The organism is Variovorax sp. P4_B11, assembly GCF_056402355.1.
This window is the reverse complement of the sequence record NZ_JBFUHO010000010.1, coordinates 56219-110529: the sequence shown is the minus strand read 5'-3', so window position 1 is coordinate 110529 and position 54311 is coordinate 56219. Positions and strand designations below refer to the sequence as shown.

Annotated in this window: 57 protein-coding genes and 1 pseudogene; 27 read left to right on the top strand and 31 right to left on the bottom strand. The window is 69.4% G+C overall.

From position 1 onward, the window contains the following. Positions 1-174: 174 nt before the first annotated feature. Together AC1DYD_RS12540 and AC1DYD_RS12535 are read right to left on the bottom strand one after the other, a co-directional pair. The gene (locus AC1DYD_RS12540) at positions 175-939 is read right to left on the bottom strand and encodes a class II glutamine amidotransferase (RefSeq protein ID WP_478173062.1); all 765 of its coding nucleotides are present in this window, start codon (positions 937-939) and stop codon (positions 175-177) included. Between the two features lie 25 nt (positions 940-964). Further along, complete coding sequence (locus AC1DYD_RS12535; RefSeq protein ID WP_478173061.1) at positions 965-2422, bottom strand: MFS transporter; 1458 nt, start codon at positions 2420-2422, stop codon at positions 965-967. Between the two features lie 92 nt (positions 2423-2514). Here AC1DYD_RS12535 and AC1DYD_RS12530 point away from each other — a divergent pair, with 92 nt between their 5' ends. Next, entirely contained in the window at positions 2515-2637 is a 123-nt protein-coding gene (locus AC1DYD_RS12530) for a hypothetical protein (protein WP_478173060.1), read from the top strand. Here the strand turns inward: AC1DYD_RS12530 and AC1DYD_RS12525 are convergent. The 6 genes from AC1DYD_RS12525 to AC1DYD_RS12500 all read right to left on the bottom strand — a co-directional run bounded on the left by AC1DYD_RS12525 (position 2628) and on the right by AC1DYD_RS12500 (position 7746). Continuing rightward, the gene (locus AC1DYD_RS12525) at positions 2628-2849 is read right to left on the bottom strand and encodes a cysteine-rich CWC family protein (protein ID WP_478173059.1); all 222 of its coding nucleotides are present in this window, start codon (positions 2847-2849) and stop codon (positions 2628-2630) included. The genes AC1DYD_RS12530 and AC1DYD_RS12525 overlap by 10 nt on opposite strands. Then, positions 2846-4105 carry a 6-phosphofructokinase gene (locus AC1DYD_RS12520; RefSeq protein WP_478173058.1) on the bottom strand — a complete coding sequence of 420 codons (1260 nt, stop codon included), beginning with the start codon at positions 4103-4105 and terminating at the stop codon, positions 2846-2848. Before AC1DYD_RS12520 ends, AC1DYD_RS12525 begins: the two co-directional genes overlap by 4 nt. A 53-nt stretch (positions 4106-4158) precedes the next feature. Further along, positions 4159-5322, bottom strand: a complete 1164-nt coding sequence (locus tag AC1DYD_RS12515; RefSeq protein WP_478173057.1) for an acyl-CoA dehydrogenase family protein — start codon at positions 5320-5322, stop codon at positions 4159-4161. A 13-nt stretch (positions 5323-5335) separates the two neighbouring features. Then, complete coding sequence (locus tag AC1DYD_RS12510) at positions 5336-6130, bottom strand: enoyl-CoA hydratase-related protein (RefSeq protein ID WP_478173056.1); 795 nt, start codon at positions 6128-6130, stop codon at positions 5336-5338. 1 nt (position 6131) lies between these two features. After that, the gene (locus AC1DYD_RS12505) at positions 6132-7310 is read right to left on the bottom strand and encodes an acetyl-CoA C-acetyltransferase (protein ID WP_478173055.1); all 1179 of its coding nucleotides are present in this window, start codon (positions 7308-7310) and stop codon (positions 6132-6134) included. A 124-nt stretch (positions 7311-7434) separates the two neighbouring features. Continuing rightward, entirely contained in the window at positions 7435-7746 is a 312-nt protein-coding gene (locus tag AC1DYD_RS12500; RefSeq protein WP_478173054.1) for a DUF2917 domain-containing protein, read from the bottom strand. A gap of 82 nt (positions 7747-7828) precedes the next feature. Between AC1DYD_RS12500 and AC1DYD_RS12495 the strand changes: the two genes are divergently transcribed. From AC1DYD_RS12495 to AC1DYD_RS12480, 4 genes are all read left to right on the top strand, one after another. Further along, positions 7829-8764, top strand: a complete 936-nt coding sequence (locus AC1DYD_RS12495; protein WP_478173053.1) for a LysR substrate-binding domain-containing protein — start codon at positions 7829-7831, stop codon at positions 8762-8764. Between the two features lie 88 nt (positions 8765-8852). Then, on the top strand, positions 8853-9629 hold the full coding sequence (locus tag AC1DYD_RS12490; RefSeq protein WP_478173052.1) for a ProQ/FINO family protein: 777 nt from the start codon (positions 8853-8855) through the stop codon (positions 9627-9629). Positions 9630-9732: 103 nt separating this feature from the next. Then, on the top strand, positions 9733-11205 hold the full coding sequence (locus AC1DYD_RS12485) for a DUF1800 domain-containing protein (RefSeq protein ID WP_478173051.1): 1473 nt from the start codon (positions 9733-9735) through the stop codon (positions 11203-11205). A 16-nt stretch (positions 11206-11221) separates the two neighbouring features. Then, positions 11222-12487 (top strand): DUF1501 domain-containing protein, encoded by a 1266-nt coding sequence (locus AC1DYD_RS12480; protein ID WP_478173050.1) that lies wholly within the window; start codon positions 11222-11224, stop codon positions 12485-12487. An 18-nt stretch (positions 12488-12505) separates the two neighbouring features. Here AC1DYD_RS12480 and AC1DYD_RS12475 read toward each other — a convergent pair whose 3' ends face one another. Next, positions 12506-14683, bottom strand: coding sequence for a malate synthase G (locus AC1DYD_RS12475; protein WP_478173049.1), 2178 nt, complete (start codon positions 14681-14683; stop codon positions 12506-12508). 214 nt (positions 14684-14897) lie between these two features. Continuing rightward, positions 14898-15638: an IclR family transcriptional regulator gene (locus tag AC1DYD_RS12470; RefSeq protein WP_478173048.1), complete on the bottom strand. Its 741-nt coding sequence runs from the start codon at positions 15636-15638 to the stop codon at positions 14898-14900. A gap of 101 nt (positions 15639-15739) precedes the next feature. Here AC1DYD_RS12470 and AC1DYD_RS12465 point away from each other — a divergent pair, with 101 nt between their 5' ends. Together AC1DYD_RS12465 and AC1DYD_RS12460 are read left to right on the top strand one after the other, a co-directional pair. After that, positions 15740-16672: a hydroxymethylglutaryl-CoA lyase gene (locus AC1DYD_RS12465; RefSeq protein ID WP_478173047.1), complete on the top strand. Its 933-nt coding sequence runs from the start codon at positions 15740-15742 to the stop codon at positions 16670-16672. Beyond that, positions 16665-17855 (top strand): CaiB/BaiF CoA transferase family protein, encoded by a 1191-nt coding sequence (locus tag AC1DYD_RS12460; protein WP_478173046.1) that lies wholly within the window; start codon positions 16665-16667, stop codon positions 17853-17855. Before AC1DYD_RS12465 ends, AC1DYD_RS12460 begins: the two co-directional genes overlap by 8 nt. 46 nt (positions 17856-17901) lie before the next feature. Here the strand turns inward: AC1DYD_RS12460 and AC1DYD_RS12455 are convergent. Continuing rightward, positions 17902-18048, bottom strand: a pseudogene (locus AC1DYD_RS12455) (VOC family protein); the annotation flags it as partial. 117 nt (positions 18049-18165) lie between these two features. On the opposite strand from AC1DYD_RS12455, the gene AC1DYD_RS12450 reads away from it, so the two are divergent. Genes AC1DYD_RS12450 through AC1DYD_RS12440 form a run of 3 tightly spaced genes read left to right on the top strand, consistent with a single transcriptional unit; the run spans position 18166 to position 21623 of the window. Beyond that, a complete protein-coding gene (locus AC1DYD_RS12450; RefSeq protein ID WP_478173045.1) occupies positions 18166-19125 on the top strand; it encodes a LysR family transcriptional regulator in 960 nt (319 codons plus the stop codon). Continuing rightward, a complete protein-coding gene (locus AC1DYD_RS12445) occupies positions 19122-19580 on the top strand; it encodes a DUF2214 family protein (RefSeq protein ID WP_478173044.1) in 459 nt (152 codons plus the stop codon). The genes AC1DYD_RS12450 and AC1DYD_RS12445 overlap by 4 nt, the downstream gene beginning before the upstream one ends. Before the next feature lie 6 nt (positions 19581-19586). Continuing rightward, a complete protein-coding gene (locus tag AC1DYD_RS12440) occupies positions 19587-21623 on the top strand; it encodes a fused MFS/spermidine synthase (protein WP_478173043.1) in 2037 nt (678 codons plus the stop codon). A gap of 96 nt (positions 21624-21719) precedes the next feature. Here the strand turns inward: AC1DYD_RS12440 and AC1DYD_RS12435 are convergent, their stop codons facing one another. Continuing rightward, complete coding sequence (locus tag AC1DYD_RS12435; protein WP_478173042.1) at positions 21720-21977, bottom strand: hypothetical protein; 258 nt, start codon at positions 21975-21977, stop codon at positions 21720-21722. Between the two features lie 131 nt (positions 21978-22108). Here AC1DYD_RS12435 and argS point away from each other — a divergent pair, with 131 nt between their 5' ends. From argS to AC1DYD_RS12400, 7 genes are all read left to right on the top strand, one after another. After that, complete coding sequence (gene argS, locus AC1DYD_RS12430) at positions 22109-23782, top strand: arginine--tRNA ligase (protein WP_478173041.1); 1674 nt, start codon at positions 22109-22111, stop codon at positions 23780-23782. 14 nt (positions 23783-23796) lie between these two features. Further along, the gene (locus AC1DYD_RS12425; RefSeq protein WP_478173040.1) at positions 23797-24513 is read left to right on the top strand and encodes an SPOR domain-containing protein; all 717 of its coding nucleotides are present in this window, start codon (positions 23797-23799) and stop codon (positions 24511-24513) included. Positions 24514-24768: 255 nt separating this feature from the next. Continuing rightward, on the top strand, positions 24769-25416 hold the full coding sequence (locus AC1DYD_RS12420; RefSeq protein ID WP_478173039.1) for a thiol:disulfide interchange protein DsbA/DsbL: 648 nt from the start codon (positions 24769-24771) through the stop codon (positions 25414-25416). 125 nt (positions 25417-25541) lie between these two features. After that, on the top strand, positions 25542-26228 hold the full coding sequence (lptA, locus tag AC1DYD_RS12415) for a lipopolysaccharide transport periplasmic protein LptA (RefSeq protein ID WP_478173038.1): 687 nt from the start codon (positions 25542-25544) through the stop codon (positions 26226-26228). Continuing rightward, entirely contained in the window at positions 26225-27019 is a 795-nt protein-coding gene (gene lptB / locus AC1DYD_RS12410) for an LPS export ABC transporter ATP-binding protein (protein WP_478173037.1), read from the top strand. Before lptA ends, lptB begins: the two co-directional genes overlap by 4 nt. Before the next feature lie 13 nt (positions 27020-27032). Next, the gene (locus tag AC1DYD_RS12405; RefSeq protein WP_478173036.1) at positions 27033-28613 is read left to right on the top strand and encodes an RNA polymerase factor sigma-54; all 1581 of its coding nucleotides are present in this window, start codon (positions 27033-27035) and stop codon (positions 28611-28613) included. 2 nt (positions 28614-28615) lie between these two features. Then, positions 28616-30220 (top strand): phospholipase D family protein, encoded by a 1605-nt coding sequence (locus tag AC1DYD_RS12400; RefSeq protein ID WP_478173035.1) that lies wholly within the window; start codon positions 28616-28618, stop codon positions 30218-30220. Positions 30221-30250: 30 nt separating this feature from the next. On the opposite strand, the gene AC1DYD_RS12395 is transcribed toward AC1DYD_RS12400, so the two are convergent. The 4 genes from AC1DYD_RS12395 to AC1DYD_RS12380 are packed head-to-tail and all read right to left on the bottom strand — an operon-like array spanning position 30251 to position 33878. After that, positions 30251-30868, bottom strand: a complete 618-nt coding sequence (locus AC1DYD_RS12395; RefSeq protein WP_478173034.1) for a YceI family protein — start codon at positions 30866-30868, stop codon at positions 30251-30253. A 38-nt stretch (positions 30869-30906) separates the two neighbouring features. Further along, on the bottom strand, positions 30907-31491 hold the full coding sequence (locus tag AC1DYD_RS12390) for a YceI family protein (RefSeq protein ID WP_478173033.1): 585 nt from the start codon (positions 31489-31491) through the stop codon (positions 30907-30909). After that, positions 31488-32090 carry a cytochrome b gene (locus AC1DYD_RS12385; RefSeq protein WP_478173032.1) on the bottom strand — a complete coding sequence of 201 codons (603 nt, stop codon included), beginning with the start codon at positions 32088-32090 and terminating at the stop codon, positions 31488-31490. Before AC1DYD_RS12385 ends, AC1DYD_RS12390 begins: the two co-directional genes overlap by 4 nt. 18 nt (positions 32091-32108) lie before the next feature. After that, positions 32109-33878 carry a sensor histidine kinase gene (locus tag AC1DYD_RS12380; protein ID WP_478173031.1) on the bottom strand — a complete coding sequence of 590 codons (1770 nt, stop codon included), beginning with the start codon at positions 33876-33878 and terminating at the stop codon, positions 32109-32111. 62 nt (positions 33879-33940) lie between these two features. On the opposite strand from AC1DYD_RS12380, the gene AC1DYD_RS12375 reads away from it, so the two are divergent. From AC1DYD_RS12375 to AC1DYD_RS12360, 4 genes are all read left to right on the top strand, one after another. Continuing rightward, complete coding sequence (locus AC1DYD_RS12375) at positions 33941-35152, top strand: THUMP domain-containing class I SAM-dependent RNA methyltransferase (protein WP_478173030.1); 1212 nt, start codon at positions 33941-33943, stop codon at positions 35150-35152. A 61-nt stretch (positions 35153-35213) separates the two neighbouring features. Next, on the top strand, positions 35214-35918 hold the full coding sequence (locus AC1DYD_RS12370; protein ID WP_478173029.1) for a glutathione S-transferase N-terminal domain-containing protein: 705 nt from the start codon (positions 35214-35216) through the stop codon (positions 35916-35918). A 132-nt stretch (positions 35919-36050) separates the two neighbouring features. Then, on the top strand, positions 36051-36554 hold the full coding sequence (locus AC1DYD_RS12365) for a putative toxin-antitoxin system toxin component, PIN family (RefSeq protein ID WP_478173099.1): 504 nt from the start codon (positions 36051-36053) through the stop codon (positions 36552-36554). A 1-nt stretch (position 36555) separates the two neighbouring features. Beyond that, positions 36556-36699 carry a hypothetical protein gene (locus AC1DYD_RS12360; RefSeq protein ID WP_478173028.1) on the top strand — a complete coding sequence of 48 codons (144 nt, stop codon included), beginning with the start codon at positions 36556-36558 and terminating at the stop codon, positions 36697-36699. 51 nt (positions 36700-36750) lie between these two features. Here the strand turns inward: AC1DYD_RS12360 and AC1DYD_RS12355 are convergent, their stop codons facing one another. The 7 genes from AC1DYD_RS12355 to AC1DYD_RS12325 form a co-directional block, all read right to left on the bottom strand. Further along, the gene (locus AC1DYD_RS12355) at positions 36751-37173 is read right to left on the bottom strand and encodes a hypothetical protein (protein ID WP_478173027.1); all 423 of its coding nucleotides are present in this window, start codon (positions 37171-37173) and stop codon (positions 36751-36753) included. 108 nt (positions 37174-37281) lie between these two features. Continuing rightward, a complete protein-coding gene (locus tag AC1DYD_RS12350) occupies positions 37282-37719 on the bottom strand; it encodes a hypothetical protein (RefSeq protein ID WP_478173026.1) in 438 nt (145 codons plus the stop codon). Then, on the bottom strand, positions 37703-38119 hold the full coding sequence (locus tag AC1DYD_RS12345) for a hypothetical protein (RefSeq protein ID WP_478173025.1): 417 nt from the start codon (positions 38117-38119) through the stop codon (positions 37703-37705). Before AC1DYD_RS12345 ends, AC1DYD_RS12350 begins: the two co-directional genes overlap by 17 nt. After that, a complete protein-coding gene (locus AC1DYD_RS12340; protein WP_478173024.1) occupies positions 38113-38745 on the bottom strand; it encodes a peptidoglycan recognition protein family protein in 633 nt (210 codons plus the stop codon). The genes AC1DYD_RS12345 and AC1DYD_RS12340 overlap by 7 nt, the downstream gene beginning before the upstream one ends. Positions 38746-38755: 10 nt before the next feature. Continuing rightward, positions 38756-39238: an Hcp family type VI secretion system effector gene (locus AC1DYD_RS12335; protein WP_478173023.1), complete on the bottom strand. Its 483-nt coding sequence runs from the start codon at positions 39236-39238 to the stop codon at positions 38756-38758. Positions 39239-39529: 291 nt separating this feature from the next. After that, positions 39530-40426: a BUD32 family EKC/KEOPS complex subunit gene (locus AC1DYD_RS12330; protein ID WP_478173022.1), complete on the bottom strand. Its 897-nt coding sequence runs from the start codon at positions 40424-40426 to the stop codon at positions 39530-39532. Next, positions 40423-42090, bottom strand: coding sequence for an FMN-binding glutamate synthase family protein (locus AC1DYD_RS12325; protein WP_478173098.1), 1668 nt, complete (start codon positions 42088-42090; stop codon positions 40423-40425). Before AC1DYD_RS12325 ends, AC1DYD_RS12330 begins: the two co-directional genes overlap by 4 nt. A gap of 51 nt (positions 42091-42141) precedes the next feature. On the opposite strand from AC1DYD_RS12325, the gene AC1DYD_RS12320 reads away from it, so the two are divergent. The 3 genes from AC1DYD_RS12320 (at position 42142) to AC1DYD_RS12310 (ending at position 44593) form a co-directional block, all read left to right on the top strand. After that, positions 42142-42924 (top strand): UPF0149 family protein, encoded by a 783-nt coding sequence (locus AC1DYD_RS12320; RefSeq protein WP_478173021.1) that lies wholly within the window; start codon positions 42142-42144, stop codon positions 42922-42924. Between the two features lie 214 nt (positions 42925-43138). Continuing rightward, the gene (locus AC1DYD_RS12315) at positions 43139-44326 is read left to right on the top strand and encodes an MFS transporter (protein ID WP_478173097.1); all 1188 of its coding nucleotides are present in this window, start codon (positions 43139-43141) and stop codon (positions 44324-44326) included. A gap of 15 nt (positions 44327-44341) precedes the next feature. Then, a complete protein-coding gene (locus AC1DYD_RS12310; RefSeq protein ID WP_478173020.1) occupies positions 44342-44593 on the top strand; it encodes a DUF3297 family protein in 252 nt (83 codons plus the stop codon). A gap of 364 nt (positions 44594-44957) precedes the next feature. Here the strand turns inward: AC1DYD_RS12310 and AC1DYD_RS12305 are convergent, their stop codons facing one another. The 5 genes from AC1DYD_RS12305 to AC1DYD_RS12285 form a co-directional block, all read right to left on the bottom strand. Beyond that, positions 44958-45266 carry a GNAT family N-acetyltransferase gene (locus tag AC1DYD_RS12305; RefSeq protein ID WP_478173019.1) on the bottom strand — a complete coding sequence of 103 codons (309 nt, stop codon included), beginning with the start codon at positions 45264-45266 and terminating at the stop codon, positions 44958-44960. Between the two features lie 19 nt (positions 45267-45285). Further along, the gene (locus AC1DYD_RS12300) at positions 45286-45771 is read right to left on the bottom strand and encodes a nuclear transport factor 2 family protein (RefSeq protein ID WP_478173018.1); all 486 of its coding nucleotides are present in this window, start codon (positions 45769-45771) and stop codon (positions 45286-45288) included. A 61-nt stretch (positions 45772-45832) separates the two neighbouring features. Next, entirely contained in the window at positions 45833-46357 is a 525-nt protein-coding gene (locus AC1DYD_RS12295; RefSeq protein ID WP_478173017.1) for a CinA family protein, read from the bottom strand. Further along, complete coding sequence (locus tag AC1DYD_RS12290) at positions 46351-46908, bottom strand: phosphatidylglycerophosphatase A family protein (RefSeq protein WP_478173016.1); 558 nt, start codon at positions 46906-46908, stop codon at positions 46351-46353. The genes AC1DYD_RS12295 and AC1DYD_RS12290 overlap by 7 nt, the downstream gene beginning before the upstream one ends. After that, positions 46908-47573: a helix-turn-helix transcriptional regulator gene (locus AC1DYD_RS12285; RefSeq protein ID WP_478173015.1), complete on the bottom strand. Its 666-nt coding sequence runs from the start codon at positions 47571-47573 to the stop codon at positions 46908-46910. Before AC1DYD_RS12285 ends, AC1DYD_RS12290 begins: the two co-directional genes overlap by 1 nt. A gap of 93 nt (positions 47574-47666) precedes the next feature. Here AC1DYD_RS12285 and AC1DYD_RS12280 point away from each other — a divergent pair, with 93 nt between their 5' ends. Then, positions 47667-49103 carry an MFS transporter gene (locus AC1DYD_RS12280; protein WP_478173014.1) on the top strand — a complete coding sequence of 479 codons (1437 nt, stop codon included), beginning with the start codon at positions 47667-47669 and terminating at the stop codon, positions 49101-49103. 9 nt (positions 49104-49112) lie between these two features. Here the strand turns inward: AC1DYD_RS12280 and AC1DYD_RS12275 are convergent, their stop codons facing one another. Then, positions 49113-49373: a hypothetical protein gene (locus AC1DYD_RS12275; RefSeq protein ID WP_478173013.1), complete on the bottom strand. Its 261-nt coding sequence runs from the start codon at positions 49371-49373 to the stop codon at positions 49113-49115. A gap of 133 nt (positions 49374-49506) precedes the next feature. On the opposite strand from AC1DYD_RS12275, the gene AC1DYD_RS12270 reads away from it, so the two are divergent. Both AC1DYD_RS12270 and AC1DYD_RS12265 read left to right on the top strand, forming a co-directional pair. Next, complete coding sequence (locus tag AC1DYD_RS12270; protein WP_478173012.1) at positions 49507-50121, top strand: response regulator; 615 nt, start codon at positions 49507-49509, stop codon at positions 50119-50121. Then, positions 50121-51938, top strand: coding sequence for an ATP-binding response regulator (locus AC1DYD_RS12265; protein ID WP_478173011.1), 1818 nt, complete (start codon positions 50121-50123; stop codon positions 51936-51938). Before AC1DYD_RS12270 ends, AC1DYD_RS12265 begins: the two co-directional genes overlap by 1 nt. Positions 51939-51944: 6 nt before the next feature. Here AC1DYD_RS12265 and thiL read toward each other — a convergent pair whose 3' ends face one another. Together thiL and AC1DYD_RS12255 are read right to left on the bottom strand one after the other, a co-directional pair. Beyond that, entirely contained in the window at positions 51945-52913 is a 969-nt protein-coding gene (gene thiL / locus AC1DYD_RS12260; protein ID WP_478173010.1) for a thiamine-phosphate kinase, read from the bottom strand. 7 nt (positions 52914-52920) lie between these two features. Then, positions 52921-54045, bottom strand: a complete 1125-nt coding sequence (locus tag AC1DYD_RS12255) for a YbdK family carboxylate-amine ligase (protein ID WP_478173096.1) — start codon at positions 54043-54045, stop codon at positions 52921-52923. Positions 54046-54311: the final 266 nt, after the last annotated feature.

The window sequence follows — 54311 nt, the reverse complement described above, 5'->3', positions numbered from 1 at the left end:
CGTGCATCCCGATGCGCTTGCGCGCGACCAGAAGGCGCACGTCGAAAGGAGTTTGACGGGCCGCTGGCGGTGAAGTTCCGACGTGTGGCGTCAGGCCTTTCCCCAGGCCAACTGACTCGGCTGGCGGGAGCGGCATTGGCGGTCAGACCGCGAATCTTGCCCGCTGCGCAGGCGCTATCCGCGCCGCTGCCCGTCCACGAACACCGCCAGTTCCCGGGGTGCGAACGCCGTCCACGTCTCATTGGTCGTCAGCGGCGCGGTCACCACCACGGCCACGCGATCATTCGGCGTGGTGTGCTGGGCGAAGTCGATGCTCAGGTCCTCGTCCGACAGCTCGGCGGTCAGGAAGGGATGCCGGCGCTCGACGTACCAGAGGTGGGTCGAGGCGTGGGCCCACAGGGCCTGGCCGTTCGACAGCATGAAGTTGAAGGTGCCGTGCGCCGCCAGCCGCGGTGCCAGCTCGCGCAATGTGAGCGTCAGTTCGTCGATGCTCGGCACGTCGGCATGCGACTTGGCCAGCTCCTGCATGATCCAGCAGAAGGCGTGCTCGCTGTCGGTGCTGCCCACCGGGTGGAAATTGCCGTGCAGCCGCGGCCGGAAATCCTTCAGGTCGCCGTTGTGGGCGAACACCCAGTAGCGGCCCCACAGCTCGCGCACGAACGGATGGCAGTTCTGCAGGTTCACCGCGCCCTGCGTCGCCTTGCGGATGTGGGCGATGACGTTGCGGCTCTGGATCGGATAGCGGCGGATCAGCTCGGCCACCGGCGACTCGCAGGCCGGCTGGTGGTCGACGAAATGCCGCAGGCCGCGGTCCTCGAAGAAGGCGATGCCCCAGCCGTCGGCATGGTGATCGGTGCGGCCGCCGCGCTGGGCGAAACCCGTGAAGCTGAAGGTCACGTCGGTCGGCGTGTTGCAGTTCATTCCGAGCAGCTGGCACATGGCGGTTATTAGAACCGAAGCGGATTCAACTCTTCGGCGGCGCGGCCTTCACCCGCAACTGCCAGGCCGCGACGATGGCCAGCGCGCAGAGCCCCGCCAGCAGCATGAACACCTCGTCGAAGGCGGCCAGCCGCGCCGGGCTGGTGGCCGGATTGGCGAGCGAGTCACCGTGCGCCGCGAGCCGCCATTCGAGCACGATCGCGCACAGGCTCACGCCCGCGGCGCCGCCCAGCATGCGCAGGAAGTTGATGGCGCTGGCGCCCTGCGGGATCAGCGGCTTGGCCAGCGGCCGCATCGAGCCCAGGTTGAGCGAAGGCAGGATGAAGCCCAGGCCGATGCGCCCGATGATCGCGAAGGCCACCAGCAGCCACAGCGGGCTGTCCAGGCGGAGCACCACCATCAGCGCGAAGGACGCGGCCAGCAGCACCAGGCCGATGCCCACCAGCAGGTAGGTCGGCTGCCGGTCGGCCAGCCGGCCGACGCCGGCGATGGTCAGGGCGAGCACGATGCCGGCCGGCAGCAGGATGGTGCCGACGTGCGAGGCCGACAGCTGCAGCCCGACCTGCATGTAGACCGGCAGCAGGTAGGTCGAGCCGAACAGTGCGGTGCCGTAGATGAAGGCGACCACGCTGCCCATCGCGAACTGCCGGTACTGGAACAGCGCCAGGTTCATCAGCGGAGCGCCGCCCCTGGCGGCCAGGCGCTTCTGCCAGGCGACGAAGGCGCCGAAGGCGGTTCCCGCGCCGGCCAGCAGCAGCGTGGCGTGCAGCGCCGAGTCACCGCGCAGGGCGACCAGGCCGTTCAGCAGGCACAGGGTGCCGAGGGTGCCGAGGCCGAGTCCGCGCCAGTCGAGGCCGTCGCTGCGTGCCGCGACCACGCCGCCCGGCGCGGTGGTCGGCACGAATTTGTAAGCCAGCCAGATCGACGCCAGGCAGAAGGGCACCACCATGAAGAAGATCGAGCGCCAGCCGAACAGGTCGACCAGCACGCCGCCGATGCTGGGCCCGATGGCCGGCGCCAGCACCACGCCCATGCCGAAGATCCCGCTGGCGCGGCCCTGCTCCTGGGGCTGGAAGGCGCGCAGGATGATGATGGCCGGGATCGGCTGCACCACGCCCGCCGCCAGCCCCTCGGCCACGCGCGCGATCAGCACCAGCGTGAAGTCGGTGGCCAGCCCGCCAGCCAACCCGCCCGCCATCAGCAGCACCATGGTGCCGACGTAGGTCCGCCGGTAGCCGTAGCGCGAAAGCAGCCAGGGCGTGGTCAGCATCGACACGGTCATCGCCACCATGAAGCCCGAGCTGACCCACTGGGCGCGTTCCTGGCCGAGCGAGAAATGATGGCTCATGCCGGGAATGGCGACGTTGACGATGGTCGACGACATGATCGACGCCATCACACCGACCATGACCGAAACGAGCAGGAGCCAGCGATAGCGTTCGCCGTAGCGGCTGCTCAGGGACTGCGGGGGAGGATTGTTCATCAGGAGTGGGAGTCGCCCGCGCCGGGCCGTCCTGCAAGGATATCGGCGTTTGCACCGCTCCAGCGCGAAGTGTCGGCGGCCAGAATCGGGTGTTGCGACAACGGGCCGCCGGCCGACTGGGCCGACCGTTCCACCAGGTGATCACCGAGCAGCGCGAGCGCGGCGGCATGCCGGCGATGGCGGCCAAGGAAGAACCGGTGGCGGCTCAGTCCTGAAGCGCTTCCCGGGCGGCGCAGCGCGCGCAGATGCACGCCAGGCGGCGCTGTGCGTCCGGCACGCGGGCCAGCAGGGCCTCGCTGAAGCCGACCTCCCTGCACCAGCACGGCGGCTGGACCTGGCCGGTCTCGCGCTCGATCTCGATCGCGCAGCGATTCGACTCGCCGCACAAGGGACAGCGCGACGGATCGGGGCGGGCCACTGCGTTCATCCCGCGAGCTCGAAGGGCGCCAGCTTCTTCGCCACCGCGACGTTGTCGAGCGACACGTAGACCGGAAGGCCGTCGCGGTAGGACGGATAGTCCTCGCCCTGGATCAGCGGCAGCAGGTAGCGCCGGCATTTCTCGGTGATGCCGTAGCCGTCGCCCGAGATGAAGTCGCGCGGCATGAACTTCTCGGCGTTGGCGACCGCGTCGAGCGGCGCCGTGCCGATGCGGTAGGCATAGGGCTGGTCGGAGCTGCGTTCGATGGTCGGCATCACGGCGTTGCGGCCTTCGAGCGCCAGTTCGACCGCGCGCTGGCCGAGCTCATAGGCCTGCCGCACGTCGGTGGCCGAGGCGATGTGCCGCGCCGCGCGCTGCAGGTAGTCGGCCACCGCCCAGTGGAACTTGTGGCCCAGCGCGTCCTTGATCATCTGCGCCACCACCGGTGCCGCGCCGCCGAGCTGCGCGTGGCCGAAGGCATCCTTGCTGCCCTGCTCGGCCAGGAAAGTGCCATCGGCGTGATGGCAGCCTTCGGAGACCACCACGGTGCAGTAGCCGTGATGCTTCACCATGGCGTCCACGCGCGCCAGGAAGACGGCCTGGTCGAACGGAATCTCGGGGAACAGGATCACGACCGGAATGCCGTGCGCCTCGACCAGCCCGCCGGCCGCGGCGATCCATCCGGCATGGCGTCCCATGACCTCGATCACGAACACCTTGGTCGAAGTCGCGGCCATCGAGCGGACGTCGAGCGAGGCCTCCAGCGTCGACACCGCGACGTACTTGGCGACCGAGCCGAAGCCCGGGCAGCAGTCGGTCAACGGCAGGTCGTTGTCGATGGTCTTCGGCACATGGATGGCCTGCAGCGGATAGCCCAGCGACTGCGACAGCTGGCTCATCTTGAAGCAGGTGTCGGCCGAATCGCCGCCGCCGTTGTAGAAGAAATAGCCGATGTCGTGGGCCTTGAAGACCTCGATCAGGCGCTCGTACTCGCGCCGGTTCGTGGTCGAAGACTTGAGCTTGTAGCGGCACGACCCGAAGGCGCCGGCGGGCGTGGTGCGCAGCGCCGCGATCGCCTCGGCCGATTCGCGGCCGGTGTCGATCAGGTCCTCGGTCAGGGCGCCGAGGATCCCGTTGCGGCCGGCGTAGACGCTGCCTATGCGGTCGGGGTGCCGGCGCGCCGTCTCGATCACGCCGCAGGCCGAGGCGTTGATGACCGAGGTGACGCCGCCGGACTGGGCGTAGAAGGCGTTGAGGGTGGGCATGGGGCGCATTGTCCTGCAGCCCCCGTCCGCCTGCCAGTGCGATCTTCAGTGGCTCAGCGCCCCGGCAGCCCCATCGCGCGCGTGATCACCTCTTTCATGATCTCGTTGGTGCCGCCGTAGATCCGCTGCACCCGCGCATCGGCGTAGGCCCGGGTCACCGGGTACTCCCACATGTAGCCGTAGCCGCCATGCAGCTGCACGCATTCGTCCATCACCTTGCACTGCAGGTCGCTGGTCCAGTACTTGGCCATGCTGGCGGTCGCGGTGTCGAGCTTCTCCAGCATCAACAGTTCGATGCACTTGTCGACGAAGACCTGCGCCACCTGCACCTCGGTCTGCAGTTCGGCCAGCGTGTAGCGGGTGTTCTGGTAGGCGCCCACCGGCTGGCCGAAGACCTGGCGTTCCTTCACGTAGGCCACGGTGTGGTCGATCGCGGCCTGCGAGGCGGCCACCGCGCTGATCGCGATCTGCAGCCGTTCCCAGGGCAGCTGCTCCATCAGGCAGACGAAGCCGCGGTTCTCCTGTGCCGCGCCGCCCAGCAGCGCCTCGGCCGGCAGCCGCACGCCGTCGAAGAACAGCTCGGAGGTGTCCTGCGCCTTCAGGCCCAGCTTCTTCAGCCGCTTGCCCTTCTCGAAGCCCGGCATGCCGCGCTCGACCAGGAACAGGCTGGTGCCCTTGGCACCGCCGGCCGGATCGGTCTTGGCGACCACGATCACCAGGTCGGCGTGCCAGCCGTTGGTGATGAAGGTCTTGCTGCCGTTCAGCAGATAGCTGCCGTCGGGCTGCTTCAGCGCCGTGCTGCGCACTGCCTGCAGGTCGCTGCCGGCGGCCGGCTCGCTCATCGCGATGGCGCCGATCATCTCGCCGCTCGCGAGCTTCGGCAGGTAGTGCTTCTTCTGTTCTTCGGTGCCGTAGCGCAGGATGTAGGGCGCCACGATCTCGCTGTGCAGCCCCCAGCCGATGCCGGTGAAGCCGCGGGCCCACAGCTCCTCGAACTGGATCACCGAATAGAGCAGGTCGGCGCCCGAGCCGCCATATTCCTCGGGCAGCGACATGCAGAGGAAGCCGTTGGCGCCGGCCTTGTTCCAGACCTCGCGGGCGACATAGCCCTGTTCCTCCCAGGCCTCGTGGAAAGGGGCGATCTCCTTGTCCATGAAGCGGCGGAAGCTGTCGCGGAAGGCCTCGTGGTCGGGGCCGAAGAGGGTGCGTTCGATCATGGGAATGCAGCGTTCAGCGTGGCGGGAAGACCGGAGCGCGCTTTTGCAGGAAGGCCGCCACGCCCTCGGCGAAGCTCGGCTGCTCGATCAGCTCGCGCTGGCGTTCGCTTTCATAGTGCAGTTGCTCGGGCAGCGTGTGCCGCTCCGACTGCGCGATGGCGCGGCGCGCCTCCTGCACTGCATGCGCAGGCAGGCACGCCAGGCGCTGGGCGATCTTGAGGGCCTCGGGCCCCAGCGCGCCGTCGTCGAGCGCGGCCCAGATCAGGCCCCACTGCGCCGCGGTCTCGGCGCCGAGCTTCTCATCGAGCAGCGCCATGCCCATCGCGCGCGCGGGGCCGACCCGGCGCGGGATGAACCAGGTGCAGCCGAGGTCGGGCACGATGCCCAGCTTGGGCAGGAAGGGAAGGTAGAAATACGCGCTGCGCGCCGCCACCACGATGTCGCAGGCCAGCGCCAGGCCGACGCCGGCACCGGCGGCAGGCCCGTTGACCGCGCAGACCACCGGCACCGGCAGCGCGCGCAGTTCCTCGATCAACGGGTTGCTCATCGATTGCATCCAGTCGGCAGTCTGGTCGCCGAGCGTCTTGCCTTCCTCGGGCGCGCGCATCGCGCTCAGGTCGGCGCCGACGCAGAAGGCCTTGCCGGCGCCGGTGAGAAGCACCGCGCGTACCTGGCTGTCGCCTCGAACGCGAGCGAAACACTCGCGCAGTTCCTGCTGCAGGTCGAGCGCGATCGGGTTGAGTTTGGCCGGCAGGTTCAGCGTGAGGGTCGCGATGCCGTCGTTCAGTTCGTAGAGAACCGTGCTCATGTCAGAGCCGCTCCACGATCGTCACGTTGGCCATGCCCCCACCTTCGCACATGGTCTGAAGGCCATAGCGCTTGCCGCGCCGGCCGAGCGCATTCACCAGCGTGGTCATCAGCTTGGTGCCCGAGGCGCCGAGCGGATGGCCGAGCGCGATCGCGCCGCCGTTGACGTTGAGCTTCGCCGGGTCGGCGCCGAGCGTCTGCAGCCAGGCCAGCGGCACCGGCGCGAAGGCCTCGTTGACCTCGTAGAGGTCGATGTCTTCGATCTTCAGGCCGGCCTTCGCCAAGGCGCGCGCGGTGGCCGGGATCGGCGCCTCCAGCATGATCACCGGGTCGTGGCCCAGCACGCTCATGTGGTGGATGCGGGCCAGCGGCTTCACGCCCAGGGCCTTCAGGCCGCGCTCGTTGACCACCAGCACGCCGCTGGCGCCGTCGCAGATCTGGCTCGCGGTGGCGGCGGTGCAGCGGCCGCCCTCGGCGATCAGCTTGACCCCGGCGATGCCTTCCAGCGTGGCCTCGAAGCGGATGCCCTCGTCGACCGTGTGCATCTCGCCGCCGGCCGAGCCATCGGCCAGGCGCACCTCTACGGCCAAGATCTCGTCGGCGAACAGTCCCTCACGGCTGGCCGCGATCGCGCGCTGGTGGCTCTCGAAGGCGTAGCGGTCGAGCATGTCCTTGGTGAGCCCGTAGTTCTTCGCGATCATCTCGGCGCCGGTGAACTGGCTGAACTCGACGCCGGGGTAACGCCGCTGCATCGCCGGGCTCATGTAGGTGCCGAGGCCGGCCTTGGCCGGCAGCGCGTTGGGCGTGAACATCGGCACCCGCGTCATGCTCTCGACGCCGGCCGCGATCACCGCGTCCATGCTGCCCGACATCACGGCCTGGGCCGCGAAGTGCAGCGCCTGCTGCGACGAGCCGCACTGGCGGTCGACCGAGGTGCCGGGCACCGATTCGGGCAGTTTCGAGGCCAGCACCGCGTTGCGCGCCACGTTGGTGGCCTGCTCGCCGACCTGGCTCACGCAGCCGAGGATCACGTCCTCCACCGCCGCCGGGTCGATGCCGCTGCGCGCCACCAGCGCGTCGATGACCTGCGCCGCCAGGTCGACCGGGTGCCAGCCCGCCAGCCTGCCGCCGCGACGGCCGCCCGCGGTGCGCGCGGTGGCCACGATGTATGCCTCTGCCATGGTGTGTCCTTCATCCGAGAAACGGGGCCCGGAGCGGACGGCGTCAGGCCGTCGGTTCACGACGGCGACGGGATGCGCCTTTCCTGGCCCGGAGCGTCGATGGTTCAACGCCCGGGCCGCCGGGTCAAGCCGGGGTCATCCCGTGGGGCCACAGTCGCCAAGGCGACCGCTCGGGCGGCGCTGGCCGGGCGGCGACCGAGAGCGCGGCGGCACTGAAGCGCACGCAGGACGGTTCGAGCGCCGCCACCAGCGCGCGGCGGTGCGAGTCGCTGCGGAAGCGCTCGCCGGGCTCGAGCACGATGTCGCGCCGGTCGTGGTCGAGCGTGATCCAGAGCGCGCCGCGGGTGCATTCGATGTCGACCTCGTGGGCATCGGGCAGGGTGAAGACGGCCGTCTTCGGCAGGCTGAGGCTCAGGCGCTGGGTACGGGGGGTCATGGAGAGCTCCTTTGCATTCGCTGTGGGAATGAATATAGTGAGCAGAGTCCACTATGTCATACGGTCTTTCGGAACTCGTTGCATGCGTATTGAGAATGTGAAAAGCCCTGCATCGACGGCCGACCTGCCGCCGCTCGAGTTGTTGCGCAGCTTCGAGGCCGCGGCCCGCAGCCTGAGCTTCACGCAGGCCGCGGCCGAGCTGTCCCTGACCCAGTCGGCGGTGAGCCGGCAGATCCAGCAACTCGAGGCCGCGCTCGGCGTGCTGTTGTTCGAGCGCCGCCACCGGGCGCTGGCGCTGACCGAGGCCGGCGGCGTGCTGCAGCGCGCGGTGGTCGAGAGCCTGGAGCGGCTGCGCGATGCCACGGCGCGCGTGCGCAGCGCACCGCTGCCACGCCATGTGGCGGTCACGACCACGCCGGGCTTCGCCTCGTTCTGGCTGATCCCGCGGCTGGCGCGTTTCACGGCCGATCATCCCGAGGTCGACGTGCGTGTGTCGGCCACGCTCGACGTGCTCGATCTCGAGCGCAGCCGGGTCGACGTCGCGGTGCGCTTCGTGCCTATCGCGCGCGGCACCGGGGTGGCGCTGTTCGAGGAAACCGTCATGCCGCTGTGCGCGCCGGAGATCGCGGCGCGGCTGCACGAACCGGCCGACCTGCTGGGCCAGACCCTGCTCACGATCGACGAGCCCGATCACGCCGGCACGCCGACCGTCGACTGGGAGCCCTGGCTGCAGGTCATGGGCCTGAACGACCTGCGCATGAAGAACACGCTGCGCTTCACGCTCTACACGGACGCCGTCGCCGCGGCGGTGGCGGGCCAGGGCGTGGTGATCGGCCGGCTGCCGCTGGTGGGCGCGCTGGTGCGCAGCGGCCAGCTGGTGTCGCCCTTCGGCGAAGGCGCGGCCTCGCGCCGTGGCTATTTCGTCGACAGCTCGCGCCGTGCGGCGGCCAACCCCGATGCGCAGGATTTCGTGCGCTGGCTGCGGGCCGAGGCCGAGGCCGCCCGACGGCCGTCCTGAGGCCCTCGGGACCTCATGGCGCGACACGATTACAGTAGGTGCCATTCCGGGGCTTCCGCGCCCCCCCGCTTCGCTGACCAAGATTCCGATGACCCCGACGACAGAGACCGTTTCCGCCCCCGCGGCCCCCGAGGCCCCCGCCGCGCCTGACGCACCCGCCGCACCCGCCGCCACCAGGGAAGGCCGCCGCGGGCGGCGCAAGCCCCGGCCCGAGGCCAAGCCCGACGCCACGCCGAAGGCCGCGCCCGAGGCCAAGGGCGGCCAGCGCGCGCCGCGCAAGGCCATCGCGGTGCTGGAGCGCTTGTTCGAGCTCTATCCGAAGATGTTCGGGGCCCGCTTCCGGCCGCTCAAGCTCGGCGTCTACCAGGAGCTGCTGGCCCTGCACCCCGACGCCTTCAAGAAGGAAGACCTCAAGATCGCACTCGGCCTGCATGCGCGCTCGACCCGCTACCTCGATGCGGTGGCCGCCGGCGAGCAGCGCCACGACCTGAATGGCGTGCCGGTCGAGCCCGTGGCCCCGGAGCACGTGCACCACGCGATCCTCGAAGTCTTCAAGCGCCGCCAGGCGCGCAGCGCGGAAGACCTGCGGCCGAAGCTGCGCGCGCGCCTGGTCGAGGCCATCGAGGCCTCGGGCCTGTCGCGCGAGGACTATGTGCTGGCCGTGCGCACGCAGGACGAAGTCACCAACGCCGTGCTCGACGAGGCCTTCGTCGAAGTCGGTGCCCGCACCGCCAAGCGCGAGGCCTTGCTGCGTGCCTTCGAGGCCAGCGGCCGCACGGTGGTGGAGTTCGCCGAGATGTACGGCATGGACCCGGCCGAGGTCGGGCGGACCCTGGCGCGCGCCCGGCCGGCGCCCGCCGGCTGACGCCGCCGGTGCGCTGATCTTTACCGGGCAGGGTCGGCCGAGTCCACCGGCGCGGCGTTGTGGAGGGGTCGCCCGTCGGCCACCACCGTTGCAGGAGTTGCCCATGAAAGCTCGCGTCCTCGCCTGGGCCCTGGCCTGCGCGGCCTTCGCCGTGCTGCCTGTGCGAGCGCAGTCCGCCTCGGAGGCCGACGCCCTCCATGTGCTGAATCGCCTCGGCTACGGCCCGGCGCCCGGCGACCTGGCGCATGTGCGGCAGATGGGCATCGATCGCTACATCGACGAGCAGTTGCACCCCGAGCGCCTGCCGCTGCCGGCCGATCTGGCGCGGCAGCTCGACAATCTGCCGACGGCCGCGGCGTCGCAGCGCGAGCTGATCACGCAGTACCGCGAGGCGGCGCAGGCGGTCAAGGACGGCGGCGACGAGGCCAGGGCGGCGCGGCGCGAGTCCCTCCGGCAGCTCGACATCGAGTCGGGCCAGGCGCGTCTGTGGCGTGCCGCGCGCAGTCCGCGCCAGCTCGAGGAGCGCATGGTCGACTTCTGGTTCAACCACTTCAACGTCTTCGTCGGCAAGGGCCTGGACCGGGTGCTGGTCGGCAACTACGAGCGCGAGGCGATCCGGCCCTACGCGATGGGCCGGTTCCGCGACCTGCTGGGGGCCACGGCCCACCACCCGGCGATGCTGTTCTACCTGGACAACTGGCAGTCCGTGGCCGCAGGCTCGCAGCCGCCCCGCGGTGCCGGCCCGGCCGCCAAGGCCAGCGGCCTGAACGAGAACTACGCCCGCGAGCTCATGGAGCTGCACACGCTGGGCGTCGATGGCGGCTACAGCCAGCAGGACGTGACCGAGCTGGCCCGGGTGCTGACCGGGTGGACCTTCGCGCCGCGGTTGACCAGCGGCGCCTCGGTCTTCGTGTTCGATGCGCGCCGGCACGACCGCGGCGACAAGTTCTGGCTCGGGCAGCGGATCGGCGACCAGGGCCAGGCCGAAGGCGAGCAGGCGCTGGACCTGCTGGCCATGCACCCGGCCACCGCGCGCCACATCGGCTATCAGCTGGCGCAGTACTTCGTCGCCGACCAGCCGCCCGCGACGCTCGTCGACCGGCTCGCGCAGCGCTACCTGGCGAGCGGCGGCGACATTCACGCGCTGCTCAAGACCCTGTTCGACAGCCCCGAGTTCCGCAGTCCCAAGGTGCACGGCCTGAAGTTCAAGACGCCCTACGACTATGTGGTCTCGACCGTGCGCGCCACCGACCTGCCTCTGACCGATGTGCGGCCCCTGCTCGGAACGCTGCGCCAGCTCGGCATGCCGCTCTACGGCTGCCAGACGCCGGACGGCTACAAAAACACGCAGGACGCCTGGCTCAACCCGGATGCGATCACCCGCCGCATCGGCTTCGCGACGGCGTTGGCATCGGGCCGGCTGCCGGCCGCAGCCACGCCGCCGGTCGATGCGGAAGTCCTGCTCGCCACGCTGGGCAGCGGCATCTCGCCAAAGACCCGCGCCACCCTTGCCGAGGCGACGCCCGATCTGCGGGGGGCGCTGGTGCTCGGCAGCCCCGATTTCATGCACCGCTGATTTCCCGGAGGCCACCATGCTGCGTCGCGATCTGCTGAAACTTGCCGTGCAGGGCGGTGCCGTCCTGCTGCCTCCAGGCCCCTCGGCCTTCGCCGCGGTGGGCGAGAGCCGCGCCGGTGCGCCGCCGCGGCTGGTGGTGATCTTCCTGCGCGGCGCGGTGGATGGGCTGAGCGTGGTCGCGCCCTATGCCGACGACGCCTACTACGCCGCCCGTTCATCGATCGCCCTGGCGCGCCCGGGCGCCGAAGGCGGGCTGCTCGACCTCGATGGCCGCTTCGGGCTGCACCCGGCGCTGGCGCCCCTGATGCCCCTGTGGCAGGCCGGCCAGCTCGGTTTCGTGCAGGCCTGCGGTTCGCCCGACGAGACCCGCTCCCACTTCGATGCACAGGACTACATCGAGTCCGGCACGCCGGGCCGCAAGTCGACCGCCGACGGTTGGCTCAACCGGCTCCTCGGTGCGATGCCGGCCGATTCGACGGGCGCCCCGTCCGCCACCCGGGCCGTCAGCATGGGCCCGGTACTGCCGCGCATCTGCGCGGGGCGCAACACCGTGGCGAACCTCCCGCTGGGCGCTGCGGCCGGCAAGCCGACGCTGCTCGATCGTCCGCAGGTCGCCGATGCCTTCGGCCAGCTCTATGGCGGCGACGATGCGCTGTCGCGCGCCTTCAGGGAATCGCGCCAGTCGCACCAGGAGGTAATGCGATCGCTGAACCCCGACAACCTGGACCGCGAGATGCAGGCCGCCAGCAATGGGGCCCCGCTGCCCAACGGCTTTCCCGACAACGCGGCCCGGCTCGCGATCCTCATGCGCAACGACGCGCGGGTCCAGCTGGCCTTCATGGACCTCGGCGGGTGGGACACCCATGCCAATCAGGGCGCGGCGACCGGCCAACTCGCCAACCGGCTCGGCCCGCTGGGGCAGGGGCTGTCGGCGCTGGCCACGCGCCTGGGCCCGGTCTGGGCCGACACGATGGTGGTGGTGATGTCCGAGTTCGGCCGCACGGTGCGCCAGAACGGCAACAGCGGCACGGACCACGGACACGGCAACTTGCTGTGGCTGCTCGGCGGCAAGGTGGCTGGCGGCAAGGTGCACGGGCGCTGGCCCGGCCTGGAGGATCGTGCGCTGCACGACGGCCGCGACCTGGCGGTGACCACCGATTTCCGCCAGGTGCTGGCGGCCATCGGCGAACGGCACCTGCGCCTGCCGGACGGGCGTCTGGCCGAGGTCTTTCCGGGCTTCGCCTTCCAGTCCTCGGGGGCCGCCGGCCTGTTGCGCGGCTAGACAGCGCCGACGTTCGCCTCAGGCCGTGCCGGCCTTCACCTTCAGCCGCCAGGCATGCAGCAGCGGCTCGGTGTAGCCGCTCGGCTGCTCGAGCCCCAAGAACACCAGGTCCTGGGCCGCCTTGTACGCGGCCGAGGTGGCGAAGCTGCCGGCCATCTTCTTGTAGAGCGGGTCGCTGGCGTTCTGCTGGTCGACCACCGCGGCCATGCGCTCGAAGGTGGCGCTGACCTGCTCCTTGCTCACCACGCCGTGCAGCAGCCAGTTGGCGATGTGCTGGCTCGAGATGCGCAAGGTCGCGCGGTCTTCCATCAGGCCGATGTTGTGGATGTCGGGCACCTTCGAGCAGCCGACGCCCTGGTCGATCCAGCGCACCACGTAGCCCAGGATGCCCTGCACGTTGTTGTCGAGTTCCTGCTGGCGCTCGGCCGCGGTCCAGTTCACGCTCGGCGCCACCGGCACCTTCAGCAGGTCGCTGAGGATGTTGTCGCGCTCGGCGTCGGCGTCGATCTGCTCCAGCTGCTTCTGCACCTCGGCGACGTTGACCTGGTGGTAGTGCAGCGCGTGCAGCGTGGCCGCCGTCGGCGAGGGCACCCAGGCGGTGTTGGCGCCGGCCTTCGGGTGGACGATCTTCTGCTCGAGCATCGCGTGCATGAGGTCGGGCATGGCCCACATGCCCTTGCCGATCTGCGCCTTGCCGCGCAGGCCGCACGACAGGCCCACCAGCACGTTGTTCTTTTCGTAGGCCTGGATCCACGGCGTGGTCTTCATGTCGCCCTTGCGCAGCATCGCGCCGGCCTGCATCGCGGTGTGCATCTCGTCGCCGGTGCGGTCGAGGAAGCCGGTGTTGATGAAGGCCACGCGTGCGGCCGCCTCGGCGATGCAGGCCTTGAGGTTGACGCTGGTGCGGCGCTCCTCGTCCATGATGCCGAGCTTGACGGTGTTGGCCGGCAGGCCCAGAAGTTCCTCGACGCTCGCGAACAGCGCGCTCGCGAAAGCGACTTCGGCCGGGCCGTGCATCTTCGGCTTCACGATGTAGACGCTGCCGGTGCGCGAGTTGCCCTTGCGCTTCAGGTCGACGGTGGCGATGGTGGTCGTGATGACCGCGTCCATGATGCCCTCGGGGATCTCCTCGCCGCCGGCATACAGGATCGCCGGGTTGGTCATCAGGTGGCCGACATTGCGCACGAACATCAGCGAGCGGCCGTGCAGCTTCACGGGCTGGCCGTCGGCGCCGGTGTATTCGCGGTCGGGGTTGAGGCCGCGCGTGAAGGTCTTGCCGCCCTTGGCGACTTCCTCGGTCAGCGTGCCCTGCAGGATGCCGAGCCAGTTGCCGTAGGCCAGCACCTTGTCGGCCGCATCGACCACCGCCACCGAATCCTCGAGGTCGAGGATGGTCGACAGCGCGGCTTCGAGCACCACGTCGCTGACGCCGGCCGCGTCGCTCTTGCCGATGGCGGTCGAGCGGTCGATCTGGATGTCGATGTGGATGCCGTTGTGCTTCAGCAGCACCGACTTCGGCGCCGCCGCGTCGCCGGTGTAGCCGACGAACTGCGACGGGTTCTTGAGGCCGGTGCTGCTGCTCTGCAGCGCGATCACCAGCACGCCGTGCTCGACCTTGTAGCCGGTGGCGTTCTTGTGCGAGCCGTTGTCGAGCGGCGCGGCCTGGTCGAGCACGTGGCGCGCGAACTCGATCACCTTGGCGCCGCGCACCGGGTTGTAGCCCTTGCCCTTTTCGGCGCCGCCGGTCTCGGGGATCGCGTCGGTGCCGTAGAGCGCGTCGTACAGCGAGCCCCAGCGCGCGTTGGCCGCGTTGAGCGCATAGCGCGCGTTCAGGATCGGCACCACCAGTTGGGGGCCGGCCTGCAATGCGAGCTCGGCATCGACGTTGGCGGTGGTGGTCTGCACGTCCTTCGGCTGCGGCAGCAGGTAGCCGATGGCTTCGAGGAAGGCGCGGTAGGCGGGCATGTCGGTGATCGGGCCCGGGTGCGCCTTGTGCCAGCGGTCCATCTCGAGTTGCAGCCGGTCCCGTTCGGCCAGCAGGGCCGCGTTCTTGGGGGCGAACTCGCTGACGATGGCGTCGAAGCCCTTCCAGAAGACCTCGCTGGCGACGCCGGTGGCGGGCAGCACCTTGTGTTCGATGAACTGGTGCAGTTCGGTGGCGACCTGGAGGCCGTGGACGGAAGTGCGGGCGGTCATGGTTCTGTACTCCTTGATGAGATGCGTCCAGAGACTGTATTCGATACCTGACTAGCAAGTAATAGCCGAAATCGGGTTAGATCAGTGACAAAAATGAAGGTAATAGAGGCCAGCGTCGCGGGCTGCTGCAAGGGTACGCCGTGATCGCAAGAAAAGCGCCCGCGCCCCCCGAGGGCAGCGACCCACGGGCAGTGGGGGAGCGTGGGGGCTCAGTTCAGACCTGTCCACTGACCCGTCGCGCGGCGGCCCGAACCGCTTCGATGTGCCGCGGGTCGTAGCGATGGGCCGGCATGGTCAGCGTCAACGCGGCCGCCAGTCGCCCATCCGCATGGAACACGGGGGCCGAGATGCCGGCGAGTTCGGCCGTGCGGTCGCCGACCAGCGCGCAGTAGCCCTGTTCGCGAATGCTTTCGAGGAGCGCGCGGTCCCGGGCGCCGCGCGGCCTGTCGGCCTCGGGACCGAAGGCGATCAGGACGCGGGCGCCGGTGCCGCGGTCGGCCGGCAGCAGGTCGCCGGCGCGCACGTGGTCGCGCACCAGGTGCGGCGAGTCGACCCGGTACAGGCACAGGCGGACCCAGCCTTCACCCTGCGGCTGGCGCACATGGTAAGCCGCGCTCTCGCCGGTGGCGGCGACCAGATCGCGCAGCACCGGCGGCACGATGCCGTCGAGCGAGAACGAAGCCGCGTACAGCGCGTGCAGGCGGGCGATTTCGGTGCCGAGCGCGTAGCGGCCGTCGTCCTGCCGGCGAATCAGCCGCGCGTGCTCGAGCGAGGCCAGCAGGCGCAGCACGGTGCTCTTGTAGAGCTGCGTGCGCTCGGCGAACTGCGCCAGCGTGAGAGCCTCGTCGCCCGGGCGGAAGGCCGAGAGCAGGCTCAGCGCACGGTCCACCGCCGCGGCGCCGCCGGGCGCGGCGCTCAGGTCGGACACCGATTCGGTTTGGGCTTTGCGGGGCATGGGCTTTCTTGACAGGACGGGTGGTCGCCGGTCTAATTCTGTCTGGCAGAATGTAGTTCTGCAAGATAGAACTGTCAAACGCAAGTCAGGAAAGCAGAACCGTGACAGCTCCCGATGTCCTCATCAGCGAAGTCGGTCCGCGCGACGGCCTGCAATCCGTCAAGGCGACCATGCCGACGGCCGACAAGCTCCGCTGGATCGATGCGCTCTACCAGGCCGGCGTTCGCGAGATCGAGGTCGCCTCTTTCGTGCCCGCGCGGCTGCTGCCCCAGATGGCCGATGCCGCCGACGTGGTGCGCCATGCGATCACCTTGCCCGGCCTCACGGTGTTGGCGCTGGTGCCCAACCGCAAGGGTGCGGAATCCGCGCTTGCCGCCGGCGTCCACAAGCTGACCCTGCCCGTTTCCGCCAGCGCTGCGCATTCGCTCGTCAACGTGCGCAAGACCCGCGAGGAGATGGTCGAAGAGGTTCGCGCCATCGCCGAACTGCGTCGCGAGATCGCGCCGCACGTCAAGCTCGAAGCCGGCATCTCCACCGCCTTCGGCTGCACCCTGCAGGGCGAGGTGCCCGAAGACGAAGTCATCCGCCTCGCGGCCCAGTGCGTCGCTGCCGGCGCCGACGAGTCGGGCCTCTCGGACACGGTGGGCTATGCCAACCCGGCGCAGGTGCGCCGCCTGTTCCGCCGCCTGCGTGCGGAGATCGGCGACAAGGCCGGCGCCGCGCACATGCACAACACGCGCGGCCTCGGCCTCGCCAACTGCCTGGCCGCCTACGAGGAAGGCGTTCGCACCTTCGATGCGTCGCTCGGCGGGCTGGGCGGCTGTCCGTATGCGCCCGGCGCCTCGGGCAATGTCGTGACCGAAGACCTGGTCTTCATGTTCGAGGCCATGGGCGTGCGCACCGGCATCGACCTCCAGAAACTCATCGCGGCCCGCGCGCCGCTGATCGCCGGCCTGCCGGGCGAACCGGTCTACGGCATGACGCCCGAAGCCGGCCTGCCCAAGGGCTTCACGCAAGGAAGCGCACATGCCTGAATCCACCCCGCTGCCCTACGCGGGCGTCCGCGTCATCGAGTTCACCCACATGGTGATGGGGCCGACCTGCGGCATGCTGCTCGGCGACCTCGGCGCCGAAGTGATCAAGGTCGAGCCGATCGAGGGCGACAGCACGCGGCGCCTGCTGGGCTCCGGCGCGGGCTTCTTCCCGACCTTCAACCGCAACAAGAAAAGCATCGCGCTCGATCTCAAGAAGCCCGAGGGCGTGGAGGCGGCGCTGCGCCTGATCGCCAGCGCCGACATCGTGAGCGAGAACTTCAAGCCCGGCACGATGAAGAAGCTCGGGCTGGACTACCAAAGCCTGCAACAGCTCAATCCTCGGCTAATCTACGTCAGCCACAAGGGTTTCCTGCCCGGCCCCTACGACCACCGCACGGCGCTCGACGAGGTGGTGCAGATGATGGGCGGCCTGGCCTACATGACCGGCCGCGTCGGCGATCCGCTGCGCGCGGGCACCAGCGTCAACGACATCATGGGCGGCATGTTCGGCGCCATCGGCGCGATGGCCGCGCTGCGCCAGCGCGAACGCACGGGCAAGGGCTGCGAGGTGCAGTCGGCGCTGTTCGAGAACAACATCTTCCTGGTGGCGCAGCACATGATGCAGTTCGCCGCCACCGGCCGCGCCGCCGACCCGATGCCGAGCCGGATCTCGGCCTGGGGCGTGTACGACGTCTTCACCGTGAAGGACGGCGAGCAGATCTTCCTGGCGGCGGTCAGCGACAAGCAGTGGGCTGTCTTCTGCAAGGCCTTCGGCCTGGACGAGCTGCTGGCCGATCCGCGCCTGAAGACCAACAACGACCGCGTGCTGGCGCGCGACTGGATGATGCCGATGCTGCGCTCGCACCTGGCCGAGCGCAGCGCGGCCGAGCTCAGCGCGGTGTTCGAGCACAACGAGCTGCCCTTCGCGCCGATCACGCGGCCGCAGGAGCTGTTCGACGACCCGCACCTCAATGCCACGGGCGGCCTGGCGCCGGTGCGCATGAACGACGGCAGCCTGTCGAAGGTGCCGTTGATGCCCTTCACGCTCGGCGGCGAGCGCCCCGGCATCCGCCTGCAACCGCCGCTGCTCGGCGAGCACACGCGCGCGCTGCTCCAGGAAGTGGGCTACAGCGATGCCGAGATCGATCGCCTGAAGATCCAGAACATCACCGCCGAAGACTGAGGCCATCGATTCGGCGCGCGCCGGGCGCCGCTCGGCCCCCATGCGCTCAGGCCAGGTCCTCGTGCAGGCACAGGATGTTCCCTTCGGGATCCTCGAACCAGGCCGCCTTCTCGGAGCCCAGTACGCAGACATGCTCGACCGTCTTCAGGCCGGGCAGGTCGTAGTCGGCGAAACGCACGCCGCGCTGCTCCAGCGCAGCAACGGCCTGACCCGCGAATCTTCCTTTGTAGGCTCTTTGCGGGCGCCGCGCCATCGGCTGCGAGGCCGTCGTGGACTGTTCGCGGCGAGCCCTTCGTGATAATCCCGGGCGATGGACCGCCTGAAGCAACTCGAATCCTTTGTCGCGATCGCCGCCCGCGGCAGCCTCACGGCCGCGGCCAAGGCCGAGGGCGTGGCGCCGGCCGTGATCGGGCGCCGCATCGACGCGCTCGAAGAACGGCTGGGCGTCAAGCTGCTGCTTCGCACCACGCGCCGGATCTCGCTCACCCACGAGGGCAGCGCCTTCCTGGAGGACTGCCAGCGCCTGCTGGTCGAGCTGGCCAATGCCGAGGCCAGCGTCAGCGCCGGCGGCGTCAAGGCCAGCGGCCACCTGCGCGTCACGGCGCCGGCCGGCTTCGGCCGCCGCCACGTGGCGCCGCTGGTGCCGCGCTTCCACGCGCTGCATCCCGAGGTCACGATCTCGCTGAACCTCAGCGACCGGCTGGTCGACATGGCGGGCGAGAGCTTCGATTGCGCGGTGCGCGTCGGCGACCTGCCCGACTCCTCGCTGGTCAGCCTGCGGCTGGCCGACAACCGGCGCCGCTGCGTCGCCACGCCCGAGTTCGTGCGCCGCCATGGCGCTCCGCGCCATCCGGGCGAGCTGTCGCGCTTCGCCTGCCTGAGCCTGTCGAGCGATGCCTCGCAGACCCGCGGCTGGGCCTTCCGGGTGCCGACAGCCGGCGGCGAGCACGAGGTGATCTACCTGAAGCCGACCGGCCCGCTCGACTGCTCCGACGGCCAGGTGCTGCACGACTGGTGCCTGGCCGGCCACGGCATCGCCTGGCGCAGCACCTGGGAGGTCGAGGCCGAGATCGATGCCGGCCTGCTGGTGCCCTTGCTCGACGCGTTCGCCGCGCCGCCCAACGGCATCTACGCCGTGTTCCCGCAACGCAAGCACCTGCCGCTGCGGGTGCGCCTGTGGCTGGACTTCCTGAAGGCGCACTATGCGCGGCCGGAGTTCTGGGGCGGCACAATCGCAGCGCCCAAGAAAACCAAGGAGTCCGCCCGATGACGCTCGAAGCCATCCTCGCCTACCTGCACCTGCTGGCCATCCTGACGCTGGTGGTCTTCATCGCCAGCGAGGCCGCGCTGTGCCGCGTCGAGTGGCTCAACGCGGCGGTGGTCGAGCGCCTGGCCAAGGTCGACCGCATCTACGGCATCGCCGCGGTGGCGGTCATCGCCACCGGCGTGGCGCGCACCTGGTGGGGCATGAAAGGCACGGCCTGGTACTGGACCAATCCGCTGCTGCACCTCAAGCTCACGCTGTTCATCATCATCGGCGCGATCTCGATCTTTCCGACGATGCGCTACCTGCGCTGGCGCAAGGCGCTGCGCGCCACCGGGGCCCTGCCGGCCGAGGCCGAGGTCCGCAGGACCCGCAAGCTGGTGATGATCCAGGCCCACCTGATCGCGCTGATACCGCTGGTGGCGGTGTTCCTGGCCCGCGGCTTCGGCGCGAGAAGCTAGCCCCCGATGAAGCCGGCGCACGTCAAGGCCCTGTTCGCCGGCACCATCTTCACCAGTGCCTTCCTGCTGTTCCTGGTCCAGCCGCTGATCGCCAAGCAGATCCTGCCCTGGTTCGGCGGCTCGGCGGCGGTGTGGTCGATCTGCATGGTGTTCTTCCAGGTCGTGCTGCTGGCCGGCTATGCGTACTCGGACTGGGTCACGCGGCGGCTCGGCGCGCGCACCCAGGCGCGGCTGCACGTCGGGCTGCTGCTCGCGAGCCTGGCCTTCCTGCCGATCGTGACCAGCGAGCGCTGGAAGCCGACCGGCGCCGAGGACCCGACGCTGTGGATCCTCGGCCTGCTGGTCGGCACCATCGGCCTGCCTTACTTCCTCCTCTCGACCACCGGGCCGCTGGTGCAGTCGTGGGTCGCACGCACGCCCTGGGGCGCGCAGGTGTACCGCTACTTCTCGCTGTCGAACCTGGCCTCGCTGGTGTCGCTGTTGAGCTACCCGGTGCTGATCGAGCCCCGCAGCGCGCTGCTGCACCAGGCCTGGGGCTGGTCGATCGCCTATGGCGTCTTCGTGCTGCTGTGCGCCGGCACCACCTTGCATGTGTCGCGTCACTGGGCCGCCCAGCCCCGGCCCTCGGTCGACGCACCGCCTGTCGAGGCGACGCCTTCGGCGAAACCCCGCCTCGCCGACCACCTGATGTGGCTCGCCCTGCCGGCGCTCGGCTCCTGGCTGCTGCTTGCGATCACCAACCACATCACGCAGAACGTGGCGGCGATTCCCTTCCTGTGGGTGCTGCCGCTGTCGGTCTACCTGCTGACCTTCGTGCTGACCTTCGAGAGCGACCGCTGGTACCGGCGCCCGGTGTTCGTCCCGCTGGCTGCGGTGATGCTGGCGCTGTGCGCCTTCGGTCTGCAGCACCGGCTCGGCTCGGAGCTGCGCACGGCGCTGCCGATCTACATCGTCGGCCTGTTCGCGCTGTGCATGTTTCTGCACGGCGAGATGGCGCGCCTGCGCCCCGGCGGCGCCTACCTGACCCGCTTCTACCTGATGCTCTCCCTGGGCGGCGCGCTCGGCGGCATCACCGTCGGGCTGGTGGCGCCGCACGTGCTGCCGGCCTACTACGAGCTGGGCGTCGGCCTGATGCTCTGCGCGCTGATCGCGGCCGTGCTGTGGCGCCGGCGGCGCGTCGGCCTGGCGGCCTCGCTGGCACTGGCGGGGGCCTGCGCCTGGTTCCTCGCGCTGCAGATCGAGGAAGACGCGGCCGGCGTTCGCCGCATGCAGCGCAACTTCTACGGCACGCTGGTCACTTTCGATGCCGAGTACGGCGATGCCCACGAGCCGGTGCGGAAGCTATACCACGGCTCGGTCAAGCACGGCGAGCAGTACCTGTCGCCTTCAAGGCGGCGCGAGCCCACAACCTACTACGGCCCGAGCTCGGGCGTCGGGCTGGCGATCGCGGCGGCTCCGGACGCGCCGCGCCGCGTCGGCCTGATCGGGCTCGGGGCCGGCACGCTGGCGACCTACGGCCGGGCCGGCGACACCTACCGTGTCTACGAGATCAATCCCCAGGTCTTCGAACTCGCCGACAGCGAATTCAGCTTTCTGGCCGACAGTCCGGCGTGCATCGAGCGGGTGCTCGGCGATGCCCGGCTGGCGCTCGAACGCGAGCCTCCGCAGGGCTTCGACGTGCTGGCGGTCGACGCCTTCTCGGGCGATTCGGTGCCGGTCCACCTGATCACCTCGCAGGCGATGGACCTGTACTTCAGGCACATGCGGCCGGGCGGCATCGTCGCCTTCCACGTCACCAACCGCTTCCTCGCGCTCGCGCCGGTGGTCGAGAAGATCGCGCTGGCCCAGGGCCTGCACGTGGCGCTGGTGCACGACGAGCCGAGCGCCGAGGGGCTGCGCAACACCGACTGGGTGCTGGTCGCCCGCGAGCCGGACCGGCTGACCGAGGGCACCATCGGCCTGGCGAGCTCGAGCATCAAGCAGATCGCAGGTCTGGAACCGTGGACCGACGACGCCAACAACCTGTTCGGCGTCTTGAAGTAGCGAGCCGCCATCGAGGCCGGCGCAGCCAGGCCCGTTGGTGTTGCCCCCGGCAGGGGGTGGGCGGGCTACACGAAGTGAGCCCAACCTGGGGGCGAGCTAGCCCCCGGCTTCGCACTTCTTCATGAAGCTGGTCTTGGCGGCACCGGCCAGCGCCTTGCCGTTCTTGTCGATCGCCTTCGCCGCGCAAGCCGGCGCGGCCGCGGCGGCGGCGTCCTTTTCGCACTTCTTGACGAAGCTGGTCTTGGCCGCGCCGTTCAGCTTCTTGTCCGCCGCCTGGGTGTCGCAGGTGGAGGCGTGGGCGGCACCGAAGGACAGGGCGGCGCCCAGCGCCAGCAGGGAAAGGAGCTTTTTCATGATGTAGGAGTCCTTGGGAGTTGGGTTGAGACGGTGTTCCCCGCCCCGGGGCTGCCCATCCTAACGGCCGACGTTCACAGTTGGATGACGATCATTGCGGACGGTCGTTTTGCCCCCGGTAAAATCCCGCGATGCTATTGGTCAAACAGGAGCTGCTCGCGGCGCTCGCGAACACGCTCGAATCCCTCTCGCCCGGCGCCGGCAGCAAAGCCGCGTTCGAGTCGCCCAAGGTGGCGGCACACGGTGATTTCGCCAGCACCGCCGCCATGCAGCTGGCCAAGCCGCTGCAGCGCAAGCCGCGCGAGCTGGCCGAACAACTGGCCGCCGCGCTGCAGGCCACACCCGCCTTCACCCGATGGGTGGACGCGGTCGAAATCGCCGGCCCCGGCTTCCTCAATATCCGCCTCAAGACGGCTGCCCGCCAGCAGGTGGTGCGCGAGGTCCTCGAGGCCGGCGCCGCCTTCGGCAGCCAGCCCGCGCGGGACGAGCGGGTGCTGGTCGAGTTCGTCTCGGCCAACCCGACCGGCCCGCTGCACGTCGGCCACGGCCGCCAGGCGGCGCTCGGCGACGCCATCTGCAACCTGCTCGCCACCCAGGGCGACAAAGTCTGGCGCGAGTTCTACTACAACGATGCCGGCGTCCAGATCCAGACCCTGGCCACCAGCACCCAGCTGCGCGCCAAGGGCTTCAAGCCGGGCGATCCCGAGTGGCCCGAGCAGGCCTACAACGGCGAGTACATCGCCGACATCGCGGCCGACTTCAAGGCGAAGAAGACCGTGCGCTCCGACGACCGCGAATACACCGCCAGCGGCGACGTCGACGACATCGACTCGATCCGCCAGTTCGCGGTCGCCTACCTGCGCCACGAGCAGGACCTCGACCTGAAGGCCTTCCAGGTCCGGTTCGACAACTACTACCTCGAATCCAGCCTCTACTCCAGCGGCCGGGTCGCCGCCACGGTGCAGAAGCTCGTCGATGCCGGCAAGACCTACGAGCAGGACGGCGCGCTGTGGCTGAAGTCGACCGACTACGGCGACGACAAGGACCGCGTGATGCGCAAGGGCGACGGCAGCTACACCTACTTCGTGCCCGACGTCGCCTATCACATTGCCAAGTGGGAGCGCGGCTTCCACCAGGTGGTCAATATCCAGGGCACCGACCACCACGGCACGATCGCGCGGGTGCGCGCCGGCCTGCAGGCGGCCGGGGTCGGCATTCCGGCCGGCTACCCCGACTACGTGCTGCACACCATGGTGCGGGTGGTGCGCGGCGGCGAAGAGGTCAAGATCAGCAAGCGCGCAGGCAGCTACGTCACCCTGCGCGACCTGATCGAGTGGACCAGCACCGACGCGGTGCGTTTCTTCCTGCTGAGCCGCAAGCCCGACACCGAATACACCTTCGACATCGACCTGGCGCTGGCGCAGAATAACGACAACCCGGTGTACTACGTGCAATACGCCCATGCGCGCATCTGCTCGGTGCTGGCGGCCTGGGGCGGCGATGCCGCCACGCTCGAAGGCGTGGACCTGTCCCCGCTCGAGAGCCCGGCCTCGCAGGCGCTGCTGCTGCAACTGGCCAAGTACCCCGCGATGCTGACCGCCGCGGCCAAGGATTTCGCACCTCACGACGTCACCTTCTACCTGCGGGAGCTGGCCGCCAGCTACCACAGCTACTACGACGCCGAGCGCATCCTGGTCGACGACGAGCCAGTCAAGCGGGCCCGCCTGGCGCTGGTCGCGGCGACCGCGCAGGTGCTGCACAATGGTCTCGCTGTTCTGGGCGTCAGCGCGCCGCAAAAGATGTGATTCCCTCCTCCACCATGAAGACAAGACAAAGCGGCAACATCGTCATCGGGCTGATCGTCGGCCTGGTGCTCGGGCTCGGCATCGCGCTCGGGATCGCGGTCTACGTGACCAAGGTGCCGATCCCGTTCATGGCCAAGACCCAGCGCGGCGGCGCCGAGCAGGACGAGGCCGAGGCGCGCAAGAACCGCGACTGGGATCCGAACGCACCGCTGGCCGGCAAGGCCGGAGCGCCGGCCCGTGCGCCGGCGACCGCGCCGCCGGTACCCGCCACGGCCCCCGCCACGGCCCCGGTGACCGCAGCCGCTCCGCCCGCCGGCCCGGTGCCGGTCGTGGTGGCCCCCGGCAGCGTGGCCGCGCCGCGTCCGCCGCGCACCGCGCCGGTGCCGGCGGAAGCCAATGCGCTGCCGCCCTCGAACGACCCGATCGGCGATTTCGCGAAGGCCCGCAGCGGCGCGGGCGCAGGTGCTGCGGCGCCCGCCGGTGCCAGTGCCGACCCGTTCATGTATTTCGTCCAGGCCGGTGCCTTCCGCACCCAGGAGGACGCCGATGCGCAGCGCGCCAAGCTCTCGCTGATGGGCGTGGAGGCGCGTGTGACCGAGCGCGAGCAGGCCGGCCGTACCGTCTACCGCGTGCGCGCCGGCCCCTTCAACAAGAAGGACGATGCCGATCGGCTCAAGGAGCGGCTCGACGATGGCGGCCTCGAATCGGCCCTGGTGCGCGTCCAGCGCTGAAGTCATGGCCCCCACGCTCCCCCACTGCGTGTGGTCGCTGCCCCCCGAGGGGGCCGCAGGCCGCCTTGGGGCGGCCCGGCGCCGGCCTGGCCCCCACGCTCCCCCACTGCGTGTGGGTCGCTGCCCCCCGAGGGGGCCGCAGGCCGCCTTGGGGCGGCCCGGCGCCGGCCTGACACTTCACCGATCTTTACTTTGGGCGGCCGGGGAACTCCACCCCGGTTCGCGGGCTCTTTCTGCCGACAGGAGAACTTCTTAATGCAACGTCGTGATTTTTCTTTGGCCGCTGCTTCGCTGGCCCTTCTTCCGCTGGCCGCGCCCTCGCATGCGCAGGGCCGCCCGTTCAAGGCCGGCACCGATTACATCGTGCTCGGCAAGCCGGCACCGGTCGATGCGCCCGCGGGCAAGGTCGAGGTGGTCGAGTTCTTCTCGTACAACTGCCCGCACTGCGCCGCCTTCGAGCCCAAGCTCGAGGCCTGGGTCAAGCAACTGCCGCCGCATGTCGCGTTCCGGCGCATTCCGGTGCCCTTCGTCGGCAACGACACCGAGGCCAAGCAGCGCTTCTACTATGCGCTCGAAGCCATGGGCAAGGTCGACGAATTCCAGCCCAAAATCTTCCAGGCCATCCACCAGCAGCGCCTGAACCTGACCGGCGATGCCGCGATCCTCGCCTGGGTCGAGAAGCAGCCGGGCCTCGACGCGAAGAAGTTCGCCGAGCTGTTCAAGTCGTTCTCGGTGGTCGGCAAGGCCAAGCGCGCCTCGCAGCTCACGACCGACTACCAGGTGGCCGGCGTGCCGGCGCTCGGCGTCGCCGGCCGCTGGTATGTCGACGGCGACACCGCCGGTTCGCTCGACCGCGCCCTGCAGACGGTCGACTTCCTGATCGCCGAGGCCCGCAAGGGCTGAGCGCCCGGGCGGTCCGGCCGCCCCGACTTCCGTCCACGAAGCCCGCTTCCGCGGGCTTTTTCGTCAAGGCCGCGCAAGTGGCGTCCCGGGGACGCATACAATCGCAGAGCAAGTTTCGTGCCTCTATGACCTCTCCCTCCCTCTCCTTCCTACGCCGCCCCGTGCGCGTGCTGTTCCTCGCCATCGTGCTGGCCGGTCTCGCATCGCTGGCCCAGGCCGAGCAGGCTGACCGGAGCAAGCCGATGAACATCGAGGCCGACGCGATGCGCTACGACGACCTCAAGCAGACCAGCGTGTTCACCGGCAACGTGCTGGTGAACAAGGGCACGATCCAGATCCGCGGCGCGCGCATCGACGTCCGCCAGGACCCCGAGGGCTACCAGTACGGCGTCGTCACGGCCGAACCGGGCAAGCTCTCCTACTTCAAGCAGAAGCGCAATGCCGGCACCGACGAGTGGATCGAGGGCGAGGGCGAGGTCATCGAGTACGACAGCCGCGCCGACAATGTGAAGTTCATCCGCCGCGCGGTCATGCGCCGCCTGATCGGCGCCACGCCCAGCGACGAGAGCAGCGGTCCGCTGATCGTCTACGACCAGAGCAACGACACTTTCACGGTGAATGGCGCGTCGCTGCCGCCGAACGCCGGCGTGGCGACCCAGCCGAGCGGCCGCGTGAAGGCCATCCTGACGCCCAAGCCGGCGACCGTGCCGGCCGCGGCGCCGGCGGCCGGCGCCGCCAAGCCCGCCGCCACGCCGGCGCCGGGCAACAGCCTGCGTTCCACCACCACGCTGGGCGGAGACTTCAAGAAGTGATCGAAGCAGCCGGGATCAGTGCCAGCGACGGCCAGCCGGGCAGCCGGCTGGAGGCGCGCAGCCTGCAAAAGAGCTATGGCAGCCGCAAGGTCGTCAAGGACGTGTCGCTGGCCGTGCAGAAGGGCGAAGTGGTCGGCCTGCTGGGCCCCAACGGCGCCGGCAAGACCACCTCCTTCTACATGATCGTCGGGCTGGTGCGGGCCGACGCCGGCGACATCATGATCGACGGCGAGCCGATCGCCCACATGCCGATCCATCGCCGCGCGCGCATGGGCCTGAGCTATCTGCCGCAGGAGGCCTCGATCTTCCGCAAGCTGACGGTCGAGGAAAACGTGCGCGCCGTGCTCGAACTGCAGAGCGAGCCCGACGAGCAGGGCCGCATGGTGTCGCTCGGCAAGGCGCGCATGGAAGAGCGTCTCGCCGAACTGCTGGCCGACCTGCGGGTCGACCACCTGCGCGATTCGCCGGCGCTGTCGCTGTCCGGCGGCGAGCGCCGCCGGGTCGAGATCGCGCGGGCGCTGGCGACCCAGCCGCGCTTCATCCTGCTGGACGAACCCTTCGCGGGCATCGACCCGATCGCCGTGATCGAGATCCAGCGGATCATCAACTTCCTGAAGGAGCGCGGCATCGGCGTGCTCATCACCGACCACAACGTGCGTGAAACGCTGGGCATCTGCGATCACGCGTTCATCATCAGCGACGGGCACGTGCTGGCACAAGGCACGCCTTCGGAGATCGTCGACAACGCCGAGGTACGGCGCGTGTACCTGGGCGAACACTTCCGGATGTAGGAGCCCAATCTCGATGAAGCAGGGGCTTTCGCTTCGCGTCTCCCAGCACCTGGCGCTCACGCCGCAGCTGCAGCAGTCGATCCGGCTGCTGCAACTGTCCACGCTCGAGCTGAGCCAGGAAGTCGAACAGATGCTCGACGACAACCCGTTCCTCGAGCGCACTGCCGAGGAGGCGGCGCGCGAGGAATTCGGCCTGGAATCGGCGGATGCGCCGGTGCGCGACGAGGATCGGCAGGCCGAAGTCGAGGGCGATTTCGCGCCGGGCCCATCGGCGCCGGCCGAAGTCGCGGTCGCCGCGTCCGAAACCGAGACGGCCACCGCCGACGCCGTCGACGCCGAGCCCGACTGGGAAGGCGACGGCACGGTCGACCTGGCGCCCGACGACAGCGAATGGGGCGGCGACGCCCCGGCGCGCACCAACAACCTGGGCGACGACGAGCGCACCGACGCCACCGAGCTGGCGCGCAGCCAGGAGTCGCTGCAATCCTTCCTGCACCGGCAGGCGCTGGGCCTGCGGCTCAGCGAGACCGATTGCGCCGCGCTGCGCTTCCTGATCGAGTCGCTCAACGACGACGGCTACCTCGAGGATTCGCTGCCGGCCCTGGCTTCGGGCCTGGCCGGCGACGACAACGACCAGTTCGACGACCTAGTGCACCACTTCCAGGTCGCGCTTGGCCTGCTGCAGAGCCTGGAGCCGGTCGGTGTCGGCGCCCGCAACCTCGGCGAGTGCCTGACGATCCAGCTGCGCGCGCTGGCGCATCCCGGCGAGAGCGCCGACGAGGCGCAGGTGCGCGAGACGGCCATTGCGATCTGCAAGCAGCCGATGGAGCTGCTGGCGCGGCGCGACTTCAAGCGTCTCGCGACCCTCACGCGCAGCAACGAGGAAGAGGTTCGCGCGGCCCTGCAGCTGATCGCCAGGCTCGAGCCCAAGCCCGGCCGCCGCTTCGTCGACGTCGAACGCAACGTCGTGATCCCCGACGTGATCGTCACGCGCATCGGCAACGGCACCCACACCAAGTTCCGCGTCATGTTGAACCCCGAGGTCATGCCGCGGCTGCGCGTGCACGACATCTACGCCGGTGCGCTCAAGCAGCACAAGGGCGAAGGCAGCCAGGCGCTGTCGCAGCGGCTGCAGGAGGCGCGCTGGTTCATCAAGAACATCCAGCAGCGCTTCGACACCATCCTGCGGGTGTCGAACGCGATCGTCGAGCGGCAGAAGAGCTTCTTCGTGCACGGCGAGCTGGCGATGCGGCCGCTGGTGCTGCGCGAGATCGCCGACGAGCTCGGCCTGCACGAGTCGACCATCAGCCGCGTGACCACCGCCAAGTACATGGCGACGCCCTACGGCACGGTCGAGCTCAAGTACTTCTTCGGCTCGGCGCTGGGCACCGAGACCGGCGGCAACGCGTCGAGCACCGCGGTGCGGGCGCTGATCAAGCAGTTCGTCAGCGCCGAGGATCTCAAGAAGCCGCTGTCGGACAGCCAGATCTCCGAGATGCTCAAGGAGCAGGGGATCGAATGCGCGCGCCGCACGGTGGCGAAATACCGCGAGGCCCTGCGCATCGCGCCGGCCAATCTGCGCAAGGCACTCTAGCGATGCCTCTCGGCCGGGGCCTGAGGGTGCGCGGGTGGCTCGGCGCGGCACTCGTGGCGGCGACCGTGCTGGCCGGCGGCTGCGCCATGCTGCCGGCCGATTTCGAGCGCCAGCCATCGAGCGCGATCGCGGCCTCCACGGCCACCACGCTGGGGCGGATCGCCAAGGCCTCCGCGCCCGATCCCGACCTGAGCGGCTTCCGGCTGATGCCCGGCGGCGACTTCGCGCTCGACACGCGCTTGCAGCTGGCGCGCCGCGCCGAGCGCACGCTGGACGTCCAGTACTACCAGATCGAGAACGACGAGACCGGCCGCTACTTCCTGCGCAGCCTGCGCGACGCGGCGCTGCGCGGCGTGCGCGTGCGGCTCTTGATGGACGACCTCTACACCTCCGGCGAGGACGAGCTGCTGCTGGCGCTGGCCGCGACGCCGAACCTCGAGCTGCGCCTGTTCAATCCGTTCCCGGCCGGGCGCGGCAGCATGGTGCAGCGCTTCTCGCGTTCGCTGTTCGACTTCGACCGCGTGAACCGCCGGATGCACAACAAGCTCTTCATCGCCGACGGCACGATGGCGGTGGCGGGCGGGCGCAACATCGGCAGCCAATATTTCGCGCAGGCCGCGGGCGCGAACTTCCTGGACATCGACACCTTCGTCGCCGGTGCGCTGGCGAAGCGCCTGGGCAGCCTCTTCGATCTCTACTGGAACAGCCCCTACGTGCGGCCGATCGGCACCGTGGTCGCTTCCTCGCTGACGCCCGAGGAACTGCAGCGGCGCTTCGAGCAGGCCACCGGCCCCGCCAACACCCCGGCGCCGCGGCCGCCGGCGCCGAACGACGTCCTGGGCTACGCGCCGCTGGGGCCGGAGCTGAAGGACGGCGCCCGGCTCGACCTGATCTGGACCCTGGCCGAGGCCTATGCCGACGCGCCCGACCGCGTAGTCGGCAAGACCGCGTCCTATGGCGGCGTGCCGCTGCTCGATGTCGACAGCGTGCGCTACAACGTGATCGAGCAGATGCGGCGCTCGCGTTCCGAAGTCACGCTGGTGTCGCCCTACCTGATCCCGGGCAAGGCCGGGCTCGAGGTGATGCGCGAGGTCCGCGGCCGCGGGGTCCGGATCAGCGTCGTCACCAATTCGCTCGCGGCCACCGACGAGCCGCTGGTCCACACCGGCTACCGGCGCTACCGGCCCGACATGCTGCGCCTCGGCGTCGAGATCCACGAGCTGAGCTCGGCGCGCACCAAGCGCAGCGTGCGGCTCGGGCTGTTCGGCTCGCAGGTCGGCCGGCTGCATGCGAAGGCGGCGATCTTCGACCGCCGCGCGCTGTTCCTGGGTTCGATGAACTTCGACCCGCGCTCGGACAACCACAACACCGAGATCGGCCTCTTCATCGCCAGCCCCGAGATGGCGCAGCAGATGCTCAAGCTGCTCGACGTGCTGAAGCAGCAGGGCGCCTACCGGGTGCGCTTTGCCGAAGGCAGCGAAGGTCTCGAATGGGTCACGATGGAAGACGGTGCCGACCCGGTGCTCACCGTCGAGCCCGACGCGGGCCTGTGGGACCGCGTGATGCTGGAACTGCTCGCGCCGCTGGCGCCGGAGAGCCTGCTGTAGAACCCGCGGGCCCCGGGCCCGCGCGCCGCTTCACTGGATGTTGACCGCCTCGACCTGCACCAGCAGCCTGACCTTGTCCTCGAAGCCGAAGGCCAGGCCCCAGTTGATGCCCCACTGGCTGCGCTCGACCGTGGTCTCGAAGTCGCCGCCGCAGATCTGGCGGTTGATCAGCGGGCTCAGGTAGCAGTTGAAGCGGTTGGCCTTGAGCAGCACGGGTCGGGTCTGGCCCATCAGGGTGAGCGTGCCGTTGACCTGCGTGACCTTGTCGCCGCTGAAGTCGAGGCGGTCGGCGACGAAGCGGGCGATCGGAAACTCGGCGACGTTGAAGAAGTCCTTGCTCAGCAGGTGGCGGTTGAGCAGGTCGACGCCGGTGTTGATGGAACTGATGTCCATCGTGATGTCGACCTTGCCGCCGGTGCCCGACGGGTCGATCTTGATCTGGCCGTCCTTGGTGCTGAAGCGGCCGCGGTTGGTGGTGGTGCCGTAGTGGCCCATCTCGTAGTTGACGAAGGTATGGGTCGGGTCGACCACGTAGCTGGCGCCCTTGACCGGGCCGCCCGCCGGCTTGGCCGCCGCCTCGGGCGCCTGCTGGGCGCCGGCCAGTGCAGCCGCGGCCGTCAGCGCGGCGAAGGTGAGCAGTTTCTTCATGACGAGCTTTCGGGTGAACGTGGAAACATCGGTGGACTTCACAGGGGGCCGAGCCCGGTCAGCACCAGCTTGAAGCGGACCTGGACGTCGTCGGCCACCATCGAGGTGTCGGTCCATTCGCCTTGGCCGATTTTGAAGGCGAGGCGCTGGATCGTCATGCTTCCGCTGGCGGTCGACTGGCCGTAGGACTGCGTGATCTCGACCGGCACCAGCACCTCCCTGGTGCTGCCCTTGATCGTCAGCCGGCCGGCGACCTCGAAGCGGCCGCCGCCCAGCGCCTTGATGCTGCTGGAACGGAAGTCGGCCTTCGGGAAGCGCTGGCTGTCGAACCAGGCCGGCTTGGGCAGTTCGGCGTCGCTCTGGGGCAGGCCCAGGCTGGCGCTCGCGACCTCGATCTGCAGCGCCACGCTGCCGCCCTCGGGCTGGCGCGGGTCGAAGGCCACCTGGGCGTCGAACTTCTTGAAGGCGCCTTCCACCGGCACGCCCATCTGCTTGGTCACGAAGACGATCTGGCTCGGAGCCGGCAGCAACTTGGCCGGTGTCGCCGGCTCGGCGCCGGCTGCGCCGGCAACGAGGGATGCGGCCGCGTACAGCAAGGCGCGGCCGAGGGAGAACAGGGTCATGGGAAATGCCTTCGGCGTGAAAGCGGCGACATGCGGTCGAGCAGGCCGTCGCAGTCGATGAAGTGGTGCTTGAGCGCGGCCGCGACATGGACTGCCGCCACCGCGGCGAGGCTGAAGGCGCCGGCGTGGTGCAGCGGCTTCAGCACCGATTCGGCGAACGCCTTGTCGACCGGCACGAAGTCCGGCAGCGGCAGCACGCCGAGCCAGACGACCGGGAAACCCAGCGCCGAGCTGTAGGCCCAGCCCAGCAGCGGGACGGCGAAGAACAGCAGGTACAGCAGCAGGTGCAGCCCGCGGTGCGCGGCCAGCTGCCAGCCCGGCATCGCTGCCCGGATGCGTCTCGGCAGCGGCGGCGGCGGGTGCGACAGGCGCCATAGCAGGCGCAGCGCAGACAGTGCCAGGATCGTGATGCCGGCCCATTTGTGCCAGTTGTAGAGCTTGAGGCGCAGCGGCGAGAAAGGCAGGCCGGTCATCGACAGGCCGACGCCCAGAGAGCTCAGGATCATCAGCGCCAGCAGCCAATGCAGGGCGATCGCCACCGTGCCGTAGCGCGGGGCATCGGGGATATCGGCCAGGGGGGGCGGAGGCTGGGCGGGCATGGTCGACGCATAGGCGCTTCAGCGCTGCACCCGCCGCAGCAAGGCCTGCAGCGTCGCGGGCTGCACGGGCTTGCGCAGCGCCTGCCAGCCGCGCTCGCGGGCCAGCTGCTGCGTCGCGTCGTCGATGTCGGCCGAGACCAGCGCGAGGGGGAGGGAAGGGCGCCGGCGCTGCAGTTCGGTCGCCAGCGCGATGCCGTCGAGCGGGCCCGGCAGCCGGATGTCGCACAGGGCGATGTCGAAGGCTGCCAGATCGGGCAGTGCGAGCGCCTCGGTCGCGCTGCCGCAGATCTGTGGCCGGGCCCCCCACAGGCGCAGCAGTGCCGCGATGCTGTCGGCCACCACCGCGTTGTCCTCGATCACCAGCACGACCAGGCCGGGGCGCAGCGCCTGCGTTCCCGGTGCCGTCGCGGTCTCGACGCCCGCCGCTGCAGCCGATGCCAGCGGCGCGCCCTGCGGGGCTGCGGGCAGCGCGAAGGCGAACACCGAGCCGCGCCCCGGTGCCGAGCGCAGCGAGATCTCGACGCCCAGCCGCAGGGCCAGCCGCCGCACGATCGCCAGGCCCAGCCCGTGGCCGCGCTGCAGGTTGCGTTCGATGTTGCCGACCTGCTCGAAGTCGCCGAACACGCGCTCCTGCGCCTCCGGTGCGATGCCGATGCCGGCGTCGCGCACCTCGATCCGCCAGGCTTCGCCGCGCTGGCGGCAGGCCAGCAGCACGCGGCCGCGAGGCGTGAACTTGAGCGCGTTGTCGACCAGGTTGCCGAGGATCCGGCGCAGCGCCACCAGGTCGGTCCAGACCACGGCGTTCGCCGGGCAGCGCACCCGCACCCGGCCGCTGCCGGCCTGGCGCGCGAATTCGGACAGCAGCGGCGCCAGTGCGACCGCCGCCGGCGAGATCGGGTCGGCGGCGGCCTCGATGCGCCCGATCTCGAGCAACTGGTTGGTCAGCCCCTCGAGCGCCTGCTGGGCCCTCGACAGCGCGGCCACCGTGCCCAGCACCGTGACCATGTCCTCGCCGGCGTTCAGTTGCTGGCGCAGCACCTCGGCCTGCAGGCCCATCGCCATCACCGGCTGGCGCAGGTCGTGGTTGGCGGCCGAGAAGAAGCGCAGCCGCTCGGCCTGGGCCTGCTGCGATTGCTGCAGGCCGGCCAACGCCTGTTCGCGCAACGCGCTTTCGTTGTGGCGCAGTCCGATGTTCTCCTCGAGCTGGTGCGCGCGTTCCGCCACCAGCTTCCAGACCATCGCCAGCAGGCCGATGCCGAGCAGCGACAGCACCCTCATGAGCGGGGCGCCGAAGACCAGGCCCATCACGATGGTCGGCGCCAGCAGCAGCGTGATCGCAAGCCGCATGGCCGGCGTGTAGTAGGACACCGAGAAGGCCGAGGACAGCGTCATCGCCATCACCACCAGGCCGATCAGCAGTTGCGAGGTCGAATCCGCCGGATCGAACAGCAGCACGCCGGCCAGGCCATGGGCGCCTTCGTGCAGCGCGATGCGCAGCGTGTGCGCGCGCAAGGCGGGAGGCAGGTTGGCGGGGGTCACTTGCGCGGGGAGCCGCTGCGGGAAAAAACCGCGGTAGGCGGTGGTGGCGGCGATCAGCGCGATCCAGGCCACCGCGTGCGGCACCGAGTAGCGCCAGGCGAACAGCGCCGCGACGCCGCAGTCGAGCAGGAACTGGAACAGCAGCACCGGCCCGCTGGGCTGGGCACTGAGCCGCAGCACCTCGCAGCGGATGGCAAACCGGTCGGTGGCGGACGCCTCGGGCTGTGCGGGGGTGGGCGAGGAGCTCATCGGCCGGTCCACTATAGATCACCGAGGCGCTGCCGGGGCCCCGTCGCGGCGACAATCGCGGGGTGAACGATCTCTCTCTTTTTCTCCCTTGCGCCGCCGGTGTCGAGGATTTCCTGGCGCAGGAAGTGCATGCGCTGACCGGCCGCGCGGGGCAGGACCTGCTCACCTTGCGCGGCGGCGTGCGGGTGCGCGCCGACTGGCGCGACGCCCTCAAGCTCAATCTCCACAGCCGGCTGGCCCAGCGCGTGCTGATCGAACTCGCGCATGCGCCGTATCGCAGCGAGAACGACCTCTACGCGATCGCCAGCGGCGTCGCCTGGGAGATCTGGTTCACGCCGAAGCAGACCTTCAAGATCGAGACCACGGCGCAGCACAGCCCGCTGCAGAGCCTCAACTTCGCCACCCTGCGCATCAAGGATGCGATCGCCGACCGCTTCCGTGCCAAGGCGGGCGGCGTTCGGCCCAGCATCGAGACCCAGTGGCCCGACTGCCGCGTCTTCGCGCACCTCACCACCGACACCTGCACGCTGTATGTCGACACCTCGGGCGAGCCGCTGTTCAAGCGCGGCTGGCGGCAGGACAAGGGCGATGCGCCGCTGAAGGAAACCCTGGCCGCGGCGATGCTGGCGGCCAGCGGCTGGTGGAACCCGGAAACCGGCACGGTGGCGAGCGCGCCCTTGTACGACCCTTGCTGCGGCAGCGGCACGATCGCGATCGAGGCGGCGCAGATCGCCTCCGGCATCGCGGCCGGCTCGCTGCGGCGCTTCGGCTTCGAGAAGCTGCTGCCCTTCCAGGCCCACGTGTGGTCGGCGCTGAAGACCGAGGCCGTGCCGCCCGTGGCGCAGCGTACGCTGGCGATCTTCGGCTCCGACGTCTCGCACCGCATGGTCGACTTCGCGGAGCGCAACGCCGAGCGCGCAGGCGTGGCGGCGGCGATCCAGTTCCGCGGCGGCGATGCCTTGCAGCGCATGCCGCCGGCCGAGTCGGGCGTGATCGTGCTGAACCCGCCCTATGGCGAGCGGATCGAGGTCGGCGGCGTGGCGCGCGGCCGCGAGGACGCGCAGACCGAGGACGGCGGCGAGTTCTTCGTCCAGCTCGCGAGCCACTGGAAGAAGAACTATGCCGGCTGGACCGCCTGGGTGCTGACGCCCGACCTGCAGTTGCCCAAGCGCATGCGCCTGAAGGAATCGCGCCGGGTGCCGATGTGGAACGGGCCGATCGAGTGCCGGCTCTTCAAGTTCGACATGGTGGCGGGCTCGGCGCGGAAGGCCTGAGGCTTCGGCCCGGTATTGCGTTTCGGGCCAGAATGCGGCTCCCCCGCATCCGCAATCTGCCATGACCGATCTGTCCGCCTTCCCGATCACCAAGAAATGGCCCGCTGTCCATCCCGACCGGCTGCAGTTGTATTCGCTGCCGACGCCGAACGGCGTCAAGGTCTCGATCCTGCTCGAGGAGACCGGCCTGCCTTACGAGGCGCACCTGGTCAGCTTCCAGTCGAATGACCAGACTTCGCCGGAGTTCCTGTCGCTCAATCCGAACAACAAGATCCCGGCCATCCTCGATCCGCACGGGCCTGGCGGCGAGCCGCTGGCCTTGTTCGAGTCCGGCGCGATCCTGATCTACCTCGCCGACAAGGCCGGCAGGTTCATCCCGCAGGACGCCGCCGGCCGCTACGAGACGATCCAGTGGCTGATGTTCCAGATGGGTGGCATCGGCCCGATGTTCGGACAGCTCGGTTTCTTCAACAAGTTCGCCGGCAAGGACTACGAGGACAAGCGGCCGCGCGACCGCTACGTGGCCGAGTCGCGGCGCCTGCTCGGCGTGCTGGACCAGCGGCTGGCCGGGCGTGCCTGGCTGATGGGCGACGCCTACACCATCGCCGACATCGCGACCTTCCCGTGGGTGCGCAACCTGATCGGCTTCTACGAGGCCGGCGACCTGGTCGGCATCGCCGACTTCCCGCAGGTGACGCGGGTGCTCGATGCCTTCGTGAAGCGCCCCGCGGTGATGGCCGGACTGGACATCCCCAAGCGCGGCTGAACCGGAGTGGCTGGATTGCCCCCACGCTCCCCCACTGCGTGTGGGTCGCTGCCCCCCGAGGGGGCCGCAGGCCGCCTTGGGGCGGCCCGGCGCCGGCCTGAGCCCCCATGCTCCCCCACTGCGTGTGGGTCGCTGCCCCCCGAGGGGGCCGCAGGCCGCCTTGGGGCGGCCCGGCGCCGGCCTGGCGTCGTCATCGACACCAACATCGCGCTCGACCTGCTGGTGTTCGAGGACCCCGGCCAGGCCGGCCTGGCTGCGGCACTGGCGGACGGCGCGCTCGAATGGATCGCCACCGCGGCGATGCGCGACGAATTCGCGCGCGTGCTCGGCTATCCGCTGATCGCCAGGCGCCTGGCGTCCAGGGCGCTGGCTGCCGACGAGGTGCTGGCCGAGTTCGATGCGCGCGCACGCCAGGTCGACGGCGTGCCGGTCCGGGCGCCTTGCGTCTGCAGCGATCCCGACGACCAGATGTTCATCGACCTCGCGGTCGCGCACCGTGCGCGTCTGCTGAGCAAGGACCGCGCGGTGCTTTCGATGCGCAAGCGGCTTGCGGTCCAGGGTGTCGCGGTCTCCGTGCAATGGGCATCGCCCGGCGCGGCTTCCCGTGACGGGCAATCACGAGCCAGAAGTCCATGACATGGCGGTTGCGAAAAGGCGCCTGCAGGCGCCGCTCGCCACTCCGAACCCGCTCGGCGCCGATGCCACCCGCGACATCATCACGGCCGAGCTCGATGCACTGCTGGCCGACACCTTCGCGCTGTATCTGAAGACCAAGAGCTAGCTGGAACTCGGCGTGCTTACACGGCCACCAACCTCTCGGCGCACGCTTCGCTCAGCAAACCTCGACTTCTCCGTCCCCATACTCGCAAGCCGTAGGGTCGAACCACCTGTAGCCCCTGTAGTACAGCTGCACGGTATCGCCGTGGCCGTCATCAAAGGTGTAGGTGGCCGTGCCGCCTGAGGAAAGGCCCCACGTCACCTTGCCGAAGTCGCTGAATTCCATGGTGCCCGACGCATAGCAGGGCGCATATCGCTCATGCGCGCCAAATCTGCCGGGGACCGGGTACGCCTTGGTGAAAAAGTCCTTGACCTGGCGCACGGTGGGTTTGAAGTTTTTGCAAGCCTCAGTCAGTCCTGGCTCTCTGGGGTACGCATTGAGGCCAGTTTCCAGGATCACGACCTTCTGGATAGTCCGAGCGTTCGCCTGACATGCAAAGGCGAGTGCGGCTACCGCGATGATCAGTCTTACTGCCATGTGGCTGTACTCGCCTCAGTCTTTTTTTTCCGCCCGACAGCAGGGATCGACGATGCGCTGACCGAGAAGGACTTCCTGCACTCGCGGCACACGCTTCTCGCGCGCCGCTCAGCAGTCAGGGACGGACCCGAGCCCATAGGTGCAGGCGGTGGGATCGCTCCACTTATTGTGTTTGTAAAACAAAGAAACTGAATCGCCCCGATTGAAGATAAACGAGGCAGTGCCACTCGAATGCAGGGTCCAATCCCCAAAAGAGCCGTCGCTGTAGGTCAAAGTGCCGAACGCGATGCAAGGGGAATATCGCTCGCTCGTGCCAATGTAACTTTCGACATGGTAGGCCTTGTTGAAATAGTTCCGAACCTGCTTGAGCGTCGGCTTGAATGCCCTGCACAACTCCTTGGTTCGTTCATTCGATTCACCAGTCAAGCCGGCACCCTTGATTTCCAGTTTATGGACGGTCCTGGCCTCACTGTTGCCGCCGAAGGCGAGTGACGCGGCGAGAACAATCGCGGCGCAAACTTCAAGCCGTTCAGCAGTCCAAGACATCGCCCAACCCGTAGCTGCACGCGGTCGGGTCAAGCCACTTGTAGCCCCTGTAGTACAGGAACACATTTTCGCCTTCGTCCCACGAAATTGAGCCCGTGCCGCCTGACGAGACAACCCACTCGACCTTGCCGAAGTCGCTGAACTCCAGCGTGCCCGTTGCATAGCAGGGCGCATAGCGCTCATGCAGGCTAAAGCGATGCGGGACAATATACGCTTTGGTGAAAAATTCTTTGACCTGGCGCGCAGTCGGTTTGAACTTTTTGCAAGCCTCGGAGAGGCCGTACTCATTTGGATTCTTATTGAGGCCAGTCTCCAGGATAACTACCTTCTGGATTGTGCGAGCATTCGCGTGGCAGGCAAAGGCAAGTGCGGCTACCGCGATGATCAGTCTTACTACCATGTGGCTGTGCGCGCCTCGGATTCGTTCTTCCGCCCAATAGCAGGGTGCCTATATACTTCATGCATCGATACGTTGAACGTCTCGACCAACTCCTTGATAAGCCATTGCAGAGAAGAAGTCTGCTGCGCCGTGACCGGCACAAACACCTCCTTGCCTTCCTTTCCAGGTGCCTCGCCCACGAGCTCAATCCCAATGGCATCGGCATTCGAAGGGTATCTTTCGGGCCACTTCTTCGGCGCCTCGTTCGAGTGAACTGCCTTTGCCTTGGCGTTGTTACCCTTTATCCTTTCCAGAGCCATTGACCTTTTCAATTCAGTGGGCGTGCACTTTTGCGTGATCACGCACCTAGATTGCAGAAATCCAACGTGGTTGGTGACTCTGAAGAGAGATGCAGTTTGGTAAATTTGTCCGTCCTTTTCAATTAAAAAATGAGCACCATTGGGAGGGCCTCCGTTGCGATCCATTTTTGAATATGAATTGAAGGAGCTCACCGCCGTGGACCCGCCAGTCTGGTGAACCACAATGCCATTCACCGCGCCCAACTTTCCACGCTCAATGAGAGGGAAGATTTTGACCTTGATCCGTTCGGCGTCAACGATTCCGCCGCGATCGATATAGAGACCCATGCCTCTCCCCTTATGTTTCGGTGTTCTTCTGGATGTCGAAGCTCATCGACACCGTGCCGCCGGAACCACCCTGCTGGTTCTGGATGGTGTACTCCTGCTTCACTCGCGCGAATGAGAGGCTGACCGTCTCTCTTGCCTGCCGCATGGTGGTCTTGAGGCTGGGGGCAACCTGGGTCACGATCACGTCGCCCATCGTGATCTTCAGGAACTCCAGCGGCTTCTCGCCCGCCTTTCTCACGACGAGCGTGGCCGTGTCGATGTGTTTGCCGGTCAGGCAGTACTTCATCAGGTTGGGGCTCGAGCGGTCCACGTAGTGATCGAAAGAGAGGTCATGCACAGTGGCCTTGCCCGCCCCACCTCCGCTGCCGGAGTGCATGCTGGACGTCTGCGTGACCTCCCACTCCCAATCCAGGACTTCAATTTCGTCTTCATGGGCGGCGTCTTGCGACTCACCGTTGATCCCGCTCAATTTCAAAAAGATGTCTTGGGCCAATGCGGGCTCCCCCCAAATTTGATTAGTTAGTTCTAGGTTCCGCGGCAATGCGGCGCCTTGAGGATTAAGGCCCATCGCAAACCAGAGGAGCAATAGGAAATGTCTGCGCCATCTGGGGCTACTTCTGAAAGTGCCGCGCCCGGCAGCGGCCGTTCGTCGAGGGTCATCGGCTCGAACTCGTCGATGTGGGGCATGGGCGGATAGTGCAGCCCCGCGGTGCCCGGCTTCCGAGACTGGTGGCAAAGATTAGCTGGGGCGCTTTTCCGCGGCGCTCTGTACGATGGTGGCGGGCTAGCCGCCGTACCAGCGTGCCAGCAGGCGCGCCACCGCCCGCACGCGCTGCGTGTCGCGGCCCCAGCGCCGGCCCGCGGGCAGGCGCCGCAGCCAGCGCATGCGCTGCGCCGCGACGGCCAGGCGGTCGCGCACCTCGTCGCTGGCCTGGTCCAGCACTTCATGCCAGTGCGCTTCGGCCGCGTGCGGCGAGGCGGCGTCGACCAGCATCGCCGTGGAGTGCAGGTAGCTGAGCCAGTCCCGCGCCTGGCATTCGGCCAGCGGCAGTGTCTTGCCGGGGTCGTCCTCGAAATCGATGTAGCCGATGGTGCCGTCGGGGCACTGCACCAGATTGCGGTCGAAGGCCTGGCTCAGGTAGGTTCGGTGCGCATGCACGACGGCGATGGCGGCCAGGCCCTCGCGCCAGGTCGCGAGCAGGGCGGCCGGTCCGGCGGCCGCGGCCTGGTCGAGCCGCTCCTGCAGCACCACCGGCGGCCGGCCGCTCTGCCCGAGGTCGGAGATCAGCAGGCCGTCGCCCTGCTGCGCCAGCACTGCGGGCACTCGCAGGCCGGCGGTGCCGAGATGCCGCAGCCGCTCGGCCTCGATCGCGATCGCCGCCTCGCCGCCCGGATTCGGCACCGGCTTCAGCACGTCGAGCCGCAGTGCGCCGGCGATCGCCGCCAGCAGGTGGTAGCGCAGCTTGCCATGGCGCGGTCCGGCTTTCTTGAGCCAGACGCGCTCGCTGCCGAAGCGATGGCTGGCAACGGCCTTGGTCTGCTGCGGCAGCGTGGCGCGCAGGAATTCGGCGTAGTCGGCGGGCTGCGGCGCCGCACCGGTCTCCAGCGGCGCCGGCGCCGAGGCCATGCCCTTGCGCATCTGCACGCGCGTCGACGATGCGCCTCGTCTCGCCGGATTCATAGGGCGACGGCGAGGGGCTTGAAACTCTGGGCGCTGGCCAGCGGCCAGTAGGCGCGGAACACGTTGTGCTGCGCGTCGAGCGACCCGAGCAGCGCGCCGGGCTGCACCTGCATGATCAGGTTGCTGAGCAGCCGCACCTCGGTGTCCGAGATGCGCCGCACGATGTGATGGGCCGTGATCTGCTGCGGATGGTCGAGCCCGGCGGCCTGCACCAGCTCCTGCAGCGCATGCAGCGTGCTGCGGTGGAAATTGCGCACCCGGTCGGCCTTGGCCGGCACCACCAGCGCCTGCTGGCGCACCGGGTCCTGGGTGGTCACGCCGGTCGGGCAGAAGCCGGTGTGGCAGGCCTGGGCCTGGATGCAGCCCAGCGACATCATGAAGCCGCGCGCCGCGTTGCACCAGTCGGCGCCCAGCGCCATCATCCGCGCCAGGTCGAAGGCGGTGATCACCTTGCCGGCGCAGCCGATCTTGATGCGCTCGCGCAGGCCGACCCCGACCAGCGTGTTGTGCACCAGCAGCAGGCCTTCCTGCAGCGGTGCGCCGACGTGGTCGCTGAACTCGACCGGCGCCGCGCCGGTGCCGCCCTCGGCGCCGTCGACCACGATGAAGTCGGGGGGCAGGCCGGTCTCCTGCATCGCCTTGACGATCGCGAACCATTCCCAGGGGTGGCCCAGGCAGAACTTGAAACCGGTCGGCTTGCCGCCCGACAGCACCCGCAGCCGGGCGATGAAATGCATCATCTCGGTCGGCGTCGAGAAGGCGCTGTGGGACGATGGCGAGATGCAGTCCACGCCCACCGGCACGCCGCGCGCGGCCGCGATCTCGGGCGTCACCTTGGGGGCCGGCAGCACGCCGCCGTGGCCGGGCTTGGCGCCCTGGCTCAGCTTGAGCTCGATCATCTTTACCTGCGGGTCGCGCGCGTTGGCGATGAAGCGCTCCTCGCTGAAGGAGCCGTCGTCGTTGCGGCAACCGAAGTAGCCCGAGCCGATCTCCCAGATCAGGTCGCCGCCGTGCACCCGGTGGTGGGAGGAGATCGAGCCTTCGCCGGTGTCGTGCGCGAAGCCGCCCTGCTTCGCGCCCTGGTTGAGCGCGAGAATCGCGTGGGCCGACAGTGCGCCGAAGCTCATCGCCGAGATATTGAACACGCTGGCGCTGTAGGGCTGGGTGCAGACCTGGCCGGCCGGCGAGGCCGGGTTCGGGGTGCCGCCGATGACGATGCGGAAATCGTGGTCGGCGAGTTTCGTCGGCCGCATCGAGTGGTTGATCCACTCGTAGCCGGAGAGCGCGACATCGAGCTGGGTGCCGAAGGGCCGGTTGTCGGGTTCGCCCTTGCTGCGCTGGTAGACCAGCGAGCGCTGGGCGCGCGAGAAGGGCGCGGCCTCGGCGTCGCTCTCGATGAAGTACTGCCGCAGTTCGGGACGAATGTACTCGAGCAGGAAGCGCAGGTGGCCGATGACCGGGTAGTTGCGCAGGATCGCGTGCGGCGTCTGCCGCAGGTCGTGCACGCCGGTCCCGGTGAGCAGGCCGAAAACCGCCAGGGCGATCCAGGCCCTCCACAGCTGCGGGGCGAGCAGGACCGCCACGACGCTCGCGACCAGCCCGGCCGCGCACAGCGCGAACGCGGTGTAACGCGCCGGGAACGGCGCAATCTTCGATGTCGAAATAGTGAGTCTCCGGAGCCTTGCTGCATCATAGAGGGCTGCATTTGTAACGCCATGACAATCCCGCCCGACACCCCGACCCCCGCCCAGCCCGAGCAACCGCCCCTCGGCCCCGACGATTTCGACGCCCAGGACCAGGTTCTCGACACCCTGCGCGAGCACGACGACGAGACCCCGCAATGGGAATTCTGCGAAGGCTTCATGGCCGCGCTGGTCTGCACCCGGCGGCCGATCGAGCCGGCCGAGTACTGGCCGGTGCTGCTCGGCGAGGGTTTCGTGCCGGCGCAACACATGGAATTCGTCTGGCGCTGGAAGCGGCGCTGGCGCGAGATCGAGGCCGGCCTCGACGCCGACGTGCAATCGCTCGACGACGAGCGCACCTGGCAGCCCGAAGTGCTCGACACCCGCGGCGCCATCGCTGCGCTGCCCGAGGAAGAACGCGCCGAGATGGCCGGCGAGGCGATCCCGTCCTTCGCCCAGGTCTGGGCGCTGGGCTTCATGTATGCGGTCGAGAACTGGCCCGACGACTGGGCGCCGCCGCGCGACAAGGAGGCGGCGCAGATGCTCGACGAGGCGCTCGACGCCATCGTCACGCTGACCGAGGACGATACCGGCAAGCCCGCGCTCTCGATGTATGCCGAGGACGGCCCACCGAGCGTGAGCCAGCAGCGGGTGGATGACTTCGGCGCCGCGATCTGGGCCGTGTACGACCTGCGCCAGCTGTGGCGCAGCATGGGGCCGCGGGTGGAAACGATCCGCAAGGAGGCGACCCCGGGGCGCAACGACCCCTGCCCCTGCGGCAGCGGAAAGAAGTACAAGAAGTGCCACGGGGCGTAGGGGCTCGCCCCCAGGTTGGCTCACTTCGTGTAGCCGCCCACCCCCTACCGGGGGCAACACCAGCGGCCCGGCGAAGCCGGTTCCGCGGTGTTTCACCAACGGGCCTGGCTGCGCCGGCCGGGGGCGCCCAGCGCGGCTCCTGGAACATCCGTCTGGCGAAGGCGGGCACTTGAACGCCGCACCGGGTGGGTTGTCTGCTCGCGCCGCCTGGGCGATGGTGCTGGCCCTGTGCACCGCCTTCGCGCTGAGCCAGGCCTACCGCACGGTCGGCGCGATCATGGCCAGCCAGCTGCAGGCGGAGTTCAGGCTCTCGGCGCAGGCGCTCGGCGTCTTCTCGGCCGCCTTCCACTTCGCCTTCGGCGCAATGCAGCTCTTCATGGGCATCGGCATCGACCTGCACGGGGTGCGCCGCACCGTGCTGACCGCCTTCCCGTTGGCCATCGCGGGCGCGCTGCTGTCCGCCCTGTCCACCGACTACGCGCTGCTGGTGGCCGGCCAGGTGCTGATCGGCGTCGGCTGTGCGCCGGCCTTCCTGGTCTGCACGGTGTTCATCGCGCGCCATTTCCCGGCGGCGCGCTTCGCTTCGGTGTCGGGGCTGGTGCTGGGCATCGGCGGCGTCGGCATGCTGCTGACCGGCACGCCGCTCGCGTGGCTGGTGCAGGAGCGATCGTGGCGCATGGGCTTTGTCGTGCTGGCGGCCGCCTCGGTGCTGGCCTGGCTGGCGATCTGGCGCTGGGTGCGCGAGCCGGCGCGGCCGGACGGCCCGCCCAGCGAGTCGGTCGCGGCGGCGCTGCGGCAGTTCGGCGCGCTGTTCGCGCTGCCGCACACGCTCGGCATCATGGTGCTGGGGGCCGTGACCTATGCGGCCTTCATCTCGCTGCGCGGGCTGTGGCTCGGCCCGCTGCTGATCGAGCGCCACGGCTATTCGCTGGTGCAGAGCGGCAACGTGGCGCTGGTCGTCTCGGTGATATCGCTGGTCGGCGCGCCCCTGTTCGGCCGGCTCGACCGCGAGGGCCCGGTGCGGCGGCGCCGCATCATCGGCTGCAGCCTGGTCTATGCCGCGCTGTTTTCGGCGGTCGGCTTCTTCACCCAGGCCTGGATCGACGTCGGCGGCACGATCCTGATCGGGCTGCTCGGCGGCTTCATCGTCTGGCAGTACGCGGACGTGCGAGCGGCCTATCCGGCGGCGCTCACGGGCCGCGCGATGGCGGTCTTCACGATGGCGATGTTCCTCGGCGTGGCCGTGATGCAGTGGGTCACGGGCGTCGCGGCCTCGGTCGGCGCGGCCCACGGCGTCGAGGCCTTCCGCGCGGTGCTGGGAACCATCGCGGTGCTGCTGGTGGCGGCGACGCTCGCCTTCGCCTGGCTGCCGGCCCCGGAGCGGCCAAAATGGGGCCTGTAGAAGAATTCAAGATCCATGACCGAAACCACCCCGATCCCTCCGCTGCCCGACCATCTGTCCATCGACCCGCGCAGCCCCCACCACGTCGCCGCCGTCTTCGAGCACGACATCGGCATCCGCTTCAACGGCAAGGAACGCTTCGACGTCGAGGAGTACTGCATCAGCGAAGGCTGGATCAAGGTGCCCGCGGGGCGAACGCTCGATCGCAAGGGCAAGCCGCTGCTGATCAAGCTCAAGGGCAAGGTCGAGGTGTTCTATCAAGACTGAAGCCCTCCCGAGGCGACGGTTCGCGATCGTCGCGAGCCTCGCGCTGGCCATGCTGTGCGCCGGTTGCGCGTCGCGCCCCGCGCCGCGCGTCGTGCAGCTCGGCGATGGTGTCTTCAAGTCACCGACCGAGCAGGAGGCGCAAGCCTACTGCCGAAGCTTCGGTGCCCCGATGCGCTTCCTGGAGCACAGGGCGCCGGGTGTCTCCGCGGGCGAAGTCGGCTTCCGCTGCGATTGATCGCGCGACCCGCGACGCATGAAACCGGCGCAGCCATAGGCCAGGGATACCGCGGAACCGGCTTCGCCGGGCCGCTGGTATCGCCCCCTTGAGGGGGAGGCGCCGCAGGCGCCTCGGGGGTGTTTCATTTCAGATCTTGAACGCCCGCTGCACGTCCGGCCGCACCAGGTCCGCGTAGTCGCGGTGCTTGCGGATGTAGCCGGCGATGAACTGGCAGACCGGGATCACGTGCTTGCCGTCGGCCCGGGCCTCGTCGAGCACATGCCGGGCGAGGGCCGAGCCCACGCCCTTGCCTTCGTACGCCTCCAGCACCTCGGTGTGGGTGAACATGATGGCTTCGCTCAGCAGGTTGTATTCGCTGTAGCCCGCGAGTTCGCCGCCGATACGGGCTTCGTAGCGGTGCGCGGCGGGATTGTTGGCGATCGTGATGTCGGTCATGGCGTGGCCAGTCGGTTGGTCAGGGATTGCGGGCAAGAAAGGCGTGGAGGTTCGCCGCCGCAGTGGCGCGGACCTTCTTCTTCAGCATCGGCGACCAGCCCAGCAGCAGGCCGGGCGCGCCCAGCGCCTGCCGCGACCAGCGCCAGAAGTCGAAACGGTCGCGCTGGGTCGCGATCAGGCCCTCGGGCGTGAAGGTGAAGCGCGAGTCGATCGCATTGTCGACCACGCGCCCGGTGGCGCTGAAGAGGTAGTGCGCATCCCAATGCGCCCGGCCGCTCGTGGCGTCGGCCTCGACGTCGCGGTAGCTCAGTTTCCAGACCGCGGCGCCCTTGGCCCGGGTGCCGCCGCACAGCATCTTCCACATGCCGCCGATCTCGCGCGCGCCGCGCAGCGAGAAGGCTTCGTCGTCGAAGCTGGCGTCTGGCGCGTAGCAGCTTGCCATGGTGTCGGCGTCGAGCTGGGCGAAGGCGTCATAGAAGCGGCGGAGGGTCTGTTCGGTGAGCATGCGCCATCCTAATTCAGTCAGCGTCAGCGGCCGGCTCGCCCAGGCCGGAGGGCCCTGGGAATCAGGCCGTGCGCACCAGCTCGACCAAGGTCAGCAGCGCGCAGTGGACGGTGGCCGCGCGCACGGTGGCGCGGTCGCCGTCGAAGCGGCGGCGCTCGGTGCGCACGCGGCCGTCGATCGACCAGCCGAACCACACGGTGCCGACCGGCTTCTCGGGCGAGCCGCCGGTGGGCCCCGCCACGCCGGTGACGGCGACCGAGGCACGGGCCCGCGACCGCGCGATCGCGCCTTCGGCCATGGCGCGCGCCACCGGTTCGCTGACGGCGCCATGGGCCTCGATCAGCGCCGCGTCGACGCCGAGCATCTCGCTCTTGGCTTCGTTCGAATAGGTCACGAAGCCGCGCTCGAACCAGTTGCTGGAACCTGAAAGATCGGTGCAGGCGCCGGCAATGAGTCCGCCGGTGCAGCTTTCGGCCGTGGCCATCATCCAGCCCTTGCGCTGCAGCAGTTCGGCCAGCCGCAGCACCAGGGCGGCAACGTCGAGGTCGGCGAGGGGCGTCGGGGTTTCGTCCATGCGGTTCACCATGCTGCGCGCCAGGCGGCAATCACCAGCAGCGTGCAGAAGGCCGCCACCAGATCGTCGAACAGGATGCCGAAGCCTGCCGCGGCCCAGCGCGTCGTGCCATCGGGCCCTTCGTGCGGCTTGAACAGGCGGTCGGCCCAGCCCACCGGGCCCGGTTTGGCGGCGTCGAAGAAGCGGAACAGCCCGAAGGCGATGAGTTGCGCCAGCAGGCCGCCAGGCAGCACCAGCCAGAGCACGATCCAGAAGGCGACCACCTCGTCCCAGACGATGGCGCCGGGATCCGCCACCTGCATGTGGCGGGCCGTGACCGTGCAGGCCCACCAGCCGATCGGCAGCGAGGCGAGGATCACCCAGCCGATGGCGGCGTTCGAGAGCCAGCGCTCCATGAGCAGGAACGCGACCCAGCTCCAGAGCGTGCCCACGGTGCCGGGCGCACGGCGCGGCAGGCCGGAGCCGAAGCCGAGGGCGATCAGGTGCGCGGGATGCGCGAACAGGAAGCGCAGGGTCGGGCGGAACGGGGCGGCGGGAGAGGGCGAATCGGGATCGGCTTGCATCAGCCCGCAGTGTCGCGCATCTTTGGCGCGGAGGCGGGGAGCGGCGTGATGCGGTAGACGCAGCGGCGCGCGCCTGCGATCAGATGTTCCTCGCGGCGCAGGCGGCCCTGCGGACCGGCGACCTCGCGAAACACATCGAGTTCGGAACGGCAGAAGCCCTGACAGGTCTCGGCGGCGGCGCAGATCGGGCAGTGGTCCTCGATCAGCAGCCAATCGTGGCCGTCGGGCTCCAGCCGCGCCATGTAGCCTTCGTCGTCGCGCAGCGCGGCGAGCTTGCGCAGCCGCGGCTCCAGATCCTGCAGGTCCCGGCAGGCTTCCAGGTAGGCAGCGCGGGACGCGCTCTCGCGCCGCGCAATGAGCTGCTCGAGCCCGGCTTCGCCGAACACCTCGCGCACCGTGTCGATCAACGTCCGCGTGAGTTCGGCGTGCCGGTCGGGAAAACGCGCGTGCCCGCTGGCGCTCAGCGACCAGGCCTGGCCCGGGCGCCCGACGCCGGAGGGCGCCTCGCTGACCCCGCGCACCAGCCCGGCCTCGACCAGCTTGTGCACCTGCTGTCGCACCGCCTCGGTCGTGGTCTGCAGCGCGGCGGCCAGCACGGCCGTCGACGTCGGGCCGCGGCTTTTCAGCAGCAGCAGGATGCGGTCGGCCGTGGAATTCGGTGTCATATTCCACAAGATTTTACTTGTCTAATTGCGAGTGACTGCTAATATGCAAGCAATTGCTTTGATAATATGCCTGCCCGGCAGCCTCGTTCCCCCATGACCTCGCTTTCCCCCGCTGCCGTCCCGACCAGCGCCGCTTCATGGGGCGAATTGTTCTCGGGGCGCAACGCCTGGCGGGCCGTCGCCGTCACTGGCGGGGTCGCATTGCATGCGATCAACGTGCACATCGTGACCACGGTGCTGCCCTCGGTCGTGCAGGACATCGGCGGCGTCGCCTGGTACGCCTGGAACACCACGCTGTTTGTCGCGGCGTCGATCCTCGGCGCATCGCTGTCGGTGCGCCTGCTCCAGGAACTGGGGCCGCGCCGGACCTACCTGGCGGCGCTGGCGGTCTTCGTGCTGGGCAGCGTCGGCTGCGCGACGGCCCCTGGCATGGCCTGGATGCTGGCCGGGCGCACCGTGCAGGGGCTGGGCGGCGGCGTGCTGGCGGCGTTGAGCTACGCGCTGATCCGCTTCATGTTCGAGGCCAGCCTGTGGCCGCGCGCGGTCGCGCTGGTCTCGGGCATGTGGGGCGTCGCGACCCTGTGCGGTCCCGCGGTCGGTGGCGTCTTCGCGCAACTGGGCCACTGGCGCTGGGCCTTCTGGGCCCTGCTTCCGGTCGCGCTGGTCCAGGCCCTGATCGTCAGCGTGCAATTGCCGTCGCGTGCCGGCGCGGCCGAGCGGGAGGCCCCGCGCGCCGCCCTGCCGATCGGCCAGATCCTGCTGCTGATCGCCTCGGCCCTGTGCGTCGCGACGGCGAGCCTGTTCGACACGCTGCCCGGCCAGATCGGCATGGTGCTCTTCGGCCTGGCACTGGGCGTGGTGCTAGCGCGCGTCGACCGGCGGGCGACGGTCCGGCTGCTGCCCACCGGCGCCTACGCGCCCTTCACCGCGTTCGGTGCGATCTATGCCTGCGTCGCGCTGCTCCTGATCGGGACCGACACCGAGATCTTCGTGCCCTACTTCCTGCAGACGCTGCACGGCCATTCACCGCTGGCCGCGGGCTATCTCACGGCCGCGATGGCGGGCGGGTGGAGCGCCGCATCGCTGCTGTCCGCGGGCCGCACGGGTCCGCGCGCCGATCGCATGCTGCGCCTCGGCCCGGTGGTCAGCACGCTCGGACTGCTCGGGCTGCTGCTGCTCGTGCCCGTGGTGCGCTTCACGCCGGTGTTCCAGACGCTCGGCCTCGGTCTCGCGCTGGCCTGCACCGGCTTTGGCGTGGGCATGGGGTGGCCGCATCTGCTCACCCGGGTGCTGACGCTGGCGCGGCCCGGCGAGGAGAACCTGGCGTCGGCATCGATCACGACCGTGCAGCTCTACGGCATGGCGATCGGCGCCGCGGTGGCCGGCCTGGTGGCGAATGCCGCAGGGCTGACCGAACCCGGCGGCGCGGCGGGCGCGCAATCGGCGGCCACGTGGCTGTTCGCAAGCTTTGCGCTGGCGCCGGCGCTGGCGGCCCTGCTGGCGCAGCGTTTTGTCGCTGCGCGGGGCTGAGACTGGCGATCAGGCCGGCTGGAAATGCTGCGAAATGCGGCGGGCCACGGCCTGGGGGGTGGTGCGAAGCGCATCGACGGCGCAGGCGCCCAGGAACAGTCCGTCGAGCTTGAGTTCCGCCTGGGCGAAATAGCGGCCCAGCGACTCGCCCGCGTCGCGCAGGCAATGTTCCAGCGCGCCGAAGGTGCGGCTTTCTTCCCGTGCCGCGCCGCCCTGGGCGCTGATGCGGTGGCAGTACGCGTTCGGTCCGACGCGTTGGATGTCGATCAAGGGCTTCATTCGGCGGGCGGAAGTCGGGGCGGTTCTGCAACAAATAGCTTTGACTCCCGGATGGTGGCGCCAAGGCCCACCGGGGTAAATAGTCCATTTGGACCGGTTCGACTTCGCGCAGAATTGCCGCTCTATGTTGCCGGCTCGGATTCTGCTCATCGACGACCATGCGCTGTTCCGCTGCGGACTTCGCATGGTGCTCGCGTCCGGCATCCCCGAACTGGAAGTGGCGGAGGCGAGTTCGCTCGAAGAGGGCCTGCGCGCAGGCATGGACTCGCCCGCGCTGGTGCTGCTCGACATCCAGCTGCACGGACTCAACGGCCTCGAAGGCATCACGCTGCTCAAGCGCAAGTGGCCCGACGCGGCGGTGGTCATCCTGTCGTCCGACGCCGGCCCGCACACTGTGCGGATGGCGCTGGAGCGCGGCGCGGCAGCCTTCGTCTCGAAGGCCGACAGCGCCGACAACATCCTGGCCTTGATCGAACGGCTGCGCCGCGGCGAACCCGCCAGCGCCGCCACGCAGGCACCGGCGGCCGAGGGCGCCGCCGCCCCCCAGCTGCTGACGCCGCGCCAGTTCGAGGTGCTCGACCTGCTGTGCCAGGGCCTGCCCAACAAGGTCATCGGCCGCCGCCTCGGGCTGTCGGAGAACACCGTGCGTGGTCATGTGCAGGCGGTGCTGGCGGCGCTCCAGGTCTCGAGCCGGTCCGAGGCCGGCTTCGCGGCACGGCGCCGGGGGCTGGTCGCCTGATGCACAAGCTCCTGCGCCTGGCCGATGGGCGCACGCTGGTCGAGCAGCTCCGACTGCAGCTCGGGAACGTCGGCAGCTCGGTGATTCCGACCATCGGGGTCGCGCTGCTGCTGGTCTGGGTGCTCGCCAATGACGGCAATGCACTGGCGCTGCGGCTCTGGGCCGGCACCGTGATCCTGTTCAAGCTGTACTACGCCCGCGATGCCCGGCGCACGCTGGCCGCCGAGATCTCGTTCGAGTGCGCGCCCCGCCTCGTGTGGCGGCAGATCGTGCTCAATGCCATCGATGCCGCCGTCTGGGGTGCCCTGGCCTGGGTCGCGCTCGGCGGCGCCACGGTCGCCGGCAGCATCCTCGTGATCGCGGTGCTGGCGGGTGTCGCCGGCAGCTCGATGTCCTCGCTGTCGCCGGTGCTGCCGGTGTTCATCGTCTTCGGCGCGGTCGAGCTGGCCGTGGTGGCCGCCAAGCTGGCGCTGCTGGGCGACCCGGCCTACAACGCGCTCGGCGTGGGCGCGGTGCTCTATGTCGCCACGCTGCTCGGCCAGGCGCGCAACAGCGCCCGGGCAGCGCGCGCGGCGATCGACCTGCGCTTCGAAAACCTGGAGCTGATCGAGCGCCTGCGGGTCGAGACCGGCCATGCGCAGGCGGCGCAGCTGAAGGCCGACCAGGCGAACCTGGCCAAGTCCAAGTTTCTCGCCGCCGCCAGCCACGACCTGCGCCAGCCGATCCATGCGCAGGGGCTGTTCCTCGAGGTGCTGGCCCGCAGCAAGTTGTCGGGGGCCCAGTACGACGCGCTGGCCAATGCCCGCGCCACCTGGCAGGCCTCGGCCGAGATGCTCGACACCCTGCTCGATTTCTCGCGCATCGAGGCCGGCGTGGTCGAGCCGCAGATGCAGGATTTCCTGCTGCAGCCCCTCTTGAACCGGATCGAGAACGAACTGGCGCCGCAAGCCGACGCCAAGGGCATCGTCTACCGCTCGCGCGAGACCCATGCGGCGGTGCGCTCCGACCCGGCGCTGGTGGCGCTGATCCTGCGCAACCTGGTCTCGAACGCGATCCGCTACACCGACAGCGGCGGCGTGCTGGTCGCCTGCCGCGGCCGTGGGCGGGAGTTGCTGCTCGAAGTCTGGGACACGGGTATCGGCATCGAGCCGACCCAGCACAGTGAGATCTTTCGCGAGTTCCATCAGCTCGGCAACGCCGAGCGCGACCGGCGCAAGGGCCTGGGGCTGGGCCTGGCGATCGCGCAGGGCCTGGCGCGTGCGCTGGGCCTCCCGCTGTCGCTGGTGTCCGAGCCAGGGCGCGGCAGCGTGTTCAGGCTGGCCCTGCCGATCGCGCAGAGCGGTGTTGCGAGCAGCGTTTTCGAGACCGTCGCCGGCCATGCGCGGGTCTTCGACGTCCGGGTGCTGGTGATCGACGACGACGAGGCGGTGCGCGCCGGCATGCAGCAGCTGCTGACGGCCTGGGGCTGCGAATGCGATGTCGCCGACTCGATCGAGGACGCCCAGGCGCTGGCGCGGGCCCATCCGCCGGGCCTGGTCATCAGCGACTATCGCCTGCGCGAACTGCGCACCGGTGCCGAGGCCATCGCGGCGCTGCGCGCCGAGTTCGGCGCGCAGCTGCCGGCCCTGCTGATCACCGGCGATACCGCGCCCCAGCGCCTGCGCGAGGCCCGGGCCAGCGGCGTGCCGCTGCTGCACAAGCCGGTGTCGCCGAACGAGCTCTACCGCGGGCTGACCTGCGTGCTGAACGATCTGGAGATCGATTCGGCCTTCGCGGTGCTCGAGGCGGTACCGGTCGAGAACCGACGCCGCGCTTGAGGCCGCTCAGGCGAAGTGGTCGAAGGACGCGAAGCGCTGCGTCACGGCGCCGCCTTGGGCGTCAACCAGGCGCAGGCCCGCCTCGGCCTCGATGGCGCCGATCCGCGTGACCGGCGTCGCGCTGGCGCGCCCGGCTTGCTCGACCGCGGCGCGCGCCGACGCCGGCGCCGTGAACGCGAGCTCGTAGTCGTCGCCGCCGGCCAGCGTGCAGGCGCGCCGCATGGGGATGTCCAGGCCTGCCGTGTCGCCGGTCGCCAGCAGCTTCGCGGCCGCATCGACGTCGAGGCGCGCGCCGACGCCGCTTGCGCGCAGCACATGGCCGAGGTCGCCGACCAGCCCGTCACTGAGGTCGACCGCCGACGTCGCGATGCCGCGCAGCGCCAGGCCCAGCGCGACGCGCGGCGTCGGCTGTTCCATGCGGCCGCGCGCCAGCTCGAACAGCTCGGCCGGCAGCGCGAGCGCGCCGCGGAACACCTCGAGCGCCAGCCGCGCATCGCCCAGCGTGCCGCTGACCCAGACGTCGTCGCCGGGGCGCGCACCCGAGCGCAGCAGCGCCGCGCCGGCTGGCACTTCGCCGAACACCGTGATGCAGAGATTGAGCGGGCCGCGCGTGGTGTCGCCGCCGACCAGCTCGCAGCCATGCGCATCGGCCAGCGCGAACAGGCCGCGCGAGAAGGCGGCGAGCCAGGGCTCGTCGACCGACGGCAGCGAGAGCGCCAGCGTGAAGGCCAGCGGCTTGGCACCGCAGGCGGCCAGGTCGCTGAGGTTGACCGCCAGCGCCTTGTGGCCGAGCCGCGCCGGGTCGACCGTCGACAGGAAATGCCGGCCCTCGACCAGCATGTCGGAGGACACCGCGATCTGCATGCCGGGCGCCGGCGCGAGCAGGGCGCAGTCGTCGCCGACGCCCAGCGGCGAGCGCTGCGCGGGGCGCGTGAAGTAGCGCGCGATGAGGTCGAATTCGCCGGTGCCGCTCATGATCTGCTCACACCGCCGAGCTTCTGAAGCGCAGCGCGGCCTGGCGAACCACCTCGGCCAGCAGGCGTTCCTTGCCCTGCTTCTCGCGCAGCCAGCGGGCGTCGTTGCGGTTCGCCTCGACGCTGGTGCGCAGCTCGCCGAGCGCCTGCGTGGCATTGAGCGCCTCGCAGTGCCATTCGAGTTGGGTCATGGTCATCAGGATATGGTCGCGCAGCGGCATGTGCTCGCCGCTGGCCGGGTCCACGTACAGCGCATCGAGCCCGAAGCGGCAGGCCTGGAAGCGGTTGTAGGTATAGACCAGGTAGTCGTCCTCGGTCGGCGTGAAGGGCTGCTCCTGCAGGAACCAGGCCGCCAGCGACTGCACGTAGCCGGCCAGCGCGGCGGCGCGCTCGACCGTCAGCGGCGTGTCGAAGACGCGGATCTCGATGGTGCCGAATTCGGGCTTGGGCCGGATGTCCCAGTAGAAGTCCTTCATGCTGCGAACCACGCCGGTGCGGGTCATGCGCATGAAGTAGTTCTCGAACTCCTTCCATGACAAGGTGAAGGGCGCCCGGCCCGACAGCGGGAACGCGAACACCGAGTTGAGCCGCGCCGAATCGAACTGCGTGTCCTGCCCCTGCACGAAGGGCGAGGACGCCGACAGCGCGATGAAGTGCGGGATGTAGCGCGACATGCGGTGCAGCATCAAGAGCGCCGCGTCGGCATCCGGGCAGCCGATGTGCACGTGCTGGCCGAAGATCGTGAACTGCTTCGACAGGTAGCCGTACAGCTCCGACAGCGCGCGGAAGCGCGGCTTGTCGTAGATGCGCCGCTCGTGCCACTGCTGGAAGGCATGCGTGCCGCCGCCGACCACCGCGATGTTGAGCTTGTCGGCGTTCCTGACGAGCGCATCGCGGATCGGCGTCAGCTGGGTGATCACGTCGAGCGCCGAATGGCAGACGTCGGTCGAGATCTCGATCATGCTCGAGGTCATCTCGGGCACCACGCTGCCCGGCAGCGGGGTCTGCGCCATCAGCCGCAGCATGTCCTCGGCATAGGGCGCGAGGTCGTAGTCGTGGGTGTTGACCAGTTGCAGCTCGAGCTCGACGCCGAGCGACAGCGCCACCGACTTGTTGAAGGGCTCGAGCGGCACCACCCGGCTGGCGGGCGTGTTGGCCGGGGCGCCGGTCCGCGGGTCGATCGTGCGGCTGGTCATGAAACCTCCGTGCTTCGCACTGCGGTGCGAGCTTGCTTGGGGCGGCCCGGCGCTGCGTATTGAAACCCCCACACTCGGCACTTCGTGTCCTCGCTGCCCCCCGAGGGGGTGCGAGCTTGCTTGGGGCGGCCCGGCGCTGCGTATTGAAACCCCCACACTCGGCACTTCGTGTCCTCGCTGCCCCCCGAGGGGGTGCGAGCTTG

Bases quoted from the DNA above. Each gene is read 5' to 3' on its own strand.
- AC1DYD_RS12395 (WP_478173034.1), bottom strand. From the start codon at position 30,868: ATGAAGAAACTGCTCACCTTCGCCGCGCTGACGGCCGCGGCTGCACTG.
- AC1DYD_RS12485 (WP_478173051.1), top strand. From the start codon at position 9,733: ATGAAAGCTCGCGTCCTCGCCTGGGCCCTGGCCTGCGCGGCCTTCGCC.
- AC1DYD_RS12445 (WP_478173044.1), top strand. From the start codon at position 19,122: ATGACGCTCGAAGCCATCCTCGCCTACCTGCACCTGCTGGCCATCCTG.
- AC1DYD_RS12500 (WP_478173054.1), bottom strand. From the start codon at position 7,746: ATGACCCCCCGTACCCAGCGCCTGAGCCTCAGCCTGCCGAAGACGGCC.
- AC1DYD_RS12320 (WP_478173021.1), top strand. From the start codon at position 42,142: ATGACAATCCCGCCCGACACCCCGACCCCCGCCCAGCCCGAGCAACCG.
- AC1DYD_RS12350 (WP_478173026.1), bottom strand. From the start codon at position 37,719: ATGTCTTGGACTGCTGAACGGCTTGAAGTTTGCGCCGCGATTGTTCTC.
- AC1DYD_RS12265 (WP_478173011.1), top strand. From the start codon at position 50,121: ATGCACAAGCTCCTGCGCCTGGCCGATGGGCGCACGCTGGTCGAGCAG.
- thiL (WP_478173010.1), bottom strand. From the start codon at position 52,913: ATGAGCGGCACCGGCGAATTCGACCTCATCGCGCGCTACTTCACGCGC.
- AC1DYD_RS12490 (WP_478173052.1), top strand. From the start codon at position 8,853: ATGACCCCGACGACAGAGACCGTTTCCGCCCCCGCGGCCCCCGAGGCC.
- AC1DYD_RS12330 (WP_478173022.1), bottom strand. From the start codon at position 40,426: ATGAATCCGGCGAGACGAGGCGCATCGTCGACGCGCGTGCAGATGCGC.
- AC1DYD_RS12435 (WP_478173042.1), bottom strand. From the start codon at position 21,977: ATGAAAAAGCTCCTTTCCCTGCTGGCGCTGGGCGCCGCCCTGTCCTTC.
- AC1DYD_RS12480 (WP_478173050.1), top strand. From the start codon at position 11,222: ATGCTGCGTCGCGATCTGCTGAAACTTGCCGTGCAGGGCGGTGCCGTC.
- AC1DYD_RS12310 (WP_478173020.1), top strand. From the start codon at position 44,342: ATGACCGAAACCACCCCGATCCCTCCGCTGCCCGACCATCTGTCCATC.
- AC1DYD_RS12510 (WP_478173056.1), bottom strand. From the start codon at position 6,130: ATGAGCACGGTTCTCTACGAACTGAACGACGGCATCGCGACCCTCACG.
- AC1DYD_RS12280 (WP_478173014.1), top strand. From the start codon at position 47,667: ATGACCTCGCTTTCCCCCGCTGCCGTCCCGACCAGCGCCGCTTCATGG.
- AC1DYD_RS12370 (WP_478173029.1), top strand. From the start codon at position 35,214: ATGACCGATCTGTCCGCCTTCCCGATCACCAAGAAATGGCCCGCTGTC.
- argS (WP_478173041.1), top strand. From the start codon at position 22,109: ATGCTATTGGTCAAACAGGAGCTGCTCGCGGCGCTCGCGAACACGCTC.
- AC1DYD_RS12340 (WP_478173024.1), bottom strand. From the start codon at position 38,745: ATGGGTCTCTATATCGATCGCGGCGGAATCGTTGACGCCGAACGGATC.
- AC1DYD_RS12425 (WP_478173040.1), top strand. From the start codon at position 23,797: ATGAAGACAAGACAAAGCGGCAACATCGTCATCGGGCTGATCGTCGGC.
- AC1DYD_RS12495 (WP_478173053.1), top strand. From the start codon at position 7,829: ATGCGTATTGAGAATGTGAAAAGCCCTGCATCGACGGCCGACCTGCCG.
- AC1DYD_RS12505 (WP_478173055.1), bottom strand. From the start codon at position 7,310: ATGGCAGAGGCATACATCGTGGCCACCGCGCGCACCGCGGGCGGCCGT.
- AC1DYD_RS12475 (WP_478173049.1), bottom strand. From the start codon at position 14,683: ATGACCGCCCGCACTTCCGTCCACGGCCTCCAGGTCGCCACCGAACTG.
- AC1DYD_RS12355 (WP_478173027.1), bottom strand. From the start codon at position 37,173: ATGGCAGTAAGACTGATCATCGCGGTAGCCGCACTCGCCTTTGCATGT.
- AC1DYD_RS12300 (WP_478173018.1), bottom strand. From the start codon at position 45,771: ATGCTCACCGAACAGACCCTCCGCCGCTTCTATGACGCCTTCGCCCAG.
- AC1DYD_RS12380 (WP_478173031.1), bottom strand. From the start codon at position 33,878: ATGAGCTCCTCGCCCACCCCCGCACAGCCCGAGGCGTCCGCCACCGAC.
- AC1DYD_RS12420 (WP_478173039.1), top strand. From the start codon at position 24,769: ATGCAACGTCGTGATTTTTCTTTGGCCGCTGCTTCGCTGGCCCTTCTT.
- AC1DYD_RS12540 (WP_478173062.1), bottom strand. From the start codon at position 939: ATGTGCCAGCTGCTCGGAATGAACTGCAACACGCCGACCGACGTGACC.
- AC1DYD_RS12400 (WP_478173035.1), top strand. From the start codon at position 28,616: ATGCCTCTCGGCCGGGGCCTGAGGGTGCGCGGGTGGCTCGGCGCGGCA.
- AC1DYD_RS12295 (WP_478173017.1), bottom strand. From the start codon at position 46,357: ATGGTGAACCGCATGGACGAAACCCCGACGCCCCTCGCCGACCTCGAC.
- AC1DYD_RS12520 (WP_478173058.1), bottom strand. From the start codon at position 4,105: ATGCCCACCCTCAACGCCTTCTACGCCCAGTCCGGCGGCGTCACCTCG.
- AC1DYD_RS12360 (WP_478173028.1), top strand. From the start codon at position 36,556: ATGGCGGTTGCGAAAAGGCGCCTGCAGGCGCCGCTCGCCACTCCGAAC.
- AC1DYD_RS12390 (WP_478173033.1), bottom strand. From the start codon at position 31,491: ATGACCCTGTTCTCCCTCGGCCGCGCCTTGCTGTACGCGGCCGCATCC.
- AC1DYD_RS12315 (WP_478173097.1), top strand. From the start codon at position 43,139: ATGGTGCTGGCCCTGTGCACCGCCTTCGCGCTGAGCCAGGCCTACCGC.
- AC1DYD_RS12385 (WP_478173032.1), bottom strand. From the start codon at position 32,090: ATGCCCGCCCAGCCTCCGCCCCCCCTGGCCGATATCCCCGATGCCCCG.
- lptA (WP_478173038.1), top strand. From the start codon at position 25,542: ATGACCTCTCCCTCCCTCTCCTTCCTACGCCGCCCCGTGCGCGTGCTG.
- AC1DYD_RS12285 (WP_478173015.1), bottom strand. From the start codon at position 47,573: ATGACACCGAATTCCACGGCCGACCGCATCCTGCTGCTGCTGAAAAGC.
- AC1DYD_RS12345 (WP_478173025.1), bottom strand. From the start codon at position 38,119: ATGGTAGTAAGACTGATCATCGCGGTAGCCGCACTTGCCTTTGCCTGC.
- AC1DYD_RS12515 (WP_478173057.1), bottom strand. From the start codon at position 5,322: ATGATCGAACGCACCCTCTTCGGCCCCGACCACGAGGCCTTCCGCGAC.
- AC1DYD_RS12450 (WP_478173045.1), top strand. From the start codon at position 18,166: ATGGACCGCCTGAAGCAACTCGAATCCTTTGTCGCGATCGCCGCCCGC.
- AC1DYD_RS12290 (WP_478173016.1), bottom strand. From the start codon at position 46,908: ATGCAAGCCGATCCCGATTCGCCCTCTCCCGCCGCCCCGTTCCGCCCG.
- AC1DYD_RS12535 (WP_478173061.1), bottom strand. From the start codon at position 2,422: ATGAACAATCCTCCCCCGCAGTCCCTGAGCAGCCGCTACGGCGAACGC.
- AC1DYD_RS12440 (WP_478173043.1), top strand. From the start codon at position 19,587: ATGAAGCCGGCGCACGTCAAGGCCCTGTTCGCCGGCACCATCTTCACC.
- AC1DYD_RS12470 (WP_478173048.1), bottom strand. From the start codon at position 15,638: ATGCCCCGCAAAGCCCAAACCGAATCGGTGTCCGACCTGAGCGCCGCG.
- AC1DYD_RS12525 (WP_478173059.1), bottom strand. From the start codon at position 2,849: ATGAACGCAGTGGCCCGCCCCGATCCGTCGCGCTGTCCCTTGTGCGGC.
- AC1DYD_RS12305 (WP_478173019.1), bottom strand. From the start codon at position 45,266: ATGACCGACATCACGATCGCCAACAATCCCGCCGCGCACCGCTACGAA.
- AC1DYD_RS12460 (WP_478173046.1), top strand. From the start codon at position 16,665: ATGCCTGAATCCACCCCGCTGCCCTACGCGGGCGTCCGCGTCATCGAG.
- AC1DYD_RS12405 (WP_478173036.1), top strand. From the start codon at position 27,033: ATGAAGCAGGGGCTTTCGCTTCGCGTCTCCCAGCACCTGGCGCTCACG.
- AC1DYD_RS12270 (WP_478173012.1), top strand. From the start codon at position 49,507: ATGTTGCCGGCTCGGATTCTGCTCATCGACGACCATGCGCTGTTCCGC.